Source organism: Acutalibacter caecimuris, from assembly GCF_034335085.1.
GTDB lineage: Bacteria > Bacillota > Clostridia > Oscillospirales > Acutalibacteraceae > Acutalibacter > Acutalibacter caecimuris.
The window spans coordinates 1-42,209 of sequence record NZ_JAWXXJ010000028.1 but is presented as its reverse complement, the minus strand read 5'-3'; the positions used below and the strand labels follow the sequence as shown (position 1 = coordinate 42,209).

Below are 42,209 nucleotides of genomic sequence, written 5' to 3'. Positions count from 1 at the left end.
AAGTCCCGCCAGGGCGCTCCGGTGCGCAGAATCCAGAATACTCCGTTGATAAATTGCCGGGTATCCCGGGCATTGCCGCCTCGCGTCCCCTTTTCACCAATGGTATGCGGCCTGATTTTCTCCCACGCTCTGTCGCTTATATCGTGCCGATGCTGTTCTCCCGCCATTTTTTTGCCCTCCTCTTCTTTGAGGTCTATTATATCATATTTTTATTGACGACGCCGCCTAGAGTCTGTTTTAAAACCGGAGAAATGCCGGATTTTTGTCTAAAAACGAGGGCTTTCAAGGAAAAAACCGCAAGAAAGGCTTGCCGCCTTTCGAGAATTTTTGACACAGAAAGCACCGTTTTGGGGCAAAATAGACGGCGTTTCGGCGTTTTAAGACAGACTCTAGCACATAATCCGCTCCCTATCCAGCGCCCTACGGACAGGGCGACCCCTTTCAAACCGGCGCCCATTTGTCCGCTCCCTTCTTCCCGCGCCATAGAAAAGGATTGAAAACCCCGGCGCAGTATGGTAGTATATATGCGTAGATGGATGCGGAACCCCGCATCCACATCGCAGAAAGGAGGCCTGCGCAAGTGGGGCACAAATCCGGTACCGTAGCGCTGGCCGGCCTGCTGGGGGCCCTGGCCCTGACGCTTTCTCTTACAGAGAGCCTGCTCCCACCCCTGCCGGGTATGCCCCCCGGTGCGCGGCTGGGTCTATCCAACATTGTAACCATGTACGCTGCCGGTAGCCTGGGCCTGCCCTGGGCCCTGCTCCTGGCCGCGCTGAAGGCCGGTTCGGCCTTTCTCACCCGCGGGTTAACGGCGGGTATCATGAGCCTTTGCGGTGGGCTTGCCAGTACGTTGGCCATGTGGCTGGCCTTAAAAAAGACGCCCCTGGGCTTGGCAGCCACCGGGGTTTGCGGGGCCATTGCCCACAACTGTGCCCAACTTTGCGTGGCATACCTGCTGGCCTCTGCCGCCGTGGTATTCTACTTACCGGCCTTGCTGGCGTTCAGCCTGCTTACCGGCCTGCTTACCGGCACTGTACTGCGGCTCACCCTGCCGCCCCTCGAACGGCTGCGGGCCCTTTTGGGGCGGCGGTAAGGCCGTGGGGTATTTCCCGCTGCCTATGGGCGCTGGACCGGCTGCCCTCCCATTCTCCTTACAGGGAACGAAAGCAAGTAGCCCCGTAACTTCAGGGGGCTGCTTTTTCCTTTTTGTAGGGCCGATGCCCAGCCAGCCGGTCATCCCCCTGGACCAGTTTTCGCCCCGGCCGCCAGGCATGGCGCAATGACCCTTACCCGTAGCGGCCGGGTGGTCACAAACTCCGCAAGCGGTTCCATGGCGGTGCGGGGGTGGGGATAGCAGTCTTTCCCCAACGCCACAGGCTCATCCACCGCATAAAGCCAGCCCGCTTTCTGCCCGTTATGCCAGATACTCCCGTCATCCTCCGTACACAGCAGGGTAGGCTGATGGGAAAACGCCCTGGCCAGGGCCTGCCACTGGGTAATGGTGCTGCCCTCCCGGAGCACATCAAACGCCTTGTCCGAGCCATGATACCACACCCCGCCCGGATCCACCTCCAGTTTCATGCCCCTACCCCCTTTACAGGCTGATATCCCGCTGGGCAAAGGCGTTCAGTTCCATGCCGGCGGTGTGGCCGGCTAAAAACTCGTAATAGCCCTGGGCGGCGATCATCGCTGCATTGTCCCCGCATAGGTGCAGCGCCGGCACATACAGGGGCAGGCCGGTTTCCTGGCTTAGGGCGGCTAACTCCCGGCGCAGTAGCCGGTTGGCGGAAACCCCGCCTGCCGCTGCCAGTACCTTTGCCCCGGTTTCCTTGGCCGCCTGCCGGAAACTGCCGGCTAAGCAGTCCACCACTGCCTTGCGGTAAGAGGCGCACAAGTCGGGGACGCTAATATCTTCCCCCCGCTGGGCGGCATTGTGCAGCAGGTTCAACGCCGCGGTCTTTAGCCCTGAAAAGCTGAAATCCAGGGGTGAACCCTCCACTTTTGGCTTTGGCAGGCGGTATGCCTCCGGGTTGCCGCCCTCAGCCAGCTTGTCCAGTTCCACCCCACCGGGGTACGGGATGCCCATGGCCCGCGCGGCTTTGTCAAAAGCCTCCCCGGCGGCGTCATCCCGGGTGCGGGCCAGCACCCGCAGTTGGGTGTAATCCGCCACCTCCACAATGTGGGAGTGCCCGCCGGACACCACCAGGCACAAAAATGGGGGTTCCAGCGCCGGGTGGCATAGGTAATTGGCGGCAATATGCCCCCGTAGGTGGTGCACCGGCACCAGCGGCAGCCCTGCCGCCAGGGCCAACCCTTTGGCAAAGTTAACCCCCACCAGCAGCGCGCCGATTAACCCCGGCGCATAGGTAACGGCCACCGCGTCTACCGCCCCCAGCGTAAGCCCCGCCTGGGACAGGGCCTGCTCGGTAACGCCCGTAATGGCCTCGCTGTGGCGGCGGGATGCAATCTCCGGCACCACGCCCCCATATATCTTGTGTTCGTCGATCTGGCTGGCCACCACAGACGATAGTATCCGGCGGCCGTCCTCTACCAGCGCGGCGGCGGTTTCGTCGCAGGAGCTCTCAATACCCAAAACGATCATACCTCTTCCCCCTTCAGCCGCCGGGTCATCAGCAACGCGTCCTCAGCGGGCTTATCATAGTAATTTTTCCGCCGGCCCACCTGCACAAAGCCCAGGCCGGCGTAAAGCGCCACGGCAGGCTGATTGGAGGGCCGCACCTCCAGCGTGATAAACGCCCCGCCGTCCGCCTGTGCCCGGCCAATCAACCCAGACACCAGCGCCCGGCCCACGCCCTGGCGCCGGTATCCGGCAAATACCGCAATGTTATCGATATAGTATTCCCCGGCTGCAAAGCGCATCCCGCCGTAGCCCAAAAGTCGGCCTTCCTCCTGGGCAACCAAATAGACGGCCTGGGGGTTTTCCAGTTCCCCGGCCAAAGCCTCCCGGCTCCAGGGGGAAGAAAAGCACTGGCGTTCCAGTTCCGCGGCGGCGTCCAGGTGCCGGGCCTGCATGGGAACTATTTCCATCCGCCGCCCCCCCCCTGCCTAAAGGCCGCCGCCTTCCGGTAGAATTTTTCCAGTTCCGCCATAAGGTGATCCCGGCACCGGCGGTAGGCGTCCAGATCCCCGCCAAAGGGGTCTGCCACCGGTTCGGGCAGGTAGATGTTTCCCGGCGGCACGCCGGCCTGTTCCAAAATATAGGCGTGGGTGCTGGACATGGGGAAAAACAAATCCCAGGCCGGCAAAAGCCCCCGGCTCACCCGGCGGGCCCGGTGGCCGCCCAGGTCCACACCTACCTCCCGGCAGGCCAGCACGGCGTTTTCCGTAGCAGGCGCCCCTTCTACCGCTGCCAGCCCCGCGCTGCCGCATAAGGCGCCCCCGTCCCCTTCCCTCTCCAGCAGTTGGCGGAACAACCCCTCTGCCATGGGGCTGCGGCAAGTATTTCCCGTACACACAAACAGTATTTTCATAGGCTGATTGAGATCCCTTCCCAGACGAATTCATGTAGCTACCTAAGATTGTACCATATCCCGCCGGCTTTTTCCACATTTTTATAAACTATCCGCTTATCCGCCCCCCAGCTCGCGCGGCAAGGGGGTGTAGGGATTTGAATAGCCCCCCACCTATACAGGCGGGGGGCTATTCGGATGATTCCTATTTGTACGGCTTAGCCCTGTGCGGCCAGCCAGTCGTCTAGCTGCTCTTGCTTACACTTGATGATCTCGTCGATGCCGGCGTCGTGCAGCGCCTTTTGGAACACAGGCACGACCTCGTCGATGTCCACCACGCCGTTCATAAGGGGCGTGTAATACTGGGCGATCACATTGGCGCAGGCGGCAACCTGATCCGCTACAGGCTCCATGTCGCAGGTAAAGCCCAGGGCGATAGACCGCTTGGCGTTCTTGTTGCTCTCATAAATGCGCTCGTTGGCGTCCGGGGACTGGTCGAACCACAGGGGAACAATGGTACCGTTGGGCACCACGAAACTCTGGCCGCCGGTCCAGCCGGAGGTCTGCCCGTTCTCCCCATCCAGGTAAGCGGCAGCCCCGTTCTCGTCCAACTGGTAGGTAACGCCCTCTACGCCGTAGCTGAATATGGTAGCTACCTCCGGGTCGGTATACAGCAGGTTCAGCACCCGCATGGCAGCCTCCGGCTCCTTGCAGAAGGGGGTGATGTGCCACAGGTAGGTGGTCACGTTCCCGGTGGTGATATAGGAGGGGCTGATCTCCGCGCCCACCAAATCGCCGCCGTACACGCCGGAAACATTGGCCTGGTGGCAGAACTCCGCCGCGTCCCAGCTATACCCGGTGGTGCCGGAAACCAGGCCGTTTTGCATACTCGCCAAAGTGGCGCTGTTGCAGCTCATGGGATCGGGGGAGATAATGCCGTTCTGCTGCCAGATTTTGACGTTCTCCATAATATTCAGGAAATAGTCCGACTCATAGTAGTTCTCTATGGTGGTGCTCTTCTCCGGGTCAAGCAGCACGCCCAGGTAGTTCTGGTCCCCCAGGTAGTCAATACCCTTGGGGATCCAGTAGGGCTCGGTAGAGCCGGGGATATAGTAGTGGTCCGGGTTGGCCTTTTTCATGGCCAGCATGGCCTCTGTGGCAGAGTCCAGATCCGTTACCTTGCTCCAGTCGATATTGGCGGAATCGGCATCCGCCTTCTGGCTGAAGTAGATGTTGGGCGCTGTCCACGCCGTATAGCTGGGTATGCCGTAAAGCTTGCCCCCTACCCGGCCGCAGTCCAGCACTGCCTCATAGTCGCCAAAGAGTTCCTTTGTTTCCTGGCCATACTCTTCCAACAGGCTGTCCAGCTCCGCTACCTGGCCGTTGCTGACCAGAATACCAAGAGGCTGGTACCAGAAAGAGGAGAAGAAGTCCAGGGAATCGTCGCCGCCGGTCAGCAGCAGGTTCAGTTGTGTCTGCATATCGGCAAACGTGACCCATACAGGCTCTATTTCAGCATGGGCCTTTTCCCGCAGGATCTCATTGATGGCGTCCATGACCTCGCTGGTCTTGGAGCGGGGGTCGCCGGTAGCGGTATTCATGTTGAACCGCAGCACAGGATAGTCCCCGTCCTCCACGTCCGCGTTGCTCTCCACCGGGGCATCCTCACTGGATGTGCCGGCAGTGCTGGAATCCGCGGAGCTTGTGCTCTGCTGGCTGCTGCTCCCGTCCCCGCCACAGGCAGCGCAGGCTAACAACAGGCTGAAAACAAGCAGCATCGCAAGGAATTTCTTCATGTTCTGTACCTCCTTAATCATTTCGCAGATGCTCTGCGTTTTTATAGTCAAAAAACCCCAAAGCTGTCCGCTTTTCAAGTTTTTTGGCTTCTTTTGTAGGGATCCTCCGCTATGTGCGAAGGATGGTGCGTCCCGGCCGTGGGCGGGCTACCCTTTCACAGACCCTAAGGTAATACCTTTTACAAAGGATTTCTGGAAGAAGGGGTAGATCAGCAGTACCGGTACCACAGCTACCACCGCCAGCGCCATACGGATACCTACCGTAGGCACTGTGGTTGGGTCCACATTATAGCCTTGGGACATCTGCTGCTGCATGGTGGTGGCAGTGTCCATGATCCGTTTTAAATAGTTCTGGATGCCGTACAGTTCGGTGCGCTGCTGGATATAATAGATGCCGTTGGTCCAGTTATTCCAATAGGCGATGAAAGTCATCAGGGCCAGCGTACCCAAAATCGGCTTGCTCAAGGGCAGCACCACAGACCACAGGCAGCGGAATTCCCCGGCGCCGTCAATCCGCGCGGACTCCATAATTTCGTCTGAAATGTTGGAGTTGATGTACGTACGCATCATGATAATATGGAAAGCATTCATCAGAAGCCCCGGTATTATCATGCCGGCAAGGGTGTCCTTTATGTGGAATACCTGGGTGTAGATCAGATAAGTCGGCACCAGGCCGCCGTTAAAAAGCATGGTAACAAACAGGAAGATGGAGATGGCCCCCCGGCCCGGCAGGTCCCGCCGGGAGAGCGGGTAGGCGAACAGCGTGGTAAGCACCACATTGGACGCCACACCGGTAACAGAAATGATCACGCTCATCAGGTAGGCCCGCAATACCCCGTCCTTCATGGTCCACAGGAACTCGTAGGTAACAAAGGAAAGTTTCTGGGGAATCAAGGAATAACCGTTGCGCAGCAATTCGGCCTCAGAGGTAAACGAGCTGATAATCAGCAGCCAGAAGGGCACAATGCAGATGACGATAAGAAATCCCACAAACAAATGGGCAGCAAGATTAAAGGCTTTGTTCTTTACAATCATGGCAATCCCCTCCTTTTCTCAAATCAGCGCGCTCTCTTTGTCCAGCTTGCTTACAACGGCGTTGGCGGTTATAACCAGCACAAACCCAAGCACAGACTGTAAGAACCCTGCCGCCGCGCTGCGGCCGATGCTGTTCTGCTCCAACAGGGCCCGGTACACAAAGGTATCAATGGTCTGGGTGGTGCTGTACAGCATACCGCTGTGCATGGGTACCTGGTAAAACAGCCCAAAGTCCGAGTAGCAGATGCGCCCAACGGCCAAAATCATCAGGATGATAATGGTTTTCTTCATGCAGGGCAGGGTTACGTGCAAGATCTGTTTCCACACCCCCGCCCCGTCAATAACGGCGGCCTCATACATGGTCCTCTCAATGCCGATGAGCGTGGAGTAGTAGAGGATGGAGGTGTACCCAAAAGACATCCACAGATAAACAATGGTCAGGATGACCGGCCAGGGCCCCGGCTCATTATACCATTCTACCCGGTCAATGCCCAAAGGCGCCAGAATGGAGTTATTGACAAACCCATTGCTGGGGCTTAAAAACGCAAACACTATGTACGTAACGATCACAATGGAGAGCAGGTACGGGATCAGGATGATGATTTGGGAAAAGTTCTTAAGGAACTTCTGTTTCACCGTGTCAAGGGCAATGGCCACCAGCAACCCGAACACGTTCCCCAGGATAATAAACGCCAGGTTGTACAGGATGGTGTTCCGGAACATGATATAGGCGTCATTTGTGGAGAAGATAAAGGAGAAGTTGTTAAGGCCCGCCCAGGGGCTCTCTAAAATGCCGATGGAATAGTTCACCTTCTTAAAGGCGATTACCAGCCCGCCCATAGGCAGGTAGTTGTTGATGATCAGGTAGATGAACCCCGGTATCAGCATAACGTACAGGGGCCAATACCGTTTTAATCTCACCAGCAAGGGCTTTTTACGTGCAGTGCTTATTGTTTTCATGTATTCTGCCTCCCCCCTTCTAAGGTTGTCCTCAGTATACCAAACAGACAGTGAACTAAACTACCAAAAACTTGTCTGGTTTTGTTATATTTCTGAGATGGTTGCCAAAGAAGGGCCCACACAGGCTTGCGTTTCCTAGCGGCGGATGGTAAAATGAACTGAAAACGGATAGATGGGGGGAGTGAAAGATGGACAAACGGCGCTCTGTAAAAAAGCTGTTTAGGCGTTCCTCATGGGCAGTGGTGGTGCTGCTGGCATCTGTTACCTGCGCCTATGGCATTTATTCGGTTCACGCCTATGCGCGCCAGCTTTTAGACCACAGCCTGACTACGCTGGAAAAGTACACCGCGACCCTTTCAGAGGACCTGGATATGCTGAAAGAGTTTAACCATAACATGGTGTACGCCAACCCCAGTTTCCAGTTGCTTACGCTTAACAATTACGCGGACTCTAAACGCGTGGTAGAGCAGTACAACCTGCGGCAGATTATGCTCTCCCATACGCCCACCTATGGGGTTACCATGCTGTATGACCACGCCCAGGACACCGCCTATTACGTACAGGGCAACCGCGTTTCCCCCGACCAGGTCCGCAACAATGAACTGAACGGCTACCTGCACCAACTGGGGAAGGAGCCAGAAGGCTTTGGCTTTGAAAAATACGACGCCTGGTTTGCCAGTTCTGACGGGTATGACCCCTATATGGTGCTGATGAACAACCACGGGCGGGCAACCCTCCTTTCCCTATTCAATATCCGCGCCTATCTGGAGCGGAGCCCTGTGCCCAATTATACCGACGAGAGCTCCGTCATCATCTTTTCCTCCAAGGATATCCTGGTTGGCGGCGACGTGGCAGAACGCCACGGCATTGACACGGATACCCTGCTGCGCTCTGTCCAGCGGGATGGGGCGGTTTCCGTTCCGGGGTTCATCCTGCATACCGTCCAGTTGGAAGGTTACGGCATAGGGGTATGCGTGGTAACGCCCTTTTCCACCCTTGTCACCCATGTGGTGCCCCAGTTGGCATTCCTGGCCTTTGTGGTACTGCTGGCAGCGGGGGTCATCTTTGTGTTCTACCGGGCCCTCAGCGGGGTATTGGTGCTGCCTTTACAGGAAATTGGCGTTATGTCACAGCAGTTGCGGGACAAAGAGGGCCAGAGGGAGGAAGTCCAGCCGCCCAGCGTTAATTTTGAGGAGTTTGAGGTCATCAAGAATGCCCTGGCAGACCTGCGCGACGATATCACGGCCCTGGAAATGGAAAAGCATGAAAAGGAGTCCCAACGGGAACACGCCCTATTGCAGTATTTCCAGTTGCAAACCCGCTCGCATTTCTTCTTAAACTGCCTGAAAAGCCTGTACAGTATGTTGGAAAACGGCGAGCATGGCCGTATGAAAAGCATGATCTTGGGCTTTTCCAACCATCTGCGTTATATTTTCCAGGACAACCTTTCCGTTGTGACCCTGGAATCGGAACTGAAGGAGGTAAACGACTACCACCGTATCCTCCTGCTGGACTCTTCCCGCATCCTCCTGCTCCGCCAGGAAGTCCCCCCGGACCTTCTGGCCTGTAAGGTGCCGCCGCTGATCATCCAGACCTTCCTGGAAAACGCCTACAAGTACAACGAAAGGACTGGCGTGCCCCTCTCCTTCCACATACAGGTAAGCCGGGTAGATTACAACGGCGGCGAGTATCTCCAGATCCACTGCTCTGACAACGGCTGTGGCTACAGCCCCCAGGTACTGGAGCGGATCAACCACGAGCCCTGCGGTGTGTTCGATCAGCTTAATGTTGGCATAAATAACCTCCGGCGGCGTATGTCCATTGTGTATAAGGGGGATTTCCATACCATTTTTTACAACCTGCCCACCGGCGGCGCCTGCTCTGTTATCTTCGTGCCCATCCTGAAATGAAAGGAGATACTCCATGAACATCCTGATTGTTGACGACCAGACCAGCGTCCTAAAGGGGCTACTCAACGGCATCCATTTCCCACGGCTGGGCTTTGACGGGGTGTTTACCGCCATGAGCGCCGGGGAGGCCCTACAGGTGCTGGAAAAGCACCCTATCCAGATCCTTTTGACGGATGTGGAGATGCCCGGGCGCAATGGGTTGGAACTGAACGGCATCGTAAAGGAAAAATACCCCGACGTGCTGCGGATTGTCCTAACCTCCCACGCCGTATTCTCCTATGCCCAGGCCAGCGTAAAGCTGGGCTGTTTCGATTACATTGTCCAGCCCGCCCCCTTTGAGGAGATCGAGGCCTCGCTGCAAAGGGCCGTAGACGCCGTACGGGCCAACTACAACAACCGCCGCATCGCCCGGTTCGGCCACCTGTTCCAGACCCATGAAAGCGAGTTTTTGGGCTCCATCATCCAAAAGCTTTATTCCAATGACCCCGGCGCCGTAGACAGTTGTGTCCGCCTGCTGAGCCAGTCCGGCCACCCGGTAGATATGGAAAGCACCGTCCAGTTGATTTTTGCGGATGTTTTCGCCTATACCCGCCAAGAGCAGGACTACCCTTCCCAAAGCCAGATCATGGGCGCCATCAGCCAGGCACTGAAAAGCGTCCCCTTCTTCGCCCCCCTGGACCTGTTTGTCTTTATGAACCCTTACCGGCAGTTTTCCGTCCTGCTCATCAGCGACCGCGAAGAAAAGCTGCCCGCGGGGGAAGGGGATGTTTCCGCCTTTTACCAGGCCCTCTGCCGCCAACTCCCCGGCCGCCCCATTGCCTGCTATTATGGCGACAGTTTCCCTTTCTCCGATATCCAGCTAGCCTTAAAGGCTGCCAATGACCACATTAGGGACAATGTGGCCAAGGAGCCCATGCTTTCCCACATTGCCCTGCGGCAGATACCCGACGGCATAGGCGTTTCTCTGCCGGACTACCAGAACCATTGGCGCAGGCTGCTGTACACCGGGCAGAAAAGCCTGCTTAAAAAAGATATAGATTTCTGCCTGGACGAAAAAATCGCCGCCATGCCCAACCGGTTCCAGCGCCTTTGTGATATCCACCAGCAAATCATCCAACTCTTTTTCCAGTATTTTTACGACAATGGTGTAGACATCAACGCCCTGTTTACCGACGGCTTCACCTACCGGGATTGTATGGACAGTTTTTCCAGCGTGGAGGACATAAAGCGTACGGTGGATTTCCTGCTGGACGCCGTGGCAGCCTCCACCGCGGCCCCCCAGGAACTGGACTACGTGGAGAAGGCCAAGGCGTTTATCAGCGAAAATTATAACCAGCTCCTCTCTGTTAAGGAGGTGGCGGACCATGTGCACCTGAACCCGGAGTACTTTACCCGGCGCTTTAAAAAAGAAACGGGCAAAAGCATCAAGAACTATATTGTAGACTGCAAAATGACCCTTGCCAAGGATTTGCTCGCCACCAGCAGCCTGCCCATCAGCATGGTGGCGCTGGAGGTGGGCTACTCCAACTTTTCCCACTTCACCCAAATTTTCAAAAAGCTGGAGAACATGACCCCCAGCGAGTACCGCATTCTGGCCGAAAAGAAAAAAGCCGCAAAAGAGCAGCCCAAGCCGGACTGACACAGCCCCTTAAGGCAAAGAAGGACGCCCCCGCTCCCGGCAGGGGTGCCCTTCTTTTTGCTATAAGGCCCGTTACTCCTTCAGTGCCTCCTCAATAAAGTTTTCAGGCAGTACCCGGTCCTGTAGGATGTCCTTGATCAGGTCAGCCATGCAGTACCCCAGTTCCGCGTGGTGGTCCGTGATGTATGTGACCCCATTGCACTCTGTAGCGGTCCAGCCCAAAATAGACCGGGCAAACCACTCCACGCTGACCAGTAGCTGCCCTTCCCGGTGCAGGGCCTCACAATACATACTCCGTAGCCGGCCGTCTATCAGGCAGCCAATGCTGCCCCTGGCGAACTGTAGCCTGCGCCCGTCCGGCAGGGACATCACCGCCGTCAGGCCGTCCGGGGCCGTTTCCAGGGTGCCGCCGGCTATGGTAGCCAGGCAGGTAAGGGGCACACAGGTATACTCCCCCCGTACCAGTTGGTCCCCGTTGAGGCCATGGTATTTCAGTTTCTGCCAGCGCACCGGGGCGGCGTCCAACTCCACCGGCTGGTTGTGCCACCAGGCCCGCGCCATGCCTGGGGCAAAGGCCGCTGCCTGCTGGTCGCCCTCTCTTGCAAGCGGCGTTGCCTCCTGGATGATTTCTCCGTCCTCCCCCCGGCGGGTGCCGGCAAACAGGTAGTCCCAGTATAGGAACGCCTCGTCCAACGCCTGGCCGTGGTCCCTGATTTTAATTTCATTGAACACATACGGGGCCTTCTTCCCGCTGAAGAAAGCCATATTGTCCTCGCCCACAATGCTGATCTTCGGCATAGGCTCGCACTGGTTGATGGTCATCCAGTAGTGCCGGCTTTCCCGGCAGGAGCGGGCCTCGTCCGCCAGGGTGGCATTGCCGTGGCCGTTGTTCTCCGGGTGGTTGTCCCACACGGCCAGGGGGCCGCCCTGGTTGATAAGCTTATGCTCCTCGTCGATCAAGGCCCAGATGCGCCCCGGCCCGGCAGAGTGGGCCGCGCCCGCCAGCAGGTACCCGTAACGGCGGGCAAACTGCTGGGTCATGCCGCAGCCGTTGGACATCCCCTGCATAAAGATACGCTTTTCGTCCACCGGGTACTTCTTCTGGATGTACTTGAGCAGCCGCAACAAAAAGTTGCAGTCAATATTTTCCTCAATGGTGGGGGCGGGGTCCAGGGCGGAAAGCCCGTTGATGGGGGCGGGCTTTTTCCTGTGGCGGTTCATGTAATACTGCATCTGCCAAAAGCGGTTGGTGTTCCCGTTGGGGAACACGCAGAGAAAGCCCTCCCGCTCGGCCAGCAGGGACCAACTGCTGTAAATACACTGCCCCCAGCCGGTCATCAGGCCCCCATGCAGGCTCATCACCAGGGGTGTTTTCCGGGTAGGGTCAAAGCTTTCCGGCACATATTCGTACCAGGTGCCTGCAATACCCTCTTCCGGGTTTTCCACCATTTCGCCCTCCTGGTTCAGCACCGCGTGGAATTCCTGTAGCCGCTCCGGGTAAGGCTGGGAGTTGTTCCCGTTTTCGTTCACCACAATGTCAGAGCCCTTGATCCGCTCCGGGAGGTAATCCCGATTGTTGTCGTCCGGGGTGCCGGCCCGCAATTTGATTTCTTTACCCATTTTCCTAAACCTCCGTTATAGTTTGATATACCTCCAGATGCCCTGTGTACTCAGCTTTTATTCCGCAAGAACGGGATGTGCTCCCGCATAAGCTGCTGGTAATCCTCAAAATGGTATTTCCCCTTCAAAATCGCCTGTAGGATACCTGTCATGTAGTAGGAGAGTTCCGCGTGGTGGTCCGTTACATACGTGACACCACTGCACTCTGTGGCCGTCCAGCCCAAAATAGACCGGGCAAACCATTCCACGCTGACCAGTAGCTGCCCTTCCCGGTGCAGGGCCTCGCAATACATACTCCGCAGCCGGCCGTCTATCAGGCAGCCAATGCTGCCCCTGGCGAACTGGAGCCTGCGCCCGTCCGGCAGGGACATCACCGCTGTCAGGCCGTCCGGGGCAGTTTCCAGGCATCCCCCGGCCATCTCCGCCAAAAAGGTGAGGGGCACACAGGTGTACTCCCCCCGTACAAGCTGATCCCCGTTAAGGCCGTGGTACTTCAGTTTCTGCCAGCGCACCGGGGCGGCGTCCAGTTCTACCGGCTGGTTATGCCACCAGGCACTTGCCACGCCCGACATAAAGGCCGCCGCTTGCGTATCGCCTGTGCGGGGAAGGTTTGTTTCCCCCATCGTAATGCCACCGCCGGGCGCTCTCCGCAAGCCGGAGAAAAAGTAGTCCCAATACAGGAATGCCTCGTCCAGCGCCTGGCCGTGATCCCGGTTCTTGATGTCCAGGAACACCATATCCGCCTTTTTGCCTGTGTAGAACGCGAAATTATCCTCACCCTCAATGCGTATCTGGGGCAGCGGGTTACACTCGTTGATCTTCAGCCAGTAATAGCGGTTGTAATCGTTGGCAATGGCGGCTACGGTGTAGTCCCCGCCAAAGGAATTGTGTTCGGGCCGGGACTGCCAGACCGGCAGAGGGCCCGCCACATTTTTGATGCCCCCTTCGCTGTCAAACAGGCAGTAGGGGAAAGTGCCTCCGCCGGCGCCGGCCGCGCCGGCCAGCATATCCCCGTAGTAGCGGGCAAATTGGTGGGTCATCATATTGCCCATAGACATCCCCTGCATGAAAATACGGGATTCATCAATGTTGTACTTATCCTTCATCCGCTCTATAAGTTGCCGTACCAGGTTGAGGTCATGGTTCTCCCGGTAGTCTGCCGGGGCGCGGGCTACCTTTTTGCCGTCCAGTTCCGTAGGGCCGCCGGACTCATAGATCCCCTCCACGCACCAGAACATCATCTCGCTGGCATCCGGGAAGGCACAGATCAGGCCCTCCCGCTCGGCCAGCATGGTCCAACTGCTGTATACGCACTGCCCCCAGCCGGTCATCAGGCCCCCGTGCAGGCTGATCACCAACGGCGCTTTCCTGGCCGGGTCATAGGTAGAGGGGACGTACTCATACCAGGTGTCCTCCCTGCCGTCGGCTAGGACGCCGTGGAACTCCTGTAGCCGTTCCGGGTAGGGCTGGGAGTTGTTTCCGTTCTCGTTGACCACCCGGTCTGTCCCGATCAGGGAAAAGGGCAGGTAGTCCCGGTTGCCGTCGTCAGGCGTCCCGGCCCGCAGGGATATGTCTTTTTTCATGCTTGTTCCTCCTTTACTGGTAAACTACTGTTAATATGTCAAGTATAGTGCCTTTCTGTCTAGCTTTCCACCGTTACCCTGACTATAATTATCTGTTATCTGACAGCAAGTTGGGGCAAAACCCACAACCTGCCCTGCCATACGCAAAGCCCACGGTAACAGCCACAGGCCCACCCCGGCCTCTCCGGGTGCTGAAAATCAGATTCCCCACAGTTTTGCTCATTTTTCTGCTATCCCCACCGCCGTGCTGCGGCTATAATGGGACACAGAAAGGAGGATGTACCATGAAAGTAATACCTGCCCCGGAACTCCGGGCGCAAATCCAAACCCAGGGCCGCTGCTATTTTGACGCGGAAAGCGGCCTGCTCTATTTCAACTGGACGGGGGCGTCCTTAAAGTTCCGTTTCCGGGGGGAACTGCTTATGGCGGATCTCCCGGCCATCCACGGCGATGAGCCGGTGTTCGGTTTCCCGAAGAGCGAGCCCACCACGCGCCCCACTTGGCCTATGGTTGGGGTGGTTGTAGACGGCGACGTACAGAATGCCCGGAAGTACGCCCTTACCGGGCCGGAAAACCGGGTACTGCTGTACAGTGGCACCGATGCAAAGCCCCACACAATAGAGGTGGTCAAGCTGACGGAAAACTACAAGACCTTTGCGGCGCTGCGCGCTGTCCGCCTGGAGGGCGAGATCCTTCCGGCAGAGGCCCAAAACAGTCCGGGGCTGGAGGTGATCGGCGATTCCATTACCTGCGGGTTTGGGAACCTGGCCGACAACCGCACCGAGGGGTTCCTCTCCTGCCACGAGGATGCTATGCATACTTACGGGTACTTGGTCGCCCAAAGCCTGGGGCTGGGTTTCAGTGCCCTAAGCTTTTCGGGGATATCTACCGCCCGGTATGGCGGGGAGATCGTCCCCTACGCCATGGAGGAATTGTATCCCTTTACCGACCGGCTGGTTTGCGACAAACTGGGCCACAGCAGCCCGGAACCCTGGGATTTCCAGGCAAACCCGAACGCGGCGGTGGTGGTGAATCTGGGCACCAATGACGCACACGCGGCCATTACCAGTGGGCATAGCCAGCCGGAGCGCCTGTTCGCCGAGGGGTATCTCCGCTTTTTAAAGGCCCTGCGCACGCACAATGGGCCCAAGACGAAGATCGTCTGCACACTGGGCAGTATGAATTATTATTTTTACGATGACATCCTCCGGCTTGTAGAGGGCTACTGCCGCGATACAGGGGACAGGGAGGTCTACTGCATGAAGTACCGCCCCATGCACTACCTGGATGGCTTTGGGGCCTGCGACCATCCTTCCGCCAAAACCCATCAGAAAATGGCGGACGAGCTTGCCTCCTTCCTGCGGGGAATCCTGTAAGGGACACACAACACAAGGGCCGCTGCAAAAAGCAGCGGCCCTTGTTGTCGGCTGGAAGGGCATTGCGCCCCGGCCCTCTATTATGCTATAATATCCTGCGGATGTTTCAGTGGAGCCAAAACTTGCAGGGCAAGTTTGCAACGCGGTTTGCAGCTATGTTTCATGTTCACGGCCTGTGCGGCCCTGTGGCTACAAGCCCGCCTGGCTGTATACCGGCGCTCAATTCAGTTTCGGCATCCCGTAGGTGCTGACAGCCTTCGGATCCTTCCCTTCCGCAGTCACTTTTGCGAACAGGTACAGCAGTTTCTCCTGCTCTTCAGGGGACATCATATGCGTGTCGTTCCCCAGCACACACACGTCGCCATTATTTTCATAGGCTTTCCAGGCAGGGCGGCCTTCGGTGTTGGGATCCCCGGTTTTCATAAAGCTGGTCCAGTAGTCCTGGATAAGCTCCATAAAGTCATAGTCCGCCCCCACCCAGTGGTAGGGGAAGAAGGGGTCCCGCTCGCCGGTATCCACCCGGCCGAACACATAGGGCATCTCCGCGCAGTGGGGGCAGCCCAACTCATGGCCGCGCTGTGTTTCGTTCTCCTTGTTCATCTGCCACACAAAGGCCCGTTTTCCGTACTTATGGCACATCATGCCGATGTACAGGGAGCCCATTGCCATCAGGTCAGAGGAAAGGGTGGAACAAGCTTTTTCCGCCTGCACCGGGTCATCTGCGGCGTACCACTTCTGTAGCGCCTGTATCTCCCCGGCGAAGTGCTCGTTAAGGTGGGCGATATACTCCTCTACTGGCAGCCCGGCCCCCCGGCGCACTGGCATCTCCTGGGCGCAGCTACCGATCATCACGTCAAAGTCGTTGATCCTGCCCTCTGTCAGCAGCTTGAAGTAGTCGTCGGGGATAAAGGTGCCATCCACGCAATAGCGGATGCTGTTGCCAAAGGGATTCCCTACACCGGGGCGCTGCCCTGCCTGGTAGGCGTCGAACAGTTCCCAGGCGTCCTTTTTCCTAAGGTCATCGATGGTCTTGGCGCCCACCGCCTCCATCAGCCATTGGGAGGCCGCCTCCGCCTGCTCCCGGGGGCAGGGGCCGCCCTGCCCAAATACCAGGAACCCGCTTTCCACGGAAATATGCTGAACCAGCCCCTCCATCAGCGGGGAAACCAGCAGCGAGCCTGTGGCCCTGGCCCCGCCGGACTGCCCGCCTACTGTGATATTCTCCGGGTCGCCGCCAAAGGCCGCTATGTTCTCTTTTACCCATTGGCAGGCTTTGCGGATGTCATACAGCCCGTAGTTGCCATAGGTGCCGTCCTCCTCTTCGGCGGCCAGGTCCGGGTGGGCAAAGAACCCAAACAGGTTCAGCCGGTAGTTGATGGTGACCATCACCACCTTCTTGCGGCCTGTCAGCCCCTCGCCGGTGCACACCACCTCCACGCCGGAGCCAGCGTTCATGCCGCCGCCATGTACCCAGATGAATACAGGCAGCTTTTCATCCTGGGTTTCCGCCGGGGACCACACGTTTAAGTACAGGCAGTCCTCCTCATACTGGGAGGGCGCCAGCATCTGGGGCACGCCATGTACGTTTGCCTTTGCCTCCCCAAGTTCCTGCACCTCCTGCACGGCAGCGGCACTGTACTGGGTGGCGCGGCGGACGCCCCGCCAGCAACCGGGGTCCTGGGGGCGGCGGAACCGCAGGTCCCCTACAGGGGGCGCGGCAAAGGGGAGGCCCTTAAAAATCTTTAGCGTCCCGTTGGGCGCCTCCTCCGTATAGCCCTGCACCCAGCCCTGTTTCACCTTAACCTTCGCGTGTTCAAAGTCGGTAACGGTAAAATTGTTCGTCTGTTCCTTTTTCATTTTTTCGACCTCCTGGGGGTTATTTTTTGCTATTTACAGTATAGCAAACAACGCCCCGCTGTCTATTCCAAAAAACAGACTTGTCGTAACAGTTTTCTGATATGCTACAAATTTTCCGCTCCAAAACGAAATTTTCTGTTATAATGGGGGCATAAAAAACAGAAACCAGCCACCGGCTGAAAGGAGATGGAGCGCTTATGTCACAGCGCACAAGCATACGGGGCCTTGCGGGCCGATACATTGTTACCGACAGGCAGTTCTACAAAAAAATGGTGTTGCTTACCCTGCCCGTCCTCCTGCAAAGCGTTATCAACCAGGGGGTCAACATGATGGACACCGTTATGGTGGGCAAGCTGGGGGAGGTTTCCATTTCGGCCTCGTCGCTGGCCAACCAGTTTTACCTGATCTACCAATTCCTCTGCATGGGGTTAAGCGCCGCGGCCCTTGTGCTGGCCTCCCAGTACTGGGGGGCCGGGAAAAAGGAAACGGTGCGGAAAGTGTGCGACCTGGTTCTACAGATCGTTATCGTTTTGGGCACTTTTTTCGCCGTAGTTTCCTTCCTGTTCCCCAGGCAGATCATGTCCATCTACACCAAAGACAGCCAGGTGATCGAAACAGGCGCCGGGTACCTTCGGGTAACTGCCTTTGTGTACCTACCCCATGGGCTGGGGCTCATCATTGCCAACTTTGTCCGCTCTATCGGCAATACCCGGCTGGGGCTGGTGGTTTCGTCCATTTCTTTCCTGGTAAATATCGGCAGCAACTACGTCTTTATCTTCGGCAAACTGGGCCTGCCCCCCATGGGTGTGACCGGTGCGGCGCTGGGTACCCTCTGCGCGCGCGTGGTGGAGTTCCTGGTCTGCGTGGTCTACCTTCTGAAGGTCGAAAAGACCTTTCGGTACAATTTCCGGGGGCTTTTGCAAGCCCCCAAGGCAGCCCTTGCCAAAGAATTCCGCCGCCTGGGCCTGCCGGCAGTCATCAGCGACACCCTGCTGGGGGTTTCCGGCAGCGTGCTGTCCGTCATCCTGGGGCATATGGGCCGGGAGGTGGTCAGCGCCTACTCCATCGTCACTGTGCTGGACCGTATGTGCGCTGTGGCCACAGCCGGTGTGGCCAGCGCCGCCGGGGTCATGGTAGGCCAAACGGTGGGCACAGGCGACTTCCGCCGCGCCCACAAGGAGGGCCAGTCCTTCCTGCTGCTGAGCATCGTCATGGGGGCTGTCAGCGCGGTGCTGGTGCTGCTGGTGGGAACATGGTCCATCAGCCTGTATGAGATCAACGGCTCTACATACCGCATTGCTGTATCCATGATGCAGGCCAGCGCCCTGATCGTGCTGTTCCAGTCCACCGGCACCACCACTACTAAGGGCGTGCTGCGTGGCGGCGGCGACACCCGGTTCCTTATGGTGGCGGATGTCATCTTCCAGTGGTGCGCCTCTATCCCGCTGGGGTACCTTTGCGGCCTGGTGCTGCACCTGCCGCCTTTCTGGGTACTTATTGCGCTGCGCATCGATTATGTGATCAAGGCCATCTGGATGTCCTTCCGGCTTCAGGGCACCAAGTGGATCCACAAGGTAAAAAACGTGTAAGCCTTTTCAAACACACAAGGAGGTAGATGGATATGCTGGCACTCCCTGTTATCTTTGGGGAAAACATGGTTCTTCAGCAGGGGAAAAAGATCTCCGTATGGGGAAAGGCCGCGCCTGGCGCCCAGGTTCAGGTCGCGGTGCAGGGCGGCACCTTCACCACAACCGCCGGCGCGGACGGCAACTGGCGCGCCCTCTGCGGGCCACTGGAGCCTTCTTTCCAGGAAACCTTCGTGGTTTCCTCCCAAGGTGAGGAAATACGGCTGGGCAATGTCCTTATCGGGGAAGTTTGGCTGGCTGGGGGCCAGTCCAATATGGAATTCTATATGCGCCACGACGCCTGCCTGGCCGAAGAGGCCCCCCGCTGTGCCAACCAGGCCATCCGGTTTTTTGATTACCCGGAGGTGTCCTATCCTGGGCAAATCGACGAGGCCCCTTATGGGAAAGCCTACGGTTTCTGGCGGCCCTGCGATAGGGAAAACCTGGAATACTTTTCCGCCGTGGCCTACTACTTTGCACGGGACCTGCAACAGGCGCTGGGGGTCCCGGTAGGGATTGTCGGCTGCAACTGGGGCGGCACAGCCGCTGTTTCCTGGATGGACGAGGGGGCTATCCTGGAGGGCGGCGGCAAGGCCTACCTGGACGAATACCAGCAGGCGGTACAGGGCCTTGACCTGGAGGCGTACGAAAAGCGGTTTCAGGAGGATCCCATCCGTTACCGTACGGACATCCTGGCCGAGCCCCTCAACGATATGCTGATGCAGGGCCTGCCTATGGAGGAAGTTATGGGCAGGGTACAGGAGATGGGCCTAACGCTGCCCGGCCCGCCGCTTATGGGCCCTAAAAACGAGCACCGGCCGGGCGGGCTGTATGAGGCCATGCTCTGTTCCCTGTCCCCCTTTGGCCTGCGGGGGTTTATCTACTACCAGGGCGAGTCTGACGGGGATGCCCACCCCCATTGTTACCAAACGCTTTTTCCCTCGCTCATCCGCTGCTGGCGGCGCCTTTGGGGGGAGGAACTGCCCTTCCTCTTTGTACAGTTGGCCCCCCTGGATCACTGGGCGGCCTGTAGCGGCGAGCCATACGCCATTATCCGGGCAGCCCAGCAGCACACGGCGGACACCGTACCCCTTACGGGCATGGCCAGCACCAGTGATGTGGGCATGGAGTTTGACATCCACCCCAAGCAGAAACGGCCTGTGGGCCACCGGCTGGCCCTGCTGGCCCAAAACCGCGTGTACGGCCGGAATGTCCTCTGTGACGCCCCCCGGCTTACAGGCGCCCAATGGGAGGGATCGGCCCTGGCGCTTACCTTTGCCCATGCCGGCAGCGGGCTCACCCTCCACGGCAACCAACTGGGCGGCCTGCGGGTGTTCCAAAACGGCACGGAACGCACGCTGGCTGCCCATGCCCAGGGGGACCGGGTTCTGCTTACCGGGGAGGGCCTGCAGCCGGGTGCGCCCACCCAGGTACGCCTGGCCACCGGCGGCTGGTACGTGGTGAACCTCTACAACAGTGCCGGCATCCCCGCCGTGCCCGGCTCGTTGGATCTCTGACACGCCTTGTATGCCTATATGTATACATATTCTGCCGAAAGGAGCTTTCCTATGGTCCATGACATTCTAGAAATCCTGGCCCAGGCCGCAACATCATGGGAACCGCCCACTGTCCCGGAGGACATTCCCCAGGGGGATATGCCCGGGGACAAGGTGTGGATCGGCCCCCAGTCTGTCGAAAAGGCCAACGCCACCTTCCGGGCCCTGTTACCCCTGTTGGGGCAGGCCCTGGGCCAGAACCCGGCCAGGCGGGCCGTGGTTGCCATCTCAGGGGGCAGCGGCGTGGGAAAAACCTGCGTTTCCGCCCTGCTTACCTATTATCTCAACCAACTGGGGGTGGGGGCTTTTACCCTGTCGGGGGATAATTACCCCCGGCGTTTCCCGCAGCTTAACGACATGGAGCGGATGCGCGTGTTCCGCACCGCAGGCGTCCGGGGGATGCTTGCCGCAGGCGGCTACACTCGAAGCCACAAGGCTGCCTTGCAGGAACTACAGCTTGCCGGTACAGACCCCGACCCTGCCCAGTGCGGGGCCCACCCCTGGCTTGCCGCTTACCAGCAGGCCGGGCGCGAGGCCCTGTCCGGGTACCTGGGCACCGGGCTGGAGCAGGAGTACGACCAGCTCTCCCAAGTGCTACGGCAGTTTAAGGACGGCGCGGGGAAAATCTGGCTCAAACGCATGGGCCGGGACGATACCGCCCTTTGGTATGAGGAGAAGGATTTCTCCCAAACCCATGTGCTGGTGTTGGAGTGGACCCACAGCGGCTCCCGGATGCTGGAAGGCGTGGATATTCCCGTGCTGTTGGCCAGCACCCCGGCGGAAACCCGGGCCTACCGCCTTGCCCGCGGCCGGGACGCCAACGCCGACACGCCCTTTATCACCATGGTTTTGGAACTGGAGCAGGCAAAGCTGGAGGCGCGGGCCAAACGGGCCCGGCTTATCGTTTCCAAGGACGGCCAGTTGTTAAGCTATGCCCAATACGCAAAAATGATGGAGGAGGGACGGTAAGGAAATGGGATTGATCGACAACCACCCTATGCTCAACGCTTACCCGGACAGCCTGGGGAATACCCTGGCAGGCGCGGTGGCGTTTTTGCAGGACGAACGGGTGAAAGGGGCTTTTTCCTCGTTTTACATTTTGCCCAGCCTGTTTTGCTCTGACCTGGACCGGGGTTTCTCTGTGGTGGAGTACGAACTAAACAACGAAAACGCTACCCAATCCGACCTGGACGCCCTCCGGGAACTGGGGATAGGTTTGAAACTGGACTTTGTCTTGAACCACCTTTCCGTCCAGTCCCCCCAATTCCAGAATTTACTGGCCCATGGGGAGAATTCCCCCTACCGGGACTTCTTCCTTGACTGGAACCGGTTCTGGGCAGGTACCGGGGAGGTGGACGAAACCGGCGTGCTGGTCCCCCGGCAGGCATACATCCGGGAGATGTTCTTCCGCAAGCCAGGCCTGCCCGTGCTGATGGTAGAATTCCCCGGCGGCGTTAACAAGCCCTACTGGAACACCTTCTACCAGCAGGTAGACGTGGACGGGGACGGGAAAAAACGCTACCTTGGGCAGATGGACCTGGACATCCGCTCGCCGCTGGTGCGGGAATTCTACCGGCAAACCCTGGAAAGGCTGGCCGGGTTCGGCGCCAAGATCGTGCGCCTGGACGCCTTTGCCTACGCCCCCAAACGGGTGGGGGCTAAAAACTTCCTGAACGAGCCGGACATCTGGGAGCTTTTGCAGGATATCACGGATATGGCCACGCCCCTGGGCCTCTCCCTGCTGCCGGAGATCCACGCGGGCTATGGGGAGAAAATCTACGAGAAAATAGCCGCAAAGGGCTATATGGCCTATGACTTCTTCCTACCCGGGCTGATCTTGGACGCCTTTGAAACCGGCAGCGGCGAGTACCTGGCCCGCTGGGCACAGGAACTGGTGGATAAGGGCATCCGCACCGTTAATATGCTGGGCTGCCACGACGGCATCCCGGCGCTGGACTTAAAAGGCCTGCTGCCGGAGGAGCGGATCCAGCGCCTTATCAGCGTGCTGGTGCAGCGGGGTGGTTTCGTCAAAGACCTGCATGGGGAGAAAAACGTCTACTACCAGGTGAACGCCACCTATTACAGCGCCCTGGGCGAAGATGACCGGCGTCTGCTTTTGGCCCGGGCCATCCAGCTTTTTATGCCGGGTAAGCCCCAGGTGTGGTACCTGGATCTGTTTGCCGGGAAAAACGATTATAAGGCCATGGAGCGTGCCGGGGCAGGCGGGCACAAGGAGATCAACCGCACCAACCTAACGGGAAAACAGATGCGGGAAGGGCTGGAAAAAGAAGTCGTGCAAAAACAGTTGGCGCTGCTGAAATTCCGCAGCCAATGCCCGGTTTTCCGCCGGGACGCGGAAGTTACCATCCACGCCCAGGGAACAGGCCTGGCCATTACATGGCAGGCCAACGGGCAAACAGCCACCCTACAGGCAAACCTTGCTACAGCGGCGTTTACGGTCCGTGTTTCCCATAAGGCCGGCGTCAGGGACATTTTCCAGGAAGGCGCCGTTTAAAAAGGAGGAGGGCGCTGGGTTCCCCTGGCACATCCTTAAAAATGTGAGGCAGGGGCTACCCTGCCTCTTTCTTTTTGCGCAAAAAGAGGGAACTTTTCCCTGCCTTCCCCCTTGCAACCCGCCCTGTTTCACGCTATAATGGAGGTAGGCCTTTAAGGCTGAAAACGCCGCCCCTGTAGGCGCGCGAGTTTATGGAGGATGCCACTTGAACCGGGAAAACAAACGCAGAAAATATGAGAACGGCTATTTCCAAAACCACCCCTGCACAGACAGCTTTACCTGCAAGCACTGCGGGCGGCTGGTTACCCCTGAGGCCGCGGGCACCCAGCACCGTAACCACTGCCCCAACTGCCTGACGAGCTTGCACGTGGACAACGAGCCCGGCGACCGGGATGCGGACTGCGGCGGGCTGATGGAGCCCATCAGCGTATGGGTGCGCAAAAACGGCGAGTGGGCAATCGTCCACCGGTGCCGCCGGTGTGGGCAACTCAGTTCTAACCGGGTTGCCGCCGACGACAACCCTATGAAATTGATGTCCATTGCCCTGCGCCCTTTGGCCCAGCCCCCCTTCCCCCTGGAACGCATTGAAGAGCTTACCGAGCTCATGGCTGGGGACGGCTCGCTGGGGCCTAAGCGGCACAGCGGCGAGGAATAGTTCTGCCCATCAACACACAGGAGGAATCATTATGAAACTTGGTATCATCATGCCCCCTAAGCCGGAAAGCTTTGAGCGGGTAAAGGAGTTGGGCCTGGATTTTGTGGAGTTCGACTGCAACCCCTCCGACTTCTTTGGCGCGCCTATGGCGGAGCTTATGGCCATTAAAGAGGAGATGAAGGCGGCCAGTCAGCGTACAGGCGTGGAGGTTGGCGCGGTAGGCCGCTGGGCCAGCCATATCCTGGACGAAAACGGCCAGGTTGTCCCCGCCGAGTGGGAAGAGGTAAAGGCTGTTATCGACTTTGGCGCGTACCTAGGGGCCAAGCACTATCTGTGCAGCGTCAACTATGTAGAGAGCCTAAGCTACTATAAAAACATCACCGCAGCCATTAAGGTGCTTAACGATATTGTGGCTTATGCCAAGGAGCACGGCATGGAAACCGCCATTGTCAACTGCTGCATGGGCGATAACTACATCCGCACCCCCGAACAGTGGAAACTGGTGCTCAGCGAGGTACCGGGCCTGGGCATTAAGTACGACCCCTCCCACAGCTTTGTTCACGGCGGCCAGAACGGCGCCTACCTGGAAGAGGGCCTGGAGTGGGGCGCCCACTTTAAGTACTGCCATGTCAAGGGCGTGATCCAGCGGGGCGACTCTCGCGAGGAGCAGCAGTGGGCCATGATGGACTTTATAAAGAATCATCCCGAACTGAAGGACGAATTGCTGCCGAAAGCCTTTGCCAGCAACAACTGGTATGATAACCCCCCCGCGGGCATTGACGTGATCAACTGGCGGGCTTTCTTTGCCATCCTGTATAAATACGGCTATGACGGCTACCTGGCCATTGAGCCCCACTCTGCTACCTGGCAGGGGGAGAAGGGTGACAAGGGCGTGCGCTATACCATCAAGTACATCCGCGACCTGATGATCCTGGACTGACGCGGCCATACCGGCCGGGGCTGTGGGGAAAGAATCCCCCACAGCCCCTTTTTTGTGCCATTTTCCCTTGGGAATGCGGCAAATCAAAGGTGCACGGCTACCCCCTCAGCCGGGGATATCCTCGTGGAAGGGCTGGACGCGGGTCCATTCCTTGGTTTCGTCGTTGCGCTGGACGGTGCTTTGGTGGCTACGCAGCAGCCGGCAAAGCTGGTATACGTCCACCCAGATCTCCCCGTTTCCCTCCCGCTGGCTCTCGTCAAAGATGATTTGCAGGCCGTAATGCAGGTGGCTCTGTTCAATGCCGTTGACGTTCTCCGTAGCGCTGTACCCGGTGCGGCCTACGTAGCCGATGACGTCCCCGGCCATTACCGTATCCCCCAGGCTAAGCCCTTCCGCAAAGGGCCGGTCTTTGCGCAGGTGGGCATAGTAGTGGTAGCGGTATCCGTCAAAGCTGCGGATGCCCACCCGCCAGCCTCCATACTGGTTCCAACCCAACTGCTCTACCACACCGCTCTCTACGGCGATGACAGGCGTACCGACAGCGGCCATCATGTCATGGCCCAGATGGCGGCGGCGGTAGCCATATTCCCGGCTGACCCCAAAATCGTCATAGTCCGAATAAGGGAAGGTTTCCGCTATAGGGGAGTACGCCTTCAGGCCGTAGGCGGGCTCCCAGCCCTCTTCCCCTAAAAGGGCATACTCCCCCACAAACCCCCCCAGCACAGCCTCATACGCCTGCCGGTAGTACCCAAAGCCGGGCATATCCTGCGGGCTATCCCCACCTTGCAACACCTCGGCGGCTTTTTCCAGGTCGCCGGTGTGGCAAAGGGAGAAGTCGCCCCCATATTTTGCCGCCAGATAGGCCAGCAGTTGCACCCAATCTACATGGCCGGGGGTGTCATAGGTGGCTATATCCAGTTCCAGCGCCTGGCGCAGCAGGGAGGCTGGCGGGTCAAAGTCCACCCACTTGGGGAAATCGCCCTGTTGTGAGGCGGCAAAGGCATGGGTAAGGGCCGGGGCAAGCAAAAGAACCGCCAGCGGCATCAGAAAAAGGAGAAATTTCTTCCTGAACTTTACAGTCATGAACATGGCAACGCCCCGCTTTCTGTTACCAGCATATGCGGGGCGCAAAGGCCAATAGAACGCCCTGAGCAGGCCTCCAGGACGCCTTGCGGGACAAGGGAAAGGTAAACTCTATTCACATACAATATCTTGAGATGCATTGACAATGCACTTCTTTATACAGTATAATAGAAAATTAGAAAGAGAAACAAGCCAGGCCCTACGGCTCTGGTGAGAAGGAGGAAACCTATGTGCAGATCGAATCAAAAACCTTTGCAGTTTGCCCCAGTGAAAGAACCGCCCCGCCTGTTCCTCTGGCTGGGGCTGTTTCTGTTTCTCCTTTGCTTGCGTTGCCCTGCCCGGGCCGCCACCAATGGGTTTGCCATCACCCTAAGCGAAACCACAGGAAAGAAGGGGGATGTGGTGGAGATTTTGCTACATTATGACGGCAGCCTGCACCAGGCCTCTGCTCTGCTGCTGGACGTTGCCAGCGACCCTTGCTGGTCTATGGTGGGCAGCGATGCCAGGCAGGAGGGGTATATCTCCCATACAGGTACCGAGGGGACGGAGAGTTGGGTCTTTACCATGCGCGACGGCCTGACCCTGACGGAGGGCGAGGTGTTGGCCCTGCGTTTCCGGCTGGATACAGACACTGTGCAGGACGCGGTGTTCCGTATAACCCTGCGGGAGGTTGTTACCGCCAGCGGCTTGCTGAAAGACCAGACCGTGCAAGACCTTCACTATACGGTGCTGCCACCGCCCAGCAGTGATGCTAGGCTGCTAGGCCTGCAACCCAGCGCCGGCAACCTGGAACCGGCGTTTTCCTGGGAAATTGCGGACTATACGGCAGATGTGCCCTATAGTGTTACTACAATAGATTACATTGTAAAAGTGCCTGAAGGCGCTACTTACCGGGTAAACCGCCGTAATTTAGGCGCGGGCGGCAGCGATACCCTGTTTACCATCACCGTGACTGCCGCGGACCGGGCGACAAAACGGGTCTATACTGTTACGGTGCACCGGCAGGTAAAGCCCCTGCCCACCCCAAAACCTACGCCTACACCCCGGCCCAGCCCTACGCCAAAGGTGACGCCTACCCCCAAACCTACCGCCACGCCTAAGCCCACGGCAGAACCAACCCCTATGCGTACCCCTAAGCCAACAGCCACCCCCAAGCCTACAGCCTCCCCGAAGGCTACGGCTACGCCTAAGCCCAGCCAGACACCTAAGCCTACGGCTACACCGAAACCCTCCCGGACGCCTAAGCCTACGGCTACGCCAAAACCTTCCCGGACACCGAAACCCACGGCTACGCCAGGGGCCTCGCCGGGCGGGGCGGGAGGAGGCGGGATAGGGGCGCCGCCTACCAGTAATGGTGGAATATCAGATGATTCCATTTATATACAGGGGACTGGAGAAGGGAAATTACCTGTGTATATACTGACCTTTGCTGGTATCTTACTGGCCCTGTTAGCTGGGGAACGTTTTGTTCGCGGGCTGCGGAAGGGGCGTTTTTTTATACCCAAAAAGCGTAGACACTAGCGTTTGTTTTAAAACACCCGTATTGTGTGTGAAGTGCCAAGATGGCAAAATCAAGCACATGAAAAGGCATGGAATCAGCGAAACCCATGGAATAGGACCTAAGATTTGTTTCTGCCTGAAAGGCAACCGCCAGGAGGCTGGGAAAAAGCAACCAGGAAATGCGCAACGCAATCCTGCATTGGCTGACCATCGGAATACCATGGCGGGATTTACCGGAGCGCTTTGGGCCATGCCAAAGCCAACTGGATGCAGGTTGCCAGGAACCCGTCCCGCTGGCGGCCAAAGTCCCCGTTCCCCCAGGCCCAGGCGGGGGCATTGGGGGTCAGGGGGTGTTTGTCAGAGGCCAGTAGCAGCACCGTGCACCGCATACCAAAGTAGTGGCAGATATTCACCGTTGCCGATGCCTCCATATCCACGCCCACGCAGCCCTTTTCCCGCCAAAGAGCCTCTTTGTGGTAGGTTTGCCGGTACACGGCGTCGGTGGTGACCGTGTCCCGGCACTTAAGGGCCAGCCCTTGGGCGGAGAACTGGCTTTCCAGCACATCCGGCGCCCATAGGCTGTCCGGCTGGGCATATACCGGTTGGGCGGAGTAGTGCAGGGAGCTGCCCTCCTCCACCAAAATTTTCTCCGGCAACAGCACGTCGCCTACCTGGATATCCTCCCCAAAGGCCCCGCAAAGGCCCACCAGCAGGGTTTCCTTTACACCCAGGGCGTGGAGGGTTTCTACCGTGCAGGCGGCCTGAGGCGCTCCCCGCCCTCCGTCCAAAAAGCACAGACCCTCCCGGCCCTCTATTGCAAAGGCCGGGCTATGGGTGATGAACCCCGGCAGGCGTTCTGCCAGCAGGCGGGTAGGAAAACACTCCCGCAGCAGGGGCAGGCCCCGGCCTAGGCAGAACAGTACGGCCTTTTCCGGCAGGGAATGGATGGCCCCGGTGATATGTTTGCTTTTAATATGCTGTTCCGCGGTAAATACCGGCGGGGTGTGGTCATCCGCAAAAAACCATTGCATAGAGGGTTCCTCCTTCATATAGGGTTTGTAAAAGGTTGTACATGACGGCAAAAGCGGTATTCAGCGCAGGCCGTAATGTTGTTTTTCGTCCTCCGTGCACACCACCCGGCCCTTTACCCTAATCTCCCGCACAGCGTTGAAAAGATCCTGGGAGGGCACGGCTTTGTCAATCACCAGCACACCGTAGCCGCTGATGCTTACTGTCTGCCCCTGTTCCAGCAGTTCTTCCACGTTCTCACGGGTAAGCACCATAACGCCCATAAACCACTGGCCCGCTTTTAGTTGGTTGCCGGCCCTTTCCGCGCACCGGGCAATGTTGGGCTCGTTGCGGGTTAGGGCCTCCCGCAGGGCCTGGTTGATAAAATCGCTGCGGTTGGAATAATAGCCGTTGTCTACCAGCAAATCCATAGCCGCCAGGGTGGAGCTGTTGATGTTTACCGAAACTTTCTCGCTGAGGTTGATGTTGTTGTGGACAGTCATTGCCATGGGTAGCCCTCACTTTTGTATTATATTTATGATCCAAATGGAGTATAAATATAATACCATAAAAGATGCAGACTGTCAAGAGGCAGTATCTCCCCCTGCCAGGGCCTTGTAGATATCCGCCTTGCGCAAGCCGGTAGTTTTAGCGGCCTGCTTGGCGGCCTCGCTGGGCGGGCACCCTTCCCCGGCCAGTTCCCTTGCCAGTTCAACCGCTTCCTCCAGGGTATAGGTATTTTCCTGCGGTTCCGGCTCCGCCCCGGCGACCACCAATACAAACTCGCCACGGGGCTCGTGCTCCCGGTAGTGGGCGGCTGCCTGGGCCAGGGTGGTGCGCCAGACCTCCTCGTGGAGTTTGGTCAGTTCCCGTACCAGGGCAATGGGCCGGTTGGGGCCGAAGGCCTTTTCAAAGTCCCCCAGGGTACGGCGCAGCTTGTGGGGGGCCTCGTAAAAGATCATGGTGCGGGTTTCGTTTTCTACCTGCCGCAGATGCTCCCGGCGGCTGTGCTTATTCACGGAGAGGAAACCCTCGAAGGTGAACCGCCCGGTGGGCAGGCCGCTGACGGCCAGGGCCGAGATGGCGGCGGTAGGGCCGGGCACCACATAGACGGGCAAGCCTTGGGCAGCGCAGGCAGCGATAAGGGTTTCTCCTGGGTCGGAAACAGCGGGCATTCCCGCATCAGACACCAAGGCACAGGTTTCCCCTGCCCGCAGGAGCTGGAGGATCTCCTCCCCCCGGCTTCGCTTGTTATGCTCGAAATAGCTGATAATGGGCTTGTGGATGTCAAAATGGGCCAGCAACCTCCGGGTAACACGGGTATCTTCCGCGGCGATAAAGTCGGCCTGGGCCAGGGTTTCCCGGCCCCTGGGGGAGAAGTCCCCCAGGTTGCCAATGGGTGTGCCGACCACATACAGCGCGCCCTTTTCCAGTGTGCTCATGTTCCTGCTCCTTTCCGGGGGCCCTGGGTGTAGCCGCCGTAGATTTCTGTCATTTCCGGGGAAAAGTCCCCGCCCTCCTCGTGGATCAGCAGCGGAGGTTCCACGTCCAGGCCGGGCTTGCCACCGCTTTTGCACTCCATCAGCAACAGGTAAGGGGCCTTGCCGGGTTTGGCCTGAACCAGGCGCAGGCGTTTGGGCTCCAGGCCATGCTGATGGAACACCACCACGGCCTCGGCCAGGCGCCAGGCCGGAAGGCAGACACAAAGCCTGCCCCCGTATTTCAGGCTGAACCGGGCAGCCTGGGCCAGGGCCTCCAGCGGTAGCTGATCCCCGTGCCGTGCCGCTGCCCGCTGCGGGTCGGCGCTGGCGCGGCCTGTGCCGGGGACAAAATAGGGTGGGTTGCAGGCGATGAGCCCCAGGCCCTGATGGGGTAAGAGGGACTTGTATGCCCGTATATCCCCTTGCATGACCCGGATGGCCCCTTCCAGACCGTTTTCCCGTACAGAGCGGGTGGCCAGGTCCACCGCTTCGGGTTGAATCTCTATGGCTACCACGGGGCCGGGGGCGGCCCTGTGGCACCACAGCAGGGCAATGGCGCCGCAGCCACAGCCCAAGTCGGCACAGGGCTCGCCGGGGCGGGGACGGGCAAAGTGGGCCAGCAGCAGGGTATCGGTGTTAAAGCGGTGGCTGGGGCTGACTAAGACCTTGCAGCCTGGCCCCAGGGGTTCCCAGTGGGGTTCCATAGGCATCCTCCTTGGTAAGGGCCTGTACCGGCACAGGGTAGCCCGGCTTTTGGCGCTTATGGTACAGGCTTTGGGATCAATGGGTATGGGAAAACACAAAAAAGCGAAACCCGCCGTTTCCCTTTGGGCTCCGCTTTTCTGCTGTTTGCTTGAGGCATCAGCCCTCTTGGGGCGCGCCAACAGGGCAGACACCGGCACAGGCGCCGCAATCCAGGCACTTGTCGGGGTCGATCACGTACTTGCCGTCACCCTCGGTGATGGCATCGGCAGGACACTCACCGGCGCAAGCGCCGCAGGCAATGCACTCGTCATTGATGGTATAAGGCATAACAAACACCTCCATGTAAGTTTGGGCACGGCAGTTCCGCCGCGCTAACCCTATTCTAACATATTTCTGTGAAATTGCAACTGTTTTTCCCGTTTATGCCGGTGGATTTTTTTGCCGGCAACTTTTTGGCCGGAAAACCTGCCGGAGCGGCACTATTCCAACTCCCGGAGTTTTTCCAGTTCCTGGCGGTCTATCTTTACTTTGCCGTCCTTAAGCACCTTGACCTGATCAACCGTAAATACTTTGGGCGCGGCGCTGGGGTCCTTGTCCAAGCGTACGGTAAGCTTGCGGGTCAGCAGGTTCTGCTCGATCACCACGCCCTTGCCGTCCGGGGTGGAAACGATAGCGTTTACCTTTGGGGTGGTGCGCAGCAGATCCTGGTAGGCTTCCTGCTCATATTTCAGGCAGCACATCAGCCGGCCGCAGGCGCCGGAGATTTTTATCGGGTTAAGGGAAAGGCCCTGCTCCTTGGCCATTTTGATGGACACCGGCTGGAACCCGCCCAAGAAAGAGCCGCAGCAGAACGGCCGGCCGCATATGCCCAGGCCCCCCAGCATTTTGGCCTCGTCCCGTACACCGATCTGCCTGAGCTCAATGCGGGTGCGGAACATACCGGCCAAGTCTTTGACCAATTCCCGGAAATCCACCCGGCCGTCAGCGGTGAAGTAGAAGAGGATCTTGCTGTTGTCAAAGGTATATTCTACGTCTACCAGTTTCATCTCCAGGTTGCGGGCCGCAATGCGCTTTTCACAGGCCTTGAAAGCGGATTTTTCCTTGCGGTGGTTTTCTTCTACCTGCCGGAGGTCCTCTGGCGTAGCCTTACGGATAAGCTTGCGCAGGGGCTGCACAATGGCCGTGTCCCGTACTTCCCGGTTTTCCATCGCCACTTCGCCGCATTCCATGCCTCTGGCTGTTTCCACAATGGCCATCTCGCCCTTTTGCAGCCGGGCCCCGCCGGGGTCAAAATAATATACCTTACCTGTGCTTTTGAACCGTACACCGATCACTTCTGCCATGCTTTTTCTCCTGTCTGGTTGCTGATATCCTGCCGGCGTATAGGCCCGATTCTATAAGGCTTATACACCATGAGGGGGCATAAAGATACGCCCCTTCTCTTTGCCTGACGTTTGTTTTAAGGGGCGCGATGACGCAGCCACCCGGTTTACCCCAGCCGCAGGTCGGCGCAAAAACAGGTGACAAGCAGTTGGGGGTTGGCGTTGCGCTCCAGCCGCTGACGGTATACCTCCATCAGCGCGGCCAGGCGCGTCAGCCGGGCAAGGGGCTGGCTGCTTAGGCGGCGGGCGGTTTCCGGCGCGCCGCTCAGGGTTCCCGTGCCGCCACAGCGTAGCAGGCAGGCGTCCCGGAAGAGTAGTTCCAGTTTGGCCAGCACCTGCCGGAAAAGCGCGGGCTTTCCCGGCAGCGGGACGGCTGCCTTGAGCATAGGGTCCCCCCCTGGGGCCAGGATAGCCCCGGCCAATTCTATCGCGATCTGCATAGCCTGTCCCACGCCGCTATCCGCTGCCAACCCCGCCTGCATACGGCCCAGGTTCCCGCCGCAAAGGGCGGCCAGGGCCTGCGCCTGCTCCTGTGTGACAGGTTGCCGGTGGGCCAGCCACCTTGCAGCCTCCTCCTCTGGTGGGGGCTGCAAGGTGTATATCTGGGAACGGGAACGGATGGTGGGCAGAAGGGACTGGGCGTTTATGCACACCATCAGGAAGATGACCCCCTGGGGAGGCTCTTCAATAAGTTTGAGCAGCTTGTTTTGTACGATGGCGGTGGTCTGCTCCTGCAACTCCAAAATAAAAACATTCCGCTCCCCTTCTACCGGGGCCCGGCTGGCCTGCTCGGCCAGTTTGCGTATAGTTTCTACCCGCAGGGGTTTGGCCCTGTCGGCGGGGTTTTCGTTTGCCACCAGGTGTATGTCCGGGTGAGAGCCCGCCTGGGCCCGGATGCAGCCGGGGCACTGGCCGCAAGGGGCCTCCCCCGGCCGGTGGCAGACCAAAGCCTGGGCCAGCAGCCGGGCAAAGGTGTGCCGGCCCGTGCCGGCCTCGCCCTGTAAAATGACCGCGTGGGGAAAACGCCCGGAGGCAAAAGCGGCGGAAAGGGCCTCCTTAACAGGCTCGTTGCCCAGAAAACCGGGGAATTCCATGCCGCCCTTATACCTTCTCGAACCGGTCTACATTTAGCACAAAGATGGTGGAACCACCCACCGTTACCTCAACGGGGAAAGAGGAGTACATACCCACCTCCATCGTGGAGGAATGGGGGACGATCTGGGTGCGGCGGCTGCTGTATTTGGAAATAATGCCGATAACTTCGTCTACCTTTTCGTCCTCTACGCCGGAAATAAAGGTGGTGTTGCCGGCCATGAGAAAGCCGCCGGTGGTAGCCAGTTTTGTAACTGAAAAGCCCTCGCGGGTCAAAGCGGAGGACACGGCCCCGCTGTCGTCATTGCTCACAATGGCCAGGATCAGTTTCATGTTGATTTCCCCTTTCAGTTTATGTGGGAATGGCTCCTGGGGCTGTTTCCCGCAAAATGGGGGCATAACAGCGGCAGGAGGGAGATAGTTTAATTGATTTATTTTAACACAGTTTGCGGTAAAATACTAGCCCTTTTTGGAATTTTCGGCGAAAAAACTGTGGGGCGGGCCTGCCATGGCCTTAACGGCCCATCCCAGGGCAATCAGGTTGGGAATTGCCATCAGGCCGTTGAAGGCGTCCCCCAATTGAAACACCACCTGCAACGGGGCAACACAGCCTATAACGGCGGCCAGGGCGGCGGCCAGCGGGTAGGCCCACTGGTACCGGCCGCGGGTAAGGTATAGCAATGCCTCACGGCCATAACAGCACCAGGCGACGACGGTTGCCAGCGCAAACAGGGCGGTACAAAGGGATACGGCCCCGCCGCCCCAACTGCCAAGGGCGGAGCGGTAGGCGTAAAAGGTCAGCGCAGCGCCTTCCAGCGCGGGGGGGCGGCTGCATAAGATGCACAGGCCGGTAACGGTGCACATTACGATGGTGTCGGCAAATACCTGAAAAATGCCCAGGCAGCCCAATTCCTCCAGAGAGCGGCCTTTTACGCCCTCGTAGGCAAAGGCGGCGCTGCCCAGCCCGGCCTCATTGGTAAACACGCCACGGGCTACGCCGGTGCGCATGGCAATAAACATACCCGCTACGCCACCCGCCCCGGCCCGAAGGGAAAACGCGCTTTCGAATATGCTGCTGATGGCGCCGGGCAGGTTGGCCCGGTAGACGAACAGGACCCCCAGCGATGCCCCCAAAAACAGGAAGGTCATGGCGGGCACCAGCTTTTCGGTGATTTTGATCGCAAAGCCCAGCCCGCCCCTGGCCACAAAAAATACCAACAGCCCGGCGCCGGCAGCGGCCAGGGGCGCCGGTAAGCCCAGGCTGCTACAGGCCGCCGCAAGGGCGTGGGTCTGCGCCATATTGCCCATGCCTAAAGACGACAGGCAGCAGCCGGCAGCGTAAATGGCAGCCAGGGCGCCCCCAAAACGCCCGGCTTTCTCTATGTAATGCAGGGGGCCTGCGGTATTTGGGCGGCGTTTGCCGCCTCGGCAACGGTATAGGGCGGCAAAGTAATTCTCTGCAAACACCGTCATCATGCCCAACGTGGCCGAGGCGCACATCCAGAAAAGCGCCCCCGGCCCCCCGGCGGTAATAGCGGCCGCAACCCCAACAATGTTCCCCGTGCCGATGGATCCGGCCAGCGCGGCGGTAAGGGCCTGGAAACCCGATACCCCCTGCCCGGCCTGGCGGCTGCCGCCCAGAGCGGCCTTTAGCCAGCGGCCCGCGTGCAATAGCTGGTAAAAGCAGCTTTGGTACGAAAAGTAAGCACCTGCGGCCAAAATTGCCCCCAGCACGTGCCAGCCAAACAGGCAGGTGCACAGGGCCTCCAGCGCCTGGTCAAACGCCTGCATCGGCATACAGGAAACCCGCGGCGGCTTTGGCTAGGCCAACCGCAATGGGGAGGATGCTGCTGGTGAGCCAGGCCTCGTCCTGGGGGTTGTCATGGTAGCCCAGTTGGATCAACAGGGCAGGGGCCTTTGCGTCCCGTAGTTCCTCGCGGGCGGGGGTAGGCGCGGCCTCAACCAGTTCAGGTTGGGGGTAGATTGCCTGAAGGGCTGCCGTGAAAATCCCGGCGGCCTGTTTGGCGGAGGGGCTGTAGGCGTAGTAGGACAGGCCCGCGCCTTTGATCCTGGCCTGCATCTCCGCGGGGGCGGCGTGGCTGGACAGGTATAGCCACAGCCCGCAGCCGGGGGGCGGGCTGCCGCCCAGTACACAGTCTATACCGTGGCCGGCCAGTTCCTTTTTCATGGCGGCCGCCAGCTTGTGCATCCAATATGCCTCGTCGCCGCCGTTGGGGTAGGGGGAGGGGCGGGAGGAGGGTTTTAGATATAGTTTTGGCATGGGAACCTCCGTACAAATGATAGGGTGGAAGGGAACGGGCAGGCTTATTGCAGGCCCATCCGTTGCTCGAAGAAGGCCGCGCTGCTCATCCCCGACGGGCGCAGGTACCGGCCTAGGCCGTACAGCGACTGCCCGTCCCTGGTGATGTGGTTTAGCTTTTCCCGGCAGATCAGCGTAGCCTGGAAACCCAGCCCCCTGACCACCTCCCCCGTGCTCTCGCTGACCGCGCCAAAGGGGTACACAAAGGTGCTGGGGCGGCGGCCCAGGTGCTCTTCAAAGGTGTTTTGCGCTTTCAGGATATCTGCCGAAATACGGGCCTGATAGGCTGTTTCCTCTTCGCCGGGGCGTTTTTGCACGCCCTGGGCGCCGCCGCGCTTTTCGTGCAGGTTATAGCTGTGGTTCTGCACCTCGACCAGGCCGGAATCGGCCATTTCCTTCAGTTGTGCCCAGGTGGCATGGGTATAGTAGGCGTTGGTTTCCCCGGTTTCGCTGTAGGTATCGGCCCAGCGGCCAATGGGGGAGATAACGAACTTGCAGCTATACTGCCGGGCAATGGAAAAGGCATAGAGATAGTTGTTATAGTACCCGTCGTCAAAGGTGAGCAGGATGGGCTTTTCCGGCAGTTCGCCCCCCTTTGTGTAGGCGATCAGGTCTTCCATCAGGATGGTGGTGTAGCCGTGCTTTTTCAGGTATTGCAGGTCACTCTCAAATTCAGCCGGGGATATGACATACTGGCCGTGGCGGGCCTCGTCCTTTAACAGGGCGTGGTACATCACAACGGGGATATCGACCCCTTCCACAGCCATAGCGCTGGCGGTTACCGCTACAGCGGCGCCCACGGCCAGCGCCACCAGGCCCAGAATAGCCCGCCAGTCCAGCTTTAGCAGGATGTAGAGCCGTTTTCCCTTCTGCCTGCCCATAAGCCCGCCCCCTGTCCTGGTTTTTGCCTGTTTTATTTATAAGCGGGCGGGCGATGAAATATTCTGCCCCGTTCTTGCAAAATTTATTGTGATTTGTTGGTTTTCATGTGGAAATATTTGCAAACTCATGGTAGAATGGAGAAGATATTGGCCTTGCGCCCTGCTGCGGGCCGGGAAAGAGGGGAACCCTGTGAAAACACTGTATATCAGCGACTTAGACGGCACTTTGCTGGGCCGGGACGACCGCTTGCCGCCCTTTACAGCCGAAACGCTGAACCGGCTGATAGGCCGGGGGATGCGGTTTACTTTTGCCACGGCCCGTTCGTGGCATTCTGCCCATAAGGTGGCAGCGGGGCTTTCCCCCGGCCTGCCTTGGATCGTGCACAACGGGGCGTTTTTGGTAGAAGGGGCCACCGGGGCCCGGCGGGACGGGCAGTTTTTTACGCCGGGCCAGCGGGCGGAGATACTGGCCGCCGCGCGGGAACAGGATATTTGGCCACTTGTATACGCCGTGCTGGAGGGCCGGGAACAGGTGATGTATATGGCAGAGCCCGGCAGGCCCAGGCATCCGGGTATGGAGCACTACCTGCAAACCCGTAGGGATGACCCCCGCCTGCTGCCGGTAACGGACCCGGCAGAGCTTTTCCAGGGGGAAACCTATTATTTTACCTTTATTGACGGCCAGGGGCCGCTGGCGCCCCTTTGGGAGCGGCTGGGCGGGCTCGGCTGGCTCAACGGCACCTTTCAGCAGGAGCTTTACCGCACGGAATACTGGTTGGAACTGACAGCCCAGGGGGCCACGAAAGCCCAGGCGGCCCTGCGGCTGAAGGAAGAACTGGGCTGTGACAGGCTGGTGGCCTTTGGGGACGCCATGAATGACCTGCCGCTGTTCGCCGTGGCGGACGAAAGCTATGCGGTAGCCAACGCGATGGAGCCGGTGAAAGCGGCGGCTACCGGGGTCATCGGCAGCAATGGGGAGGATGGTGTGGCCAGATTTTTGCTGGCAAATGAGGAGGGGCGTTTATGAAAGCTTTGATCCACCTACTGCGGGGGATTTTGGCGCTGGTATGGGTACTGCTGTTGGGGCTGAATATCCGGCTATATGTGGGCGAAACCGTGGAGGGGCATACCCCGCCCCAACTGGGGGGCTGGGCCTTTTGGACGGTGGAGGACATGGCCATGGAGCCGGCCTATGCCGAAGGGGACCTGCTGCTGGTGGAGATGGGCCGTGCCGGGGAACCCGGCCAGGCGGTGCTGGTACGCACAGAGGAAGGGCTTGCGCTGCGCAGGATCATCGGCACCTCAGAAGGGCAGTTCATTTTGAAAAGCGACGGCGCGGAGGACAGCGGCTTTGTAGACCCCCAGGCCGTAGTGGGGATATCTGGCGCGTATTTGCCCGGCTGTGGGCAGGCAGCGGCATTTTTGCGCAGCTTGCCAGGGATCGTGGTGGTTTTCCTGGCCGGGCTGGTGTTGCTTGTACTGCCTGGCGTTATGCCGCGGCCCGCCAAGCAGCGCCCCCAACCGCGCGGGGGATATGCGCCGCGGCATTAGAGTCTGCTTTAAAACTCCGAAACGCCGTCTATTTTGCCCCAAAACGGTGCTTTCTGTGTCAAAAATCCTCGAAAGGCTGCAAGCCTTTCTGGCTGCAAGCCTTTCTTGCGGTTTTTCCCTTGAAAGCCCTCGTTTTTGGACAAAAATCCGGCATTTCTCCGGTTTTAAAACAGACTCTAGGGCCAAGGGGCACCGCTTAACGGAATACCTTAGGAAAGGAGTTGCCGAATATGCCAGACCTCCCTAAAAAATATAAGAAGGAATTCCCCCACTCGTACGCGCTGGGGCCCTTCCCGACTTTTGAGCTGCTGGCTGCCCGGCCCGGACAGGTGCAGGCAGTGTATTATCATGAGGATTTTACCGGACGGGACAAGCTTACCGCCCGGTGCGAGGAACTGGGCGTGCCCTGCTTGTGCTCTACCCGGGCCCTTGCGCGTATTTCCCAAAAGGAGATTTGCTACGCCGCTGCCCAGTTTGCCAAATATCCCGGCAAGCTGCGGCAGGGCGCCCCCCATGTAGCGCTGGTGCATCCGGGCGATATGGGCAACCTGGGCACCATAGAGCGCACTTTGCTGGGCTTTGGCCTCAAAGACCTGGCGCTGGTGGGTGGTGGGGCCGACCCCTGGCATCCCAAGGCCCTGCGGGCGTCCATGGGTGCGGCCTTCCGGCTGGAGGTGGAAACGTTCGCCGGTTTTGAACAATACCTGTCCGCCTATGGGGAAGGGCGGGCGATCTTCCCCTTTATGTTGGGCGGGGGTACGGTGCTTACCCCGGAAAGCTGCCCGGCAGCCCCCCGGTATACCCTGGTTTTCGGCAACGAGGCCACGGGCCTGCCCCCGGAATTTGCCCGGTACGGCAAAAGCCTGTTCATCGCCCAGAGCCCGGAGGTGGACTCCCTGAACCTGGCGGTGGCGGTGGCCATAGGGGCCTGGGTATTCACGGCAAAAAACGGGCCCGCATACGCCCGGTGAAAGGAGCTGGTTCCATGTCTGCGTTTACGGTGGCTGTTTTTGCCGATGTCCACGGCAATTACCGGGCCCTGGCGGCCTGCCTGGCCATGGCAGAGGCCAAAGCTGCGGGGCAATATCTGTTTTTGGGGGATTACGTTACCGACCACCCTTACCCCCAGCGGGTGCTGGCCCTGTTGCGGGAGGCGGCCCGGCGGCACCCCTGCCTGTTTGTGCGGGGGAACCGGGAGGAGTACATGATCGCCTACCGCAAAAAGCCCGCCGGCTGGCGGGACGGCTCGGCCCAGGGGGCCCTTTTGCACTGTTACGAGAACCTGGCCGGGGAAGATATCGACTGGTTTGAGAGCCTGCCCATTTACGATGTATGGAGGCCAAAAGGGATGCCGCCCATCGCCATTTGCCACGGTTCCCCCACAGAGGTGCGGGGTACCATGCGGGAGGGCGGGCAGGAACTGGAAAACCTGCCCGCCGGCCTGTTGCTGAAAGGCCACAACCACCGGCGGATCAGCTTTTGCTGGCAGGGGCGGCGGGTGATATGCGCCGGGTCGGTGGGGAACCCGATCTACTGCCGTGCCCGGCCCGGCCGGGTGGAAACTACGCCCCTGGCGAAACAGGGGGAGATGCTTTTCCTGCACCTGCGGGAAGGGCGCTGGGTCCCGGAGTTTTTGCCGGTGCCCTATGACTGGCAGGGGGCTTTGGATGATTTGACGGCGTCGGGCCTGAACCAGCGGGCCCCGGTGTGGTCCGCCCTGCTACGGTACAATGTGCTCACCGGCGCGGATCCCTGTGGCGCTGTGCCCAGCTATGCGGCGGAACTCTACCGCCAGGAAACCGGCCTACAGGCCCCCTGGCCCCAGGTACCGGAGGTTTATTGGCAGCAGGCCGCGCTGGCCTTTGGTGTGGAACTGTGGTAAGGCAAGGGCTGGTGGGAACGGAGGTGCAGGGCTGCCTTTTTAGCGGTAGAAATACGCCGGCTTCAGCCCAAAGGCGCTGTATTAGGAGAGGCTTACAGGAAAGCGGCGGGCTACCTTGCCCGCCGGGAAAGGGGATTTTATGGCGGAGCGTATCAGGAATATGACACAGGGCAGCCCCATGAGGCTACTGCTGACCTTTGCCCTGCCCCTGATGTTGGGCAATATGTTCCAGCAACTATATACGGTAGTGGATACCGCGGTAGTGGGGCAAGTAGTGGGGGTGCAGGCACTGGCGGCCATTGGCGCGGCAGACTGGCTCAACTGGCTGGTGCTCAGTGTGATGCAGGGCTTTGCCCAGGGGTTTTCCATCCTGATGGCCCAGTATTTTGGGGCGAAGGATTACCGGCGGCTGTCCCAGTCTGTGGGGGCGGCGGCAACCTTGTGCGCGGTGGCGGCTGTGGTTATGCTGACGGCCAGCCAGCTACTGACGGTCCCTGTGTTGCGCCTGCTCAATACCCCTGACGGCATTATCGGGGACTCGGTGCTGTACCTGCGCATTATATTCGGCGGCATACCGGTGATAACGGCCTATAACCTGTTGGCGTCTATCCTGCGGGCGCTGGGAGATAGCAAAACCCCCCTGTATGCGGTGGTAGTGGCCACGGTGGTAAATATTGCCCTGGATTTGCTGTTTGTAATGGGGTTCCACTGGGGCATTGCGGGGGCGGCTGCGGCCACGCTGATCGCCCAGGGGATTTCTACGGTGTACTGTATGGGGAATATCAGGAAGATCACGGTGATCCAGCTACAGCCCGGAGATCTGCGGCCCTCCCGCGGGATGGCTGCCCATCTGCTGCGGCTGGGTTTCCCGGTGGCGCTGCAAAACGCCATTATCTCGGTAGGGGGCATGGTGGTGCAGGCCGTGGTGAACCGGTTCGGGATGCTGTTTATTGCCGGGTTCACCGCTACCAACAAGCTGTATGGGCTGCTGGAGATCGCAGCCACATCATATGGGTATGCTGTTACCTCCTTTGTGGGGCAGAACCTGGGAGGCGGGCTTACCAAGCGCATAAAGTCGGGTATGCGCTCTGCGGCGGTTATCGCCCTGTTGACTTCAGCGGTGATTGCGGCGGCTATGCTGGTGTTTGGCAGGGGGATTTTGGGGCTGTTTATCTCCGGCACACCGGAGGAGGTGGCGGCCTCTATGGACATTGCTTACCGCTACCTGGCGGTTATGAGCCTGTGCCTGCCGGTCCTGTATATGCTGCACATCTACCGCTCGGCGCTGATGGGGCTGGGGGATACGGTGGTGCCCATGGCCTCCGGGTTTATGGAGATGGTCATGCGCATTGGCATTGCCCTGCTGCTGCCCCTGGCCATTGGCCAGGACGGCATTTACTTTGCCGAGGTGGGCGCCTGGACCGGGGCGGCCGTGCTGCTGGTAGCGGCGTACTTTGTGCGCATGGGCCGGCTGGGCGGGCGGAAAGCCTAAGAACGATTGTGCAACTGACATCAAGCTTTTTATAGGCCCCTTATGCTACCCTAATACCTGTCAGGGGGGATGGACTTGTACCATTGGAATGCATCTGTACAGCGGATGATCGACTGGGTAGAGGAGAACCTGCGGGAGGAGCCCCAACTGCTGGAAATGTCCCGGCAGATCGGGTATTCGCCTTGGTATTGCTCAACTTTATTCCACCGGGTATGCGGTTGCACAATGAAAAGCTACGCCGCCCGGCGGCGGTTGAGCCAGGCAGCGGTGGAAATGCGGGCCAGCCGCCGGCGCATCCTGGATATTGCCCTGGATTGGGGCTTTTCCAGCCAGGAGGCCTTTACCAGGGCCTTCCGGGAGGCCTACGGCTGTACACCCGCCGCCTACCGCCGGAGCCCCCGGCCGATCCCGCTGTTTATGGGCAAGGACGTGTTCCACCCCTGGCAATATGCCGCGATGCGGAGCGGAGATCAAGAAGGAGGCAGTGCCATGAGCAGGGAACAACTGAGAGAGGCAAGGGTGCGGGTAGAGTACATCCCCGCGCACAAGTACATTGGCATTTGGGACAAGGAGGCCACCGGCTATGGGGACTACTGGGCGCACCATGACTGTGACCAGGTTTGCGGGATCATCGAGAGTATGCGGGATAAGAGCCACCCGGTGGTGACGGCCCATACCGCGGGATGGCACTATGTGGACGGCCAGCGCCGGTACTTCTACGGCTTTGGGGTACCGGAGGGCTACGAAGGCCCGGTGCCGGAGGGCTTTGAGGTGAAAGCCTTCCCCGGAAGCTACTATCTTGTGTTTTACCACCCGCCTTTTGACTATATGGAGGATAACGGCGCGGTGATGGCCAGGGTGGAGGAGCTGGCCTGGCACTATGACCTGCGCAACGAACAGCCGGACCCCAGCGGTATTAGTACCGCCGCATATACGGCGGGTCGCTTTGAGTGGAACGAGGACCAGTGCCAGTGCTACCAGCGCCATTACCCGGAGGGCATTGGCTATGAGGTGCTGCGGCCGGTACGGCTGCGGGGCTGAGGCTGCCTGCCACGGCAGACAGATAGTAACGGGAACAGGGAAGGAAAACAGGACGGCAGTCCCCCAAAAAGATGGGGGACTGCCGTTTTTTGGCCGGTTATGGGCCGGGTATTGGGCAGGTATCAGCCGGGTATTGGGCAGATATGGGGCAGGTATGCGGGGGGTATTGAGCAGGTAGGGGGTAGATATTAATTGAACGGTTGATGGAATAATGGGGTGGGAGGGGCTGTGAGGGGTTGGGGATGGGATTTGGG

General features: G+C 59.1%; 41 protein-coding genes. 17 read left to right on the top strand and 24 right to left on the bottom strand.

What is annotated here, in order from left to right; all coding sequences use genetic code 11:
• Both U8U01_RS14080 and U8U01_RS14075 read right to left on the bottom strand, forming a co-directional pair.
• Window positions 1–167, bottom strand: a 167-nt coding sequence (locus tag U8U01_RS14080; RefSeq protein WP_322175471.1) for a transposase, incomplete at its 3' end; no start/stop codon positions are given.
• 29 nt (window positions 168–196) lie between these two features.
• Entirely contained in the window at window positions 197–457 is a 261-nt protein-coding gene (locus U8U01_RS14075; RefSeq protein ID WP_322175468.1) for a hypothetical protein, read from the bottom strand.
• 123 nt (window positions 458–580) lie between these two features.
• Here U8U01_RS14075 and U8U01_RS14070 point away from each other — a divergent pair, with 123 nt between their 5' ends.
• On the top strand, window positions 581–1,093 hold the full coding sequence (locus tag U8U01_RS14070) for a Gx transporter family protein (protein WP_322175465.1): 513 nt from the start codon (window positions 581–583) through the stop codon (window positions 1,091–1,093).
• 140 nt (window positions 1,094–1,233) lie between these two features.
• On the opposite strand, the gene U8U01_RS14065 is transcribed toward U8U01_RS14070, so the two are convergent.
• The 7 genes from U8U01_RS14065 to U8U01_RS14035 all read right to left on the bottom strand — a co-directional run bounded on the left by U8U01_RS14065 (window position 1,234) and on the right by U8U01_RS14035 (window position 7,261).
• Window positions 1,234–1,581, bottom strand: coding sequence for a hypothetical protein (locus U8U01_RS14065; protein WP_322175462.1), 348 nt, complete (start codon window positions 1,579–1,581; stop codon window positions 1,234–1,236).
• Between the two features lie 13 nt (window positions 1,582–1,594).
• Window positions 1,595–2,602: a tRNA (adenosine(37)-N6)-threonylcarbamoyltransferase complex transferase subunit TsaD gene (gene tsaD, locus U8U01_RS14060; RefSeq protein ID WP_322175460.1), complete on the bottom strand. Its 1,008-nt coding sequence runs from the start codon at window positions 2,600–2,602 to the stop codon at window positions 1,595–1,597.
• Complete coding sequence (gene rimI, locus U8U01_RS14055; protein WP_322175457.1) at window positions 2,599–3,048, bottom strand: ribosomal protein S18-alanine N-acetyltransferase; 450 nt, start codon at window positions 3,046–3,048, stop codon at window positions 2,599–2,601. Before rimI ends, tsaD begins: the two co-directional genes overlap by 4 nt.
• Window positions 3,039–3,491 carry an arsenate reductase/protein-tyrosine-phosphatase family protein gene (locus U8U01_RS14050; RefSeq protein ID WP_322175454.1) on the bottom strand — a complete coding sequence of 151 codons (453 nt, stop codon included), beginning with the start codon at window positions 3,489–3,491 and terminating at the stop codon, window positions 3,039–3,041. Before U8U01_RS14050 ends, rimI begins: the two co-directional genes overlap by 10 nt.
• 197 nt (window positions 3,492–3,688) lie before the next feature.
• The gene (locus tag U8U01_RS14045; protein ID WP_322175452.1) at window positions 3,689–5,266 is read right to left on the bottom strand and encodes a DUF3502 domain-containing protein; all 1,578 of its coding nucleotides are present in this window, start codon (window positions 5,264–5,266) and stop codon (window positions 3,689–3,691) included.
• Window positions 5,267–5,413: 147 nt separating this feature from the next.
• On the bottom strand, window positions 5,414–6,301 hold the full coding sequence (locus U8U01_RS14040; RefSeq protein WP_322175449.1) for a carbohydrate ABC transporter permease: 888 nt from the start codon (window positions 6,299–6,301) through the stop codon (window positions 5,414–5,416).
• 18 nt (window positions 6,302–6,319) lie between these two features.
• Window positions 6,320–7,261 (bottom strand): ABC transporter permease, encoded by a 942-nt coding sequence (locus tag U8U01_RS14035; protein ID WP_322175447.1) that lies wholly within the window; start codon window positions 7,259–7,261, stop codon window positions 6,320–6,322.
• 188 nt (window positions 7,262–7,449) lie between these two features.
• Between U8U01_RS14035 and U8U01_RS14030 the strand changes: the two genes are divergently transcribed.
• Both U8U01_RS14030 and U8U01_RS14025 read left to right on the top strand, forming a co-directional pair.
• Complete coding sequence (locus U8U01_RS14030; protein ID WP_322175445.1) at window positions 7,450–9,171, top strand: sensor histidine kinase; 1,722 nt, start codon at window positions 7,450–7,452, stop codon at window positions 9,169–9,171.
• Window positions 9,172–9,184: 13 nt separating this feature from the next.
• Complete coding sequence (locus U8U01_RS14025) at window positions 9,185–10,810, top strand: AraC family transcriptional regulator (protein ID WP_322175443.1); 1,626 nt, start codon at window positions 9,185–9,187, stop codon at window positions 10,808–10,810.
• A gap of 72 nt (window positions 10,811–10,882) precedes the next feature.
• On the opposite strand, the gene U8U01_RS14020 is transcribed toward U8U01_RS14025, so the two are convergent.
• Together U8U01_RS14020 and U8U01_RS14015 are read right to left on the bottom strand one after the other, a co-directional pair.
• Window positions 10,883–12,430 (bottom strand): CE1 family esterase, encoded by a 1,548-nt coding sequence (locus tag U8U01_RS14020; RefSeq protein WP_322175440.1) that lies wholly within the window; start codon window positions 12,428–12,430, stop codon window positions 10,883–10,885.
• 50 nt (window positions 12,431–12,480) lie between these two features.
• On the bottom strand, window positions 12,481–14,013 hold the full coding sequence (locus U8U01_RS14015; RefSeq protein WP_322175438.1) for an alpha/beta hydrolase family protein: 1,533 nt from the start codon (window positions 14,011–14,013) through the stop codon (window positions 12,481–12,483).
• Between the two features lie 284 nt (window positions 14,014–14,297).
• Between U8U01_RS14015 and U8U01_RS14010 the strand changes: the two genes are divergently transcribed.
• Complete coding sequence (locus tag U8U01_RS14010; RefSeq protein WP_322175435.1) at window positions 14,298–15,389, top strand: SGNH/GDSL hydrolase family protein; 1,092 nt, start codon at window positions 14,298–14,300, stop codon at window positions 15,387–15,389.
• 219 nt (window positions 15,390–15,608) lie between these two features.
• Here the strand turns inward: U8U01_RS14010 and U8U01_RS14005 are convergent, their stop codons facing one another.
• On the bottom strand, window positions 15,609–17,246 hold the full coding sequence (locus tag U8U01_RS14005; RefSeq protein WP_322175432.1) for a carboxylesterase/lipase family protein: 1,638 nt from the start codon (window positions 17,244–17,246) through the stop codon (window positions 15,609–15,611).
• 197 nt (window positions 17,247–17,443) lie between these two features.
• Between U8U01_RS14005 and U8U01_RS14000 the strand changes: the two genes are divergently transcribed.
• The 6 genes from U8U01_RS14000 to U8U01_RS13975 all read left to right on the top strand — a co-directional run bounded on the left by U8U01_RS14000 (window position 17,444) and on the right by U8U01_RS13975 (window position 24,537).
• Entirely contained in the window at window positions 17,444–18,835 is a 1,392-nt protein-coding gene (locus U8U01_RS14000) for an MATE family efflux transporter (RefSeq protein WP_322175430.1), read from the top strand.
• Window positions 18,836–18,867: 32 nt separating this feature from the next.
• Window positions 18,868–20,388 (top strand): sialate O-acetylesterase, encoded by a 1,521-nt coding sequence (locus tag U8U01_RS13995; RefSeq protein ID WP_322175426.1) that lies wholly within the window; start codon window positions 18,868–18,870, stop codon window positions 20,386–20,388.
• A gap of 51 nt (window positions 20,389–20,439) precedes the next feature.
• Window positions 20,440–21,396 carry a nucleoside/nucleotide kinase family protein gene (locus U8U01_RS13990; protein ID WP_322175423.1) on the top strand — a complete coding sequence of 319 codons (957 nt, stop codon included), beginning with the start codon at window positions 20,440–20,442 and terminating at the stop codon, window positions 21,394–21,396.
• Between the two features lie 4 nt (window positions 21,397–21,400).
• Window positions 21,401–22,942, top strand: coding sequence for an alpha-amylase family protein (locus tag U8U01_RS13985; protein WP_322175420.1), 1,542 nt, complete (start codon window positions 21,401–21,403; stop codon window positions 22,940–22,942).
• Between the two features lie 205 nt (window positions 22,943–23,147).
• Window positions 23,148–23,597, top strand: a complete 450-nt coding sequence (locus tag U8U01_RS13980; protein WP_322175417.1) for an RNHCP domain-containing protein — start codon at window positions 23,148–23,150, stop codon at window positions 23,595–23,597.
• Window positions 23,598–23,628: 31 nt separating this feature from the next.
• Window positions 23,629–24,537, top strand: a complete 909-nt coding sequence (locus tag U8U01_RS13975) for a sugar phosphate isomerase/epimerase family protein (RefSeq protein WP_322175413.1) — start codon at window positions 23,629–23,631, stop codon at window positions 24,535–24,537.
• Window positions 24,538–24,642: 105 nt separating this feature from the next.
• On the opposite strand, the gene U8U01_RS13970 is transcribed toward U8U01_RS13975, so the two are convergent.
• A complete protein-coding gene (locus tag U8U01_RS13970) occupies window positions 24,643–25,581 on the bottom strand; it encodes a M23 family metallopeptidase (protein WP_322175409.1) in 939 nt (312 codons plus the stop codon).
• Window positions 25,582–25,848: 267 nt separating this feature from the next.
• Here U8U01_RS13970 and U8U01_RS13965 point away from each other — a divergent pair, with 267 nt between their 5' ends.
• A complete protein-coding gene (locus tag U8U01_RS13965; RefSeq protein WP_322175406.1) occupies window positions 25,849–27,141 on the top strand; it encodes a cadherin-like beta sandwich domain-containing protein in 1,293 nt (430 codons plus the stop codon).
• Between the two features lie 209 nt (window positions 27,142–27,350).
• On the opposite strand, the gene U8U01_RS13960 is transcribed toward U8U01_RS13965, so the two are convergent.
• From U8U01_RS13960 to U8U01_RS13910, 11 genes are all read right to left on the bottom strand, one after another.
• Window positions 27,351–28,151 (bottom strand): phosphorylase family protein, encoded by an 801-nt coding sequence (locus U8U01_RS13960; RefSeq protein WP_322175402.1) that lies wholly within the window; start codon window positions 28,149–28,151, stop codon window positions 27,351–27,353.
• A 60-nt stretch (window positions 28,152–28,211) separates the two neighbouring features.
• Entirely contained in the window at window positions 28,212–28,637 is a 426-nt protein-coding gene (locus tag U8U01_RS13955) for a hypothetical protein (protein ID WP_322175399.1), read from the bottom strand.
• A gap of 75 nt (window positions 28,638–28,712) precedes the next feature.
• Window positions 28,713–29,570, bottom strand: coding sequence for a 16S rRNA (cytidine(1402)-2'-O)-methyltransferase (rsmI, locus tag U8U01_RS13950; RefSeq protein WP_322175397.1), 858 nt, complete (start codon window positions 29,568–29,570; stop codon window positions 28,713–28,715).
• Window positions 29,567–30,313: a tRNA1(Val) (adenine(37)-N6)-methyltransferase gene (locus U8U01_RS13945; protein ID WP_322175395.1), complete on the bottom strand. Its 747-nt coding sequence runs from the start codon at window positions 30,311–30,313 to the stop codon at window positions 29,567–29,569. The genes rsmI and U8U01_RS13945 overlap by 4 nt, the downstream gene beginning before the upstream one ends.
• Before the next feature lie 157 nt (window positions 30,314–30,470).
• Window positions 30,471–30,641: a 4Fe-4S ferredoxin gene (fdxA, locus tag U8U01_RS13940; RefSeq protein WP_322175393.1), complete on the bottom strand. Its 171-nt coding sequence runs from the start codon at window positions 30,639–30,641 to the stop codon at window positions 30,471–30,473.
• A 152-nt stretch (window positions 30,642–30,793) separates the two neighbouring features.
• Entirely contained in the window at window positions 30,794–31,657 is an 864-nt protein-coding gene (locus U8U01_RS13935) for a PSP1 domain-containing protein (RefSeq protein ID WP_322175390.1), read from the bottom strand.
• A gap of 146 nt (window positions 31,658–31,803) precedes the next feature.
• Window positions 31,804–32,790: a DNA polymerase III subunit gene (locus U8U01_RS13930; RefSeq protein WP_322175387.1), complete on the bottom strand. Its 987-nt coding sequence runs from the start codon at window positions 32,788–32,790 to the stop codon at window positions 31,804–31,806.
• 7 nt (window positions 32,791–32,797) lie between these two features.
• On the bottom strand, window positions 32,798–33,121 hold the full coding sequence (locus tag U8U01_RS13925; protein WP_322175385.1) for a cyclic-di-AMP receptor: 324 nt from the start codon (window positions 33,119–33,121) through the stop codon (window positions 32,798–32,800).
• A gap of 126 nt (window positions 33,122–33,247) precedes the next feature.
• The gene (locus U8U01_RS13920; RefSeq protein ID WP_322175383.1) at window positions 33,248–34,585 is read right to left on the bottom strand and encodes an alanine/glycine:cation symporter family protein; all 1,338 of its coding nucleotides are present in this window, start codon (window positions 34,583–34,585) and stop codon (window positions 33,248–33,250) included.
• Window positions 34,566–35,069, bottom strand: a complete 504-nt coding sequence (locus tag U8U01_RS13915) for an N-acetylmuramoyl-L-alanine amidase CwlD (RefSeq protein WP_322175381.1) — start codon at window positions 35,067–35,069, stop codon at window positions 34,566–34,568. Before U8U01_RS13915 ends, U8U01_RS13920 begins: the two co-directional genes overlap by 20 nt.
• 44 nt (window positions 35,070–35,113) lie before the next feature.
• Entirely contained in the window at window positions 35,114–35,989 is an 876-nt protein-coding gene (locus U8U01_RS13910) for a polysaccharide deacetylase family protein (RefSeq protein ID WP_322175378.1), read from the bottom strand.
• Window positions 35,990–36,179: 190 nt separating this feature from the next.
• Between U8U01_RS13910 and U8U01_RS13905 the strand changes: the two genes are divergently transcribed.
• The 6 genes from U8U01_RS13905 (at window position 36,180) to U8U01_RS13880 (ending at window position 41,955) form a co-directional block, all read left to right on the top strand.
• Entirely contained in the window at window positions 36,180–37,016 is an 837-nt protein-coding gene (locus U8U01_RS13905) for an HAD family hydrolase (protein WP_322175375.1), read from the top strand.
• Window positions 37,013–37,540, top strand: a complete 528-nt coding sequence (locus tag U8U01_RS13900; RefSeq protein ID WP_322175373.1) for a S24 family peptidase — start codon at window positions 37,013–37,015, stop codon at window positions 37,538–37,540. Before U8U01_RS13905 ends, U8U01_RS13900 begins: the two co-directional genes overlap by 4 nt.
• 230 nt (window positions 37,541–37,770) lie before the next feature.
• Window positions 37,771–38,511 carry a TrmH family RNA methyltransferase gene (locus U8U01_RS13895; RefSeq protein WP_322175370.1) on the top strand — a complete coding sequence of 247 codons (741 nt, stop codon included), beginning with the start codon at window positions 37,771–37,773 and terminating at the stop codon, window positions 38,509–38,511.
• Window positions 38,512–38,525: 14 nt separating this feature from the next.
• Window positions 38,526–39,422, top strand: a complete 897-nt coding sequence (locus U8U01_RS13890; RefSeq protein WP_322175367.1) for a metallophosphoesterase family protein — start codon at window positions 38,526–38,528, stop codon at window positions 39,420–39,422.
• Between the two features lie 178 nt (window positions 39,423–39,600).
• Window positions 39,601–40,914 carry an MATE family efflux transporter gene (locus U8U01_RS13885; protein WP_367575626.1) on the top strand — a complete coding sequence of 438 codons (1,314 nt, stop codon included), beginning with the start codon at window positions 39,601–39,603 and terminating at the stop codon, window positions 40,912–40,914.
• 75 nt (window positions 40,915–40,989) lie between these two features.
• On the top strand, window positions 40,990–41,955 hold the full coding sequence (locus U8U01_RS13880) for a helix-turn-helix transcriptional regulator (protein WP_322175362.1): 966 nt from the start codon (window positions 40,990–40,992) through the stop codon (window positions 41,953–41,955).
• Window positions 41,956–42,209: the final 254 nt, after the last annotated feature.

What these genes read in the sequence shown, in the direction of transcription:
- U8U01_RS14015 (WP_322175438.1), bottom strand. Translation starts at nt 14,013, where the DNA reads ATGAAAAAAGACATATCCCTGCGGGCCGGGACGCCTGACGACGGCAAC.
- U8U01_RS14035 (WP_322175447.1), bottom strand. Translation starts at nt 7,261, where the DNA reads ATGAAAACAATAAGCACTGCACGTAAAAAGCCCTTGCTGGTGAGATTA.
- U8U01_RS13885 (WP_367575626.1), top strand. Translation starts at nt 39,601, where the DNA reads ATGAGGCTACTGCTGACCTTTGCCCTGCCCCTGATGTTGGGCAATATG.
- U8U01_RS14050 (WP_322175454.1), bottom strand. Translation starts at nt 3,491, where the DNA reads ATGAAAATACTGTTTGTGTGTACGGGAAATACTTGCCGCAGCCCCATG.
- U8U01_RS13985 (WP_322175420.1), top strand. Translation starts at nt 21,401, where the DNA reads ATGGGATTGATCGACAACCACCCTATGCTCAACGCTTACCCGGACAGC.
- U8U01_RS13900 (WP_322175373.1), top strand. Translation starts at nt 37,013, where the DNA reads ATGAAAGCTTTGATCCACCTACTGCGGGGGATTTTGGCGCTGGTATGG.
- U8U01_RS13995 (WP_322175426.1), top strand. Translation starts at nt 18,868, where the DNA reads ATGCTGGCACTCCCTGTTATCTTTGGGGAAAACATGGTTCTTCAGCAG.
- U8U01_RS13890 (WP_322175367.1), top strand. Translation starts at nt 38,526, where the DNA reads ATGTCTGCGTTTACGGTGGCTGTTTTTGCCGATGTCCACGGCAATTAC.
- U8U01_RS14040 (WP_322175449.1), bottom strand. Translation starts at nt 6,301, where the DNA reads ATGATTGTAAAGAACAAAGCCTTTAATCTTGCTGCCCATTTGTTTGTG.
- rimI (WP_322175457.1), bottom strand. Translation starts at nt 3,048, where the DNA reads ATGGAAATAGTTCCCATGCAGGCCCGGCACCTGGACGCCGCCGCGGAA.
- U8U01_RS13910 (WP_322175378.1), bottom strand. Translation starts at nt 35,989, where the DNA reads ATGGGCAGGCAGAAGGGAAAACGGCTCTACATCCTGCTAAAGCTGGAC.
- U8U01_RS14020 (WP_322175440.1), bottom strand. Translation starts at nt 12,430, where the DNA reads ATGGGTAAAGAAATCAAATTGCGGGCCGGCACCCCGGACGACAACAAT.
- U8U01_RS13935 (WP_322175390.1), bottom strand. Translation starts at nt 31,657, where the DNA reads ATGGCAGAAGTGATCGGTGTACGGTTCAAAAGCACAGGTAAGGTATAT.
- U8U01_RS14075 (WP_322175468.1), bottom strand. Translation starts at nt 457, where the DNA reads ATGGGCGCCGGTTTGAAAGGGGTCGCCCTGTCCGTAGGGCGCTGGATA.
- U8U01_RS14045 (WP_322175452.1), bottom strand. Translation starts at nt 5,266, where the DNA reads ATGAAGAAATTCCTTGCGATGCTGCTTGTTTTCAGCCTGTTGTTAGCC.
- U8U01_RS13945 (WP_322175395.1), bottom strand. Translation starts at nt 30,313, where the DNA reads ATGGAACCCCACTGGGAACCCCTGGGGCCAGGCTGCAAGGTCTTAGTC.
- U8U01_RS14010 (WP_322175435.1), top strand. Translation starts at nt 14,298, where the DNA reads ATGAAAGTAATACCTGCCCCGGAACTCCGGGCGCAAATCCAAACCCAG.
- U8U01_RS14065 (WP_322175462.1), bottom strand. Translation starts at nt 1,581, where the DNA reads ATGAAACTGGAGGTGGATCCGGGCGGGGTGTGGTATCATGGCTCGGAC.
- U8U01_RS13960 (WP_322175402.1), bottom strand. Translation starts at nt 28,151, where the DNA reads ATGCAATGGTTTTTTGCGGATGACCACACCCCGCCGGTATTTACCGCG.
- U8U01_RS13925 (WP_322175385.1), bottom strand. Translation starts at nt 33,121, where the DNA reads ATGAAACTGATCCTGGCCATTGTGAGCAATGACGACAGCGGGGCCGTG.
- U8U01_RS13895 (WP_322175370.1), top strand. Translation starts at nt 37,771, where the DNA reads ATGCCAGACCTCCCTAAAAAATATAAGAAGGAATTCCCCCACTCGTAC.
- U8U01_RS13915 (WP_322175381.1), bottom strand. Translation starts at nt 35,069, where the DNA reads ATGCCAAAACTATATCTAAAACCCTCCTCCCGCCCCTCCCCCTACCCC.
- U8U01_RS13930 (WP_322175387.1), bottom strand. Translation starts at nt 32,790, where the DNA reads ATGGAATTCCCCGGTTTTCTGGGCAACGAGCCTGTTAAGGAGGCCCTT.
- U8U01_RS13990 (WP_322175423.1), top strand. Translation starts at nt 20,440, where the DNA reads ATGGTCCATGACATTCTAGAAATCCTGGCCCAGGCCGCAACATCATGG.
- U8U01_RS13975 (WP_322175413.1), top strand. Translation starts at nt 23,629, where the DNA reads ATGAAACTTGGTATCATCATGCCCCCTAAGCCGGAAAGCTTTGAGCGG.
- U8U01_RS13965 (WP_322175406.1), top strand. Translation starts at nt 25,849, where the DNA reads ATGTGCAGATCGAATCAAAAACCTTTGCAGTTTGCCCCAGTGAAAGAA.
- U8U01_RS14030 (WP_322175445.1), top strand. Translation starts at nt 7,450, where the DNA reads ATGGACAAACGGCGCTCTGTAAAAAAGCTGTTTAGGCGTTCCTCATGG.
- U8U01_RS13970 (WP_322175409.1), bottom strand. Translation starts at nt 25,581, where the DNA reads ATGCCGCTGGCGGTTCTTTTGCTTGCCCCGGCCCTTACCCATGCCTTT.
- U8U01_RS13920 (WP_322175383.1), bottom strand. Translation starts at nt 34,585, where the DNA reads ATGCCGATGCAGGCGTTTGACCAGGCGCTGGAGGCCCTGTGCACCTGC.
- U8U01_RS14000 (WP_322175430.1), top strand. Translation starts at nt 17,444, where the DNA reads ATGTCACAGCGCACAAGCATACGGGGCCTTGCGGGCCGATACATTGTT.
- tsaD (WP_322175460.1), bottom strand. Translation starts at nt 2,602, where the DNA reads ATGATCGTTTTGGGTATTGAGAGCTCCTGCGACGAAACCGCCGCCGCG.
- U8U01_RS13955 (WP_322175399.1), bottom strand. Translation starts at nt 28,637, where the DNA reads ATGGCAATGACTGTCCACAACAACATCAACCTCAGCGAGAAAGTTTCG.
- fdxA (WP_322175393.1), bottom strand. Translation starts at nt 30,641, where the DNA reads ATGCCTTATACCATCAATGACGAGTGCATTGCCTGCGGCGCTTGCGCC.
- U8U01_RS14025 (WP_322175443.1), top strand. Translation starts at nt 9,185, where the DNA reads ATGAACATCCTGATTGTTGACGACCAGACCAGCGTCCTAAAGGGGCTA.
- rsmI (WP_322175397.1), bottom strand. Translation starts at nt 29,570, where the DNA reads ATGAGCACACTGGAAAAGGGCGCGCTGTATGTGGTCGGCACACCCATT.
- U8U01_RS14005 (WP_322175432.1), bottom strand. Translation starts at nt 17,246, where the DNA reads ATGAAAAAGGAACAGACGAACAATTTTACCGTTACCGACTTTGAACAC.